52 protein-coding genes and 1 pseudogene (1 of these 53 running past the window's edge) are annotated in these 56,150 nt (G+C 72.8%); 28 read left to right on the forward strand and 25 right to left on the reverse strand.

The window, feature by feature from the left end; all coding sequences use genetic code 11:
• Positions 1–100, reverse strand: a pseudogene (locus tag ACFWEE_RS22990) (electron transfer flavoprotein subunit beta); the annotation flags it as partial.
• A 109-nt stretch (positions 101–209) separates the two neighbouring features.
• On the opposite strand from ACFWEE_RS22990, the gene ACFWEE_RS22995 reads away from it, so the two are divergent.
• Both ACFWEE_RS22995 and ACFWEE_RS23000 read left to right on the forward strand, forming a co-directional pair.
• Positions 210–986, forward strand: coding sequence for a TetR family transcriptional regulator (locus tag ACFWEE_RS22995; protein ID WP_386891681.1), 777 nt, complete (start codon positions 210–212; stop codon positions 984–986).
• 201 nt (positions 987–1,187) lie between these two features.
• A complete protein-coding gene (locus ACFWEE_RS23000; RefSeq protein ID WP_386891683.1) occupies positions 1,188–1,571 on the forward strand; it encodes a Zn-ribbon domain-containing OB-fold protein in 384 nt (127 codons plus the stop codon).
• 32 nt (positions 1,572–1,603) lie between these two features.
• On the opposite strand, the gene ACFWEE_RS23005 is transcribed toward ACFWEE_RS23000, so the two are convergent.
• Complete coding sequence (locus tag ACFWEE_RS23005; protein ID WP_386891685.1) at positions 1,604–2,299, reverse strand: type 1 glutamine amidotransferase domain-containing protein; 696 nt, start codon at positions 2,297–2,299, stop codon at positions 1,604–1,606.
• Between the two features lie 508 nt (positions 2,300–2,807).
• Between ACFWEE_RS23005 and ACFWEE_RS23010 the strand changes: the two genes are divergently transcribed.
• The gene (locus ACFWEE_RS23010; RefSeq protein ID WP_386891687.1) at positions 2,808–3,590 is read left to right on the forward strand and encodes a GNAT family N-acetyltransferase; all 783 of its coding nucleotides are present in this window, start codon (positions 2,808–2,810) and stop codon (positions 3,588–3,590) included.
• Between the two features lie 129 nt (positions 3,591–3,719).
• Positions 3,720–4,610, forward strand: coding sequence for an inositol monophosphatase family protein (locus tag ACFWEE_RS23015; protein ID WP_386891689.1), 891 nt, complete (start codon positions 3,720–3,722; stop codon positions 4,608–4,610).
• Between the two features lie 99 nt (positions 4,611–4,709).
• Here the strand turns inward: ACFWEE_RS23015 and ACFWEE_RS23020 are convergent, their stop codons facing one another.
• Entirely contained in the window at positions 4,710–5,537 is an 828-nt protein-coding gene (locus tag ACFWEE_RS23020; RefSeq protein ID WP_386891690.1) for a nucleotidyltransferase domain-containing protein, read from the reverse strand.
• Between the two features lie 93 nt (positions 5,538–5,630).
• Between ACFWEE_RS23020 and ACFWEE_RS23025 the strand changes: the two genes are divergently transcribed.
• The 3 genes from ACFWEE_RS23025 to ACFWEE_RS23035 all read left to right on the forward strand — a co-directional run bounded on the left by ACFWEE_RS23025 (position 5,631) and on the right by ACFWEE_RS23035 (position 9,172).
• Positions 5,631–7,049, forward strand: a complete 1,419-nt coding sequence (locus ACFWEE_RS23025; RefSeq protein WP_386891692.1) for a phytoene desaturase family protein — start codon at positions 5,631–5,633, stop codon at positions 7,047–7,049.
• A gap of 76 nt (positions 7,050–7,125) precedes the next feature.
• A complete protein-coding gene (locus ACFWEE_RS23030) occupies positions 7,126–8,601 on the forward strand; it encodes an AlkA N-terminal domain-containing protein (RefSeq protein WP_386891694.1) in 1,476 nt (491 codons plus the stop codon).
• A gap of 46 nt (positions 8,602–8,647) precedes the next feature.
• Positions 8,648–9,172 carry a methylated-DNA--[protein]-cysteine S-methyltransferase gene (locus tag ACFWEE_RS23035; protein WP_386891696.1) on the forward strand — a complete coding sequence of 175 codons (525 nt, stop codon included), beginning with the start codon at positions 8,648–8,650 and terminating at the stop codon, positions 9,170–9,172.
• Positions 9,173–9,296: 124 nt separating this feature from the next.
• Here ACFWEE_RS23035 and ACFWEE_RS23040 read toward each other — a convergent pair whose 3' ends face one another.
• The 3 genes from ACFWEE_RS23040 to ACFWEE_RS23050 form a co-directional block, all read right to left on the reverse strand.
• Entirely contained in the window at positions 9,297–9,881 is a 585-nt protein-coding gene (locus tag ACFWEE_RS23040; protein ID WP_386891697.1) for a TMEM165/GDT1 family protein, read from the reverse strand.
• 259 nt (positions 9,882–10,140) lie between these two features.
• A complete protein-coding gene (locus ACFWEE_RS23045) occupies positions 10,141–10,881 on the reverse strand; it encodes an NAD-dependent deacetylase (protein WP_386891699.1) in 741 nt (246 codons plus the stop codon).
• 97 nt (positions 10,882–10,978) lie between these two features.
• Positions 10,979–11,476, reverse strand: coding sequence for an NUDIX domain-containing protein (locus ACFWEE_RS23050; protein ID WP_386891700.1), 498 nt, complete (start codon positions 11,474–11,476; stop codon positions 10,979–10,981).
• A gap of 208 nt (positions 11,477–11,684) precedes the next feature.
• Between ACFWEE_RS23050 and ACFWEE_RS23055 the strand changes: the two genes are divergently transcribed.
• The 8 genes from ACFWEE_RS23055 (at position 11,685) to ACFWEE_RS23090 (ending at position 20,124) form a co-directional block, all read left to right on the forward strand.
• On the forward strand, positions 11,685–12,428 hold the full coding sequence (locus ACFWEE_RS23055) for a hypothetical protein (RefSeq protein WP_386891701.1): 744 nt from the start codon (positions 11,685–11,687) through the stop codon (positions 12,426–12,428).
• A 49-nt stretch (positions 12,429–12,477) separates the two neighbouring features.
• Positions 12,478–13,125, forward strand: a complete 648-nt coding sequence (locus tag ACFWEE_RS23060; RefSeq protein WP_386891790.1) for a class F sortase — start codon at positions 12,478–12,480, stop codon at positions 13,123–13,125.
• 204 nt (positions 13,126–13,329) lie between these two features.
• Positions 13,330–14,445, forward strand: a complete 1,116-nt coding sequence (locus ACFWEE_RS23065) for a glycerate kinase (RefSeq protein ID WP_386891792.1) — start codon at positions 13,330–13,332, stop codon at positions 14,443–14,445.
• 821 nt (positions 14,446–15,266) lie between these two features.
• Positions 15,267–16,058: an ABC transporter ATP-binding protein gene (locus ACFWEE_RS23070; protein ID WP_386891703.1), complete on the forward strand. Its 792-nt coding sequence runs from the start codon at positions 15,267–15,269 to the stop codon at positions 16,056–16,058.
• Positions 16,046–16,870, forward strand: a complete 825-nt coding sequence (locus tag ACFWEE_RS23075) for an ABC transporter ATP-binding protein (RefSeq protein ID WP_386891704.1) — start codon at positions 16,046–16,048, stop codon at positions 16,868–16,870. The genes ACFWEE_RS23070 and ACFWEE_RS23075 overlap by 13 nt, the downstream gene beginning before the upstream one ends.
• The gene (locus tag ACFWEE_RS23080) at positions 16,867–17,757 is read left to right on the forward strand and encodes a branched-chain amino acid ABC transporter permease (RefSeq protein ID WP_386891706.1); all 891 of its coding nucleotides are present in this window, start codon (positions 16,867–16,869) and stop codon (positions 17,755–17,757) included. The genes ACFWEE_RS23075 and ACFWEE_RS23080 overlap by 4 nt, the downstream gene beginning before the upstream one ends.
• Before the next feature lie 4 nt (positions 17,758–17,761).
• Complete coding sequence (locus tag ACFWEE_RS23085; RefSeq protein WP_386891794.1) at positions 17,762–18,880, forward strand: branched-chain amino acid ABC transporter permease; 1,119 nt, start codon at positions 17,762–17,764, stop codon at positions 18,878–18,880.
• Positions 18,877–20,124 (forward strand): ABC transporter substrate-binding protein, encoded by a 1,248-nt coding sequence (locus ACFWEE_RS23090; RefSeq protein WP_386891707.1) that lies wholly within the window; start codon positions 18,877–18,879, stop codon positions 20,122–20,124. The genes ACFWEE_RS23085 and ACFWEE_RS23090 overlap by 4 nt, the downstream gene beginning before the upstream one ends.
• A 104-nt stretch (positions 20,125–20,228) precedes the next feature.
• Here ACFWEE_RS23090 and ACFWEE_RS23095 read toward each other — a convergent pair whose 3' ends face one another.
• Together ACFWEE_RS23095 and ACFWEE_RS23100 are read right to left on the reverse strand one after the other, a co-directional pair.
• Positions 20,229–21,677, reverse strand: a complete 1,449-nt coding sequence (locus tag ACFWEE_RS23095) for an MFS transporter (protein ID WP_386891709.1) — start codon at positions 21,675–21,677, stop codon at positions 20,229–20,231.
• Entirely contained in the window at positions 21,674–22,660 is a 987-nt protein-coding gene (locus ACFWEE_RS23100) for a nucleoside hydrolase (RefSeq protein WP_386891796.1), read from the reverse strand. Before ACFWEE_RS23100 ends, ACFWEE_RS23095 begins: the two co-directional genes overlap by 4 nt.
• A 343-nt stretch (positions 22,661–23,003) precedes the next feature.
• Between ACFWEE_RS23100 and ACFWEE_RS23105 the strand changes: the two genes are divergently transcribed.
• The 4 genes from ACFWEE_RS23105 (at position 23,004) to ACFWEE_RS23120 (ending at position 25,994) form a co-directional block, all read left to right on the forward strand.
• The gene (locus ACFWEE_RS23105; RefSeq protein ID WP_386891711.1) at positions 23,004–24,170 is read left to right on the forward strand and encodes a LacI family DNA-binding transcriptional regulator; all 1,167 of its coding nucleotides are present in this window, start codon (positions 23,004–23,006) and stop codon (positions 24,168–24,170) included.
• 10 nt (positions 24,171–24,180) lie between these two features.
• Positions 24,181–25,080 carry a ribokinase gene (gene rbsK, locus ACFWEE_RS23110; protein WP_386891713.1) on the forward strand — a complete coding sequence of 300 codons (900 nt, stop codon included), beginning with the start codon at positions 24,181–24,183 and terminating at the stop codon, positions 25,078–25,080.
• 89 nt (positions 25,081–25,169) lie between these two features.
• Positions 25,170–25,436, forward strand: a complete 267-nt coding sequence (locus ACFWEE_RS23115) for a UBP-type zinc finger domain-containing protein (protein ID WP_386891714.1) — start codon at positions 25,170–25,172, stop codon at positions 25,434–25,436.
• Between the two features lie 99 nt (positions 25,437–25,535).
• Complete coding sequence (locus ACFWEE_RS23120; protein ID WP_386891716.1) at positions 25,536–25,994, forward strand: SRPBCC family protein; 459 nt, start codon at positions 25,536–25,538, stop codon at positions 25,992–25,994.
• Positions 25,995–26,185: 191 nt separating this feature from the next.
• Here ACFWEE_RS23120 and pssA read toward each other — a convergent pair whose 3' ends face one another.
• The 8 genes from pssA to ACFWEE_RS23160 form a co-directional block, all read right to left on the reverse strand.
• Complete coding sequence (gene pssA, locus ACFWEE_RS23125; protein WP_386891797.1) at positions 26,186–27,013, reverse strand: CDP-diacylglycerol--serine O-phosphatidyltransferase; 828 nt, start codon at positions 27,011–27,013, stop codon at positions 26,186–26,188.
• Between the two features lie 22 nt (positions 27,014–27,035).
• On the reverse strand, positions 27,036–27,683 hold the full coding sequence (locus ACFWEE_RS23130; protein ID WP_386891718.1) for a phosphatidylserine decarboxylase: 648 nt from the start codon (positions 27,681–27,683) through the stop codon (positions 27,036–27,038).
• Between the two features lie 180 nt (positions 27,684–27,863).
• Positions 27,864–29,069 (reverse strand): acyl-CoA dehydrogenase family protein, encoded by a 1,206-nt coding sequence (locus tag ACFWEE_RS23135; protein WP_386891719.1) that lies wholly within the window; start codon positions 29,067–29,069, stop codon positions 27,864–27,866.
• Between the two features lie 24 nt (positions 29,070–29,093).
• Positions 29,094–29,597, reverse strand: a complete 504-nt coding sequence (locus tag ACFWEE_RS23140) for a MaoC family dehydratase (RefSeq protein WP_386891721.1) — start codon at positions 29,595–29,597, stop codon at positions 29,094–29,096.
• A 2-nt stretch (positions 29,598–29,599) separates the two neighbouring features.
• Entirely contained in the window at positions 29,600–30,571 is a 972-nt protein-coding gene (locus ACFWEE_RS23145; RefSeq protein WP_386891722.1) for an HpcH/HpaI aldolase/citrate lyase family protein, read from the reverse strand.
• Positions 30,568–32,580: a protein meaA gene (locus tag ACFWEE_RS23150; protein ID WP_386891724.1), complete on the reverse strand. Its 2,013-nt coding sequence runs from the start codon at positions 32,578–32,580 to the stop codon at positions 30,568–30,570. Before ACFWEE_RS23150 ends, ACFWEE_RS23145 begins: the two co-directional genes overlap by 4 nt.
• A gap of 9 nt (positions 32,581–32,589) precedes the next feature.
• Positions 32,590–33,966: a crotonyl-CoA carboxylase/reductase gene (gene ccrA / locus ACFWEE_RS23155; RefSeq protein WP_386891726.1), complete on the reverse strand. Its 1,377-nt coding sequence runs from the start codon at positions 33,964–33,966 to the stop codon at positions 32,590–32,592.
• Between the two features lie 393 nt (positions 33,967–34,359).
• Entirely contained in the window at positions 34,360–35,151 is a 792-nt protein-coding gene (locus ACFWEE_RS23160) for a GNAT family N-acetyltransferase (RefSeq protein WP_386891728.1), read from the reverse strand.
• Positions 35,152–35,301: 150 nt separating this feature from the next.
• Here ACFWEE_RS23160 and ACFWEE_RS23165 point away from each other — a divergent pair, with 150 nt between their 5' ends.
• Positions 35,302–36,192, forward strand: a complete 891-nt coding sequence (locus ACFWEE_RS23165; RefSeq protein WP_386891730.1) for a restriction endonuclease — start codon at positions 35,302–35,304, stop codon at positions 36,190–36,192.
• 48 nt (positions 36,193–36,240) lie between these two features.
• Here ACFWEE_RS23165 and ACFWEE_RS23170 read toward each other — a convergent pair whose 3' ends face one another.
• Both ACFWEE_RS23170 and ACFWEE_RS23175 read right to left on the reverse strand, forming a co-directional pair.
• Positions 36,241–37,071, reverse strand: a complete 831-nt coding sequence (locus ACFWEE_RS23170; RefSeq protein ID WP_386891731.1) for a TetR family transcriptional regulator — start codon at positions 37,069–37,071, stop codon at positions 36,241–36,243.
• A 101-nt stretch (positions 37,072–37,172) separates the two neighbouring features.
• Positions 37,173–38,954: a 3-hydroxyacyl-CoA dehydrogenase family protein gene (locus ACFWEE_RS23175; RefSeq protein ID WP_386891733.1), complete on the reverse strand. Its 1,782-nt coding sequence runs from the start codon at positions 38,952–38,954 to the stop codon at positions 37,173–37,175.
• Positions 38,955–39,592: 638 nt separating this feature from the next.
• Here ACFWEE_RS23175 and ACFWEE_RS23180 point away from each other — a divergent pair.
• A complete protein-coding gene (locus tag ACFWEE_RS23180) occupies positions 39,593–40,174 on the forward strand; it encodes a HEAT repeat domain-containing protein (RefSeq protein WP_386891799.1) in 582 nt (193 codons plus the stop codon).
• Positions 40,175–40,222: 48 nt separating this feature from the next.
• On the opposite strand, the gene ACFWEE_RS23185 is transcribed toward ACFWEE_RS23180, so the two are convergent.
• The 3 genes from ACFWEE_RS23185 to ACFWEE_RS23195 all read right to left on the reverse strand — a co-directional run bounded on the left by ACFWEE_RS23185 (position 40,223) and on the right by ACFWEE_RS23195 (position 43,389).
• Positions 40,223–41,818 carry an alpha/beta hydrolase gene (locus ACFWEE_RS23185; RefSeq protein ID WP_386891735.1) on the reverse strand — a complete coding sequence of 532 codons (1,596 nt, stop codon included), beginning with the start codon at positions 41,816–41,818 and terminating at the stop codon, positions 40,223–40,225.
• 216 nt (positions 41,819–42,034) lie between these two features.
• A complete protein-coding gene (locus ACFWEE_RS23190; RefSeq protein ID WP_386891737.1) occupies positions 42,035–42,205 on the reverse strand; it encodes a winged helix-turn-helix domain-containing protein in 171 nt (56 codons plus the stop codon).
• Positions 42,206–42,267: 62 nt separating this feature from the next.
• Positions 42,268–43,389, reverse strand: a complete 1,122-nt coding sequence (locus tag ACFWEE_RS23195; protein WP_386891738.1) for an Rv2578c family radical SAM protein — start codon at positions 43,387–43,389, stop codon at positions 42,268–42,270.
• A 221-nt stretch (positions 43,390–43,610) separates the two neighbouring features.
• Between ACFWEE_RS23195 and ACFWEE_RS23200 the strand changes: the two genes are divergently transcribed.
• On the forward strand, positions 43,611–44,063 hold the full coding sequence (locus ACFWEE_RS23200; protein WP_386891740.1) for an SRPBCC family protein: 453 nt from the start codon (positions 43,611–43,613) through the stop codon (positions 44,061–44,063).
• A gap of 353 nt (positions 44,064–44,416) precedes the next feature.
• Positions 44,417–46,972 (forward strand): MFS transporter, encoded by a 2,556-nt coding sequence (locus ACFWEE_RS23205; protein WP_386891741.1) that lies wholly within the window; start codon positions 44,417–44,419, stop codon positions 46,970–46,972.
• A 72-nt stretch (positions 46,973–47,044) separates the two neighbouring features.
• Here ACFWEE_RS23205 and ACFWEE_RS23210 read toward each other — a convergent pair whose 3' ends face one another.
• Positions 47,045–47,971 carry a LysR family transcriptional regulator gene (locus ACFWEE_RS23210; protein WP_386891742.1) on the reverse strand — a complete coding sequence of 309 codons (927 nt, stop codon included), beginning with the start codon at positions 47,969–47,971 and terminating at the stop codon, positions 47,045–47,047.
• Positions 47,972–48,143: 172 nt separating this feature from the next.
• Between ACFWEE_RS23210 and ACFWEE_RS23215 the strand changes: the two genes are divergently transcribed.
• A complete protein-coding gene (locus ACFWEE_RS23215; protein ID WP_386891743.1) occupies positions 48,144–49,148 on the forward strand; it encodes an aldo/keto reductase in 1,005 nt (334 codons plus the stop codon).
• 8 nt (positions 49,149–49,156) lie between these two features.
• Here the strand turns inward: ACFWEE_RS23215 and ACFWEE_RS23220 are convergent, their stop codons facing one another.
• The 3 genes from ACFWEE_RS23220 to ACFWEE_RS23230 all read right to left on the reverse strand — a co-directional run bounded on the left by ACFWEE_RS23220 (position 49,157) and on the right by ACFWEE_RS23230 (position 52,306).
• On the reverse strand, positions 49,157–50,239 hold the full coding sequence (locus ACFWEE_RS23220) for a magnesium and cobalt transport protein CorA (protein WP_386891744.1): 1,083 nt from the start codon (positions 50,237–50,239) through the stop codon (positions 49,157–49,159).
• Positions 50,240–50,363: 124 nt separating this feature from the next.
• A complete protein-coding gene (locus ACFWEE_RS23225; protein ID WP_386891746.1) occupies positions 50,364–50,816 on the reverse strand; it encodes a VOC family protein in 453 nt (150 codons plus the stop codon).
• 134 nt (positions 50,817–50,950) lie between these two features.
• On the reverse strand, positions 50,951–52,306 hold the full coding sequence (locus tag ACFWEE_RS23230; protein ID WP_386891747.1) for a M64 family metallopeptidase: 1,356 nt from the start codon (positions 52,304–52,306) through the stop codon (positions 50,951–50,953).
• 527 nt (positions 52,307–52,833) lie between these two features.
• Here ACFWEE_RS23230 and ACFWEE_RS23235 point away from each other — a divergent pair.
• The 4 genes from ACFWEE_RS23235 to ACFWEE_RS23250 form a co-directional block, all read left to right on the forward strand.
• Positions 52,834–53,727: a metallophosphoesterase family protein gene (locus ACFWEE_RS23235; RefSeq protein ID WP_386891749.1), complete on the forward strand. Its 894-nt coding sequence runs from the start codon at positions 52,834–52,836 to the stop codon at positions 53,725–53,727.
• A gap of 161 nt (positions 53,728–53,888) precedes the next feature.
• A complete protein-coding gene (locus ACFWEE_RS23240; RefSeq protein WP_386891750.1) occupies positions 53,889–54,722 on the forward strand; it encodes a M55 family metallopeptidase in 834 nt (277 codons plus the stop codon).
• Positions 54,715–56,055, forward strand: coding sequence for a M20/M25/M40 family metallo-hydrolase (locus ACFWEE_RS23245; RefSeq protein ID WP_386891752.1), 1,341 nt, complete (start codon positions 54,715–54,717; stop codon positions 56,053–56,055). The genes ACFWEE_RS23240 and ACFWEE_RS23245 overlap by 8 nt, the downstream gene beginning before the upstream one ends.
• Positions 56,056–56,075: 20 nt before the next feature.
• A protein-coding gene (locus ACFWEE_RS23250; RefSeq protein ID WP_386891753.1) for a S9 family peptidase crosses the window boundary here: on the forward strand, positions 56,076–56,150 show its 5' end (the start). The gene runs 1,965 nt beyond the window's last position; 75 of the gene's 2,040 nt are visible here — the first part of the coding sequence; the start codon lies at positions 56,076–56,078; the stop codon falls past the right edge of the window.

The raw sequence follows: 56,150 nt of genomic DNA on the forward strand, positions 1-56,150 counted from the left end.
CGTCCACGTCCTCACGGTCCACCGTCAGGTCATCGGCGAACCCCCGGTCACCGGTCGCGTCGGGCACGTACTTCACAGGGACAACGATCCTCAAGGTCACGACGGCTCTCCTGCCTGGTGGTGTTCGTAGTGTCGAGATTATGGCACTCAGTACCCTCTGTAAAGGTACGCAGTGCCAGATCGGGGTGTCCGGTGCTACGTTGCGCGGCATGACCGATGCGCGCAGACCAGCGAAGAAGGCCCCCATGCGGGAGGCGCTCGCCGAGGCGGCGTTCGAGCTCTTCATGGAGAAGGGCTTCGAACGGACCACGGTGGACGACATCGTGGCGCGCGCGGGGGTCGGGCGCCGCTCGTTCTTCCGCTACTTCCCGTCGAAGGACGACGTGGTCTTCCCGGACCACGAGAGCTGCCTCGCCGAGACGACGGCCTTCCTCGCCGCCGCGGAGGCCGCGGAGATCACGGACGGCGGGTACGCCGCCGATCCGATCGGCACCGTCTGCGGCGCGGCACGGATCGTGCTGAACATGTATGCGGCCAAGCCCGAATTCTCGGTCCGGCGTTACCGGTTGACCCGCGAGGTGCCCGGGCTGCGCGCGTACGAACTCTCCGTCGTGCGCCGGTACGAACAGATCTTCGCGGGCTACCTCCGGCACGCCTACCGCAACCTGCCCGACGGGGTGCTGCGGGCCGAGGTGGCCGCCGCCTCGGTGGCGGCGGCGCACAACAACGGCCTCCGCCTCTGGCTGCGTTCGGGCGGCGAGGGAGATGCCTGGGCGGCCGTCGACCACGCGCTGGGCATGGTGCGCGAGCTCTGGTCCGCCCCGGCCGGGCCGGCGGTGCGGGCCGCGCCGCCGGGCGTGTTCGAGGTGGGCGGCGCGACGGGTGCGGAAGGGGTGGAGCGGGACGTGATCGTCATGGTCGCTCAGCGCGGAACCCCGATGTGGAGGGTCGTCCAGCAGATCGAGGCGGCCGTGGGGGAGAGCTGAACGCGGGGCCGGGCGCGGGCGGATGAGCGGGGCGGAGGCACGCGGACGAGGGGGCGGGGGCAGGTCGACGAGGGGGCGGGGGCGGGCGAAACGCAACAATGGGCACTCAGTGTCTTTACCTCAAGGCACTGAGTGCCATATGGTGCGGACGCGCCGCTGTCGAGGTGCGGCGCGTTCGAGCCGAGCGCAGGGGGTCCCGACATGTTCCAGTCAGCAAGTGGCACCGCGCACCAGGTGGTCGAAGAGACGGGGCTGCCCTATCAGCGTTGCCGCTGGTGCGGGACGGCCTCCTTTCGCCGACTGCTCTGCCCGGTCTGCGCGTCGAGCGACTTCACCCCGGAGCGCAGCTCCGGTGACGGGGTCGTCGTACGGACCGCAGTCGTCCACCGTTACACCGAAGACGCCCGCAACGAATCCCTGGTCCGCTTCCCGGAAGGGTTCGTCTTCCGCTGCCAAGTCGTCGGGGCCGCCCCGCACTTGGTGGAGGTCGGCGCCCGGGTGCGCCCGCTTCCCGCCGAGGAGCCGGCAGCGGGCGACGTGATCCTGGAGCTCTGCCGGCCGCCCGCCCACCGCGACTGGTACTGACACCCCTCACCGAGCGCACCGGAACGGGGCGATCAGCCGAGCCTCTTGACCAACTCGGCGGCCAACGGCGCCGAGGAAGCCGGATTCTGACCTGTGATCAGGTTGCGGTCGGTGATGACGTACGGTGCCCACGGGTCGCTCTCCCGGAAGTCCGCGCCCAGTTCCACCAGCCGGTCCTGGAGCAGCCAGCGCGCCTTCTGGGCGAAGCCCGCCTGGGTCTCCTCCGCGTTGGTGAAGCCGGTCAGCCGGTACCCGGCGAAGGTGGGGGAGCCGTCCGGGCGCTTCGCGGCGAGCAGGGCGGCCGGGGCGTGGCACACCACGCCGAGCGGCTTGCCCGAATCCAGCGCGCGGGTCAGGAGTTCGCCGGACACGGTGTCGACGGCGAGGTCCTCCATGGGCCCGTGGCCGCCGGGGTAGAACACCGCGTCGTACTCCTCCAGCCGTACGTCGTCCAGGGCCAACGGCGTACGCAACTCGTCCATGCCGGCCAGTGTCGCGGCGATCCGGTCCGCGTTCTCCTGCCCGCCGTTGACTTCCGGGGCGAGGCTCGCCCGGTCCACGGTCGGCTCCACGCCGCCCGGGGTGGCCACGACGACCTCGTGACCGGCCGCCTTGAACGCCTCGTACGGGGCGACGGCCTCCTCCGCCCAGAAGCCGGTGGGGTGCTTGCTGCCGTCCGCCAGGGTCCAGTGGTCCGCGCCCGTCACCACAAAAAGGATCTTCGCCATGTCGCACATCTCCGGGGTCGTGGGGGTTGTCGCGTCGTGGGTTGCCGACCCCTCGACCGTAGGACGGACCCCGCCCGTGACGCCAACCGGCGGACCGGGGCGGGCCGGGCCGGGGGTGTGCGCGGGGGAGGCGGGGCAGCGGGAACCGGCGGCCCCGCCCGCCCCGGGAAAGTTCTTGCGTACCGTGCGGGAGCCGTGCCACGCTGGCCGCGCCCTCCACGGTGTACGGGTCCCTCCGGGCCCGCACGGACGGAACACGAAGGATTGAGCCAATTGTCAACGACGTCCCTCAGCGGCCGTCGTCGGTACTGACAGGTCCGCCCCGGCGGCACCTTCCGGCCGGTACCACGCCACACAGCACGGCGGCCCCACGATGCGGTGCCCGGCGCACCGCCGCCGCTCCCTGCCCGGAGCGGGCGCGACGAACCAGATCGCGCGATCCCGCGCGCCCGCACGGGCCGTGCGCGACGCGCTCCCGCCCCGTCACCTTCGTGAGGTAACCACCATCGTGGACACCACCGTCCAGAGCTTTGCCGTCGCCCATCTCCAGCGCCGTCCCGACGCGGTGGAGACCGGCGGCTTCGTCGCGGGATTCGATCCCGCCACGTCCAGCCCGTACATCAACTACGCCACCCCGCTGCCCGGCGCCCGGCCGACCCCGGAGGACGTGCGTGCCCTCGTCGGCGCCTTCCGCGTGCGCGGCCTGCTGCCCCGCCTGGAGTTCGCGCCGGGCGCCGCCCCCGCCGTGGAGGCGGCGCTGCTGGGCGCCGGTTTCACCGTCGAGGAGACGCACCCGTACCTGGTCTGCACCCCCGCCACCCTGACCCCGGGGCCCTGGGGCGGCGCGGCCGGCGGGGGCCCGGCCCTCCGCGTGGAGACGCCCGCGACCGAGGAGGAGTACGCGACGGTCGACGCGGCTCTCTCGGAGTCCTTCGGCGGCGCCTTCGCCCCCACCGCGCACGGCACCGCCCGGCTCCGCCGCACGCAGGAGAGCGGCGGAGGCGTCCGTTTCGTCCGGGCGCCCGACGGCAGCTGCGCGGGCGGCGCCTCCTGCTCCGCCCCCGCGGCCGGGACCGCCGAACTCGCCGGAGTCGGCACCCGCCCCGCCTTCCGGGGCCGGGGCATCGCCGGGGCGGTCACGGCGGCGCTGACCGGGGCGATGTTCGACCGGGGCGCCGACTCGGTCTGGCTGGAGTTCTCCGGTGAGGGCTCACGCCGCGTGTACGAGCGCCTCGGCTACCGGCCGCAGGGCACCCGCCTGTACATGAGCCTGTCCCGGAACTCCTGCTGAGAGCCCCTCCGGGGCCAGGCACGGCCCGCGCCTGGCCCCGGAGGGCGGCCCCGCCCCGGACAGCGGGTTTCACGGGCCGGAAACCTCTGCGCTTTCGGGGGTACGGCCGGACCGTGCTTAGCTGGAGACATGATCGATGACTTTCTCGCCGAAAACGCACGGAACGCACGGAACACCAGGAGCGCCGGGAACACCGGAGGCACCGGGAGTGTCGGGCAGGTGGCGCTGGTCGAGGAGGCGGTACGCGAGGCGGTGGCCGCGGAGATCATGCCCCGCCACCGCAAGCTCGCCGCCGACGACATCATCGAGAAGAGCGGTCCGCACGACCTCGTCACCAGCGCCGACCGGGAGGCGGAGAAGCACCTCACCGCCGCGCTGACCCGCATCCTGCCGGGCTCGGTGGTGGTCGGCGAGGAGGCGGTGCACGCCGATCCGACCGTGTACGGCGCGCTGTCCGGGGACGCGCCGGTGTGGATCGTGGACCCCGTGGACGGCACCCGCCAGTTCGTCCGCGGCGAGTCCGGATTCTGCACCCTCGTCGCCCTCGCCCACCACGGTGAGCTCATCGCCTCGTGGACGTACGCCCCCGTGCTCCAGGAGATGGCCGTCGCGGTTCGGGGCCGGGGCGCCACGCTCAACGGAGCGCCCCTGCGGTCGGGCTCGCCCGAGCCCGGCGCCGTCCTGAGGGTCGCGATGTCCCACCCCGACTTCACCACCGACGAACAGAAGCGTGCCCTGCTCGGCCTGCGGACCGAGGGCATCGAGGCCCGCGCCTGCGGTTCGGCCGGGCTGGAGTACCTGGCCGTCGCCCGGGGCGACCTCGACGCACTCGCCTTCAACTGGGAGTTCGCCTGGGACCACGCGGCGGGGCTGCTGCTGGTCGCCGAGGCCGGCGGATCCCACGCCACGCTGTCCGGCGCCCGTTTCAGGCTGGCCGGCGACAACGACCTGCCGTTCGCGGTCGGCCGGGACGAGGCCACCGTCGCCCGCATCCGCGCGGCCCTGCTCAGCAACGTCTGACGCCCCGGCGCCCAGGGCGGCACCGCGGAGCCGCGAGCACCACGGCGCTCCAAGGCACCACAGCCGCTCCGGCGCTCGGCGGTGCGACCGCGCCGCCGCTCAGGCCCTCCCGCGCGCCAGTACCTCCCGCACCTCACGCACCACGTCCCGGGCCGTCTCCACCGCCGCCGGGCCGAGGTCGCGCAGCGCGGAGGCCACCCGCTCCGCGAAGCCGGGCGGAGTCTCCGGCAGCGCCGCCGCGGCGGCCAGCGCGCCCTTCTCGTTCAGGCACCAGGTGCGATGGTGCCCGTGCAGCGCCTGGGCGAGAATCCCGAACGCCCGCGACAGGCAGAGGGACACATGGAGGGTGTCTCCCGCCGGGGCGGACTTCGCGGCCGAGCTCACCAGGAACTCCGCCTCCCAGGCTCCGTCCGCCAGGGCCCGCCGCAACGGCTCCGGATACAGACGGACTTGTGTCTGAAGTTCCGTCAGTTCACCTTCCGGGTCGGTGAGTACGCGCCCGAGCGCGACCTCACCCGGATAGCAAGGCGACCAGAAGCCCAGCGGATGCCCCGGCTGCACCCCGACTTCGTACCGCCCCTCCCGGCAGTCCGCCCAGACCGCTTCCACCCGGTCCAGGTCCCGCAGGATCCAGTCCACCGCGACGCCGCCGACCCGCAGCCAGCCGCCCCCGTTCACCCAGGGGCCCCAACTGCCCGGCCCCTCCACCACCGCAGGTGTTCCCTGCGCCTCGGAGGCGAGGGCGATCAGCGCGTCGAGATCGGGCGAACCCCGGTAGTAGAGGCCCAGATCCCAGTCGGAGTCGGGGCGATGGGTGCCACGGGCCCGGCTGCCGCCGAGGGCGACGGCACGGACGCCGCCCACGCCGACCAGGCGGGCGGCCATGGCGGCGACGGAGGACGCGGTCTTTTCGGCGGAGTCGGTCATCGGACGGGAGGGTACCCACGCGTACGCCGCCCGCGCGCGGGAATATCCTGGTTCTCCAAGGGCTGTCCCGCCGCCCCGCGAAGGAGTCCCGAGGTGTCGCAGATGCTTGACGCAGTCGTCGTGGGGGCCGGGCCCAACGGACTGACCGCCGCAGCCGAACTGGCCCGCCGCGGCTACGCGGTGGAGGTCTTCGAGGCCGCCGACACGGTCGGCGGCGGCGCCCGCACCCGTGAACTGACTCTCCCCGGCTACCGCCACGACCCCTGCTCCGCCGTCCACCCGCTCGGCATCGGCTCCCCGGCGTTCGCCGGGATGCCGCTCGCCGACCACGGGCTGGAGTGGATCCAGCCGGAACTGGCCCTCGCCCACCCCTTCCCCGACGGCACGGCCGCCGTGCTCAACCGCTCGGTGGGGGAGACCGCCGCCTCGCTCGGACCCCGCGACGCGGGCGCCTACCGCCGGCTCGTCGCCCCCTACCTCGGCCACTGGGAGACGCTCGCCCAGGACTTCCTGCGCACCCCGTGGCTCGGCCTGCCCCGCGACCCGTACCGCTGGGTGCGCTTCGGCCTCGACGCCCTCCAGCCCGCCACGCTGCTCTCCCGGCGCTTTCGCGACGAGAAGGCCCGCGCGCTCCTCGCCGGACTCGCCGCACACGCCATCGCCCCCACCTCCGGGGTGGCCACCGGCGGGATCGCGCTGCTCTTCGCGCTCGCCGCGCACGCCAACGGCTGGCCGGTGCCCCGGGGCGGCTCGCAGTCCATCTCCGACGCCCTCGCCTCCTACCTGCGCAGCCAGGGCGGCACCATCCGTACCGGCATCGAGGTCAAGCGCCTGGACGAGCTGCCGCCCGCCCGCGCCTACGTCTTCGACACCTCTCCGACCGCGCTCGCCCGGATCGCCGGACTCGGCAACGCCTACCGGCACTACCGCTACGGCGCCGCCACCTTCAAGATCGACTACGCGCTCTCCGGCCCGGTCCCCTGGACGGCCGAGGAGGCCCGGCGCGCCGGGACCGTCCACGTCGGACCCACCGCCCCCGAGATCGACGCCGCGCTCCGCGCCGCCGTCGACGGCCGCGACCCGAGCGTCCCGTTCCTGATCACCGCCCAGCCGAGCCTGGCCGACCCCACCCGCGCGCCCCGGGGACACCACGTCTTCTGGGTGTACGGACACGTGCCGGCCCGCTGGGAGGGCGACGCCACCGAGGTCATCGAACGCCAGCTGGAGCGGTTCGCACCCGGTTTCCGCGACCTGGTGCTGGCCCGGGCCGTGGCCGGACCCCGGGAGCTCGCCGCGCACAACGCCAACTACGTCGGGGGCGACATCGCCTGCGGCGCTTTCGCCGGACTCCAGACCGTCATCCGCCCCAAGCTCGCCCGCGTCCCGTACGCCACCGCCCACCCCGCGGTCTTCCTCTGCTCCTCGGCCACCCCGCCCGGCCCCGGCGTCCACGGCATGTCCGGCCACCACGCCGCCCGCGCCGTCTGGCGCAGCCTGCGCGCCGCGGGCTGATCCCGGGGAGGGCCGGCGCGACCTCCATGTCGGATTTCCGCCAGCCCCCGGCTCCCGGGTGACCGATGCTTGAAGCATGCACACCGACACCGAGCGCTGCGTGCGGGCCGTCCAGTCCAAGGACGCCCGCTTCGACGGATGGTTCTTCACCGCGGTCCTGACCACCCGGATCTACTGCCGTCCCAGCTGCCCCGTCCTGCCGCCCAAGGTCGAGAACATGACCTTCTACCCCAGTGCGGCGGCCTGCCAGCAGGCCGGGTTCCGGGCCTGCAAGCGCTGCCGGCCCGACACCAGCCCGGGCTCCCCGGAGTGGAACGCCCGCGCCGACTCCGTCGCCCGCGCCATGCGGCTCATCCAGGACGGGGTGGTCGACCGCGAGGGCGTGCCCGGGCTCGCCGCCCGCCTCGGCTACTCCGCCCGCCAGATCGAACGCCAGCTCCTGGCCGAACTGGGAGCCGGGCCGCTCGCCCTGGCCCGGGCCCAGCGGGCCCAGACCGCGCGGGTCCTCATCGAGACGACCGCGCTGCCGATGGCCGAGGTGGCGTTCGCCGCCGGATTCTCCTCCATCCGCACCTTCAACGAGACGATCCGCGAGGTCTTCGCCCTCGCACCCGGCGAACTGCGCACCCGCGCCGGACGCGGCGGCGGCGCCGCCACCACACCCGGCGTGATAGCGCTGCGCCTGCCCTACCGCGCCCCGCTCAACCCCAGCAACCTCTTCGGCCACCTCGCCGCCACCGCCGTCCCCGGTGTGGAGGAGTGGCGCGACGGCGCCTACCGGCGCACCCTGGCCCTCCCGCACGGCCACGGCATCGTGGCGCTCTCCCCGCGCCCCGACCACATCGCCTGCCGCCTCCAGCTCACCGACCCCCGCGACCTCACCCTCGCCATCAGCCGCTGCCGCCGCCTGCTCGACCTGGACGCGGACCCGGTGGCCGTGGACGGTCAGCTGCGCACCGACCCGCTGCTCGCCCCCCTGGTGGACGCCGCTCCGGGCCGCCGGGTGCCGCGCACGGTGGACGGCGCGGAGTTCGCCGTACGCGCCGTACTGGGCCAGCAGGTCTCCACCGCCGCCGCCCGCACCCACGCGGCCCGGCTGGTCACGGCGTACGGGAAGCCCGTGGAGGACTCCGAGGGCGGGCTCACCCACCTCTTCCCGGCGCCGGAGGCGCTGGCGGGGCTGGACCCGGAGGCGCTCGCCCTGCCGCGCACCCGGCGCACCACGCTGACCACCCTCGTCGGCGCGCTGGCCGACGGATCGCTCCGGCTGGACGCCGCCGACACCGACTGGGACGAGGCCCGCGCCGCGCTGACCGCGCTGCCCGGGTTCGGGCCGTGGACGGTGGAGGTGATCGCCATGCGGGCCCTCGGCGACCCGGACGCCTTCTGCCCGACCGACCTCGGCATCCGGCGTGCGGCCGAGCGGCTGGGGCTGCCGTCGACCCCGGCGGCGCTCACCGCACGGGCGGCCGGGTGGCGGCCCTGGCGGGCGTACGCCGTGCAGTACCTGTGGACCGTCGACGGGCACCCCGTCAACCGGCTGCCCGAGTGACCCCGGCCCCGACGCGCCCCGACCTCCGAACCCGAAGGAAGCACCCATGAGCACCACCGTCCACCCGCGCACCAGGACCCACACCCTGCTCGACAGCCCCTACGGTCCGCTCACCCTCGTCGCCACCGACGGCGTCCTCAGCGCCCTGTACATGACCGACCACCGTCATCAACCACCGCGCGAGACCTTCGGGGAGGAGGTGGACACCGGTTCCTTCGCCGAGGCGGTCCGGCAGCTGGGGGAGTACTTCGACGGGACGCGCACCGAGTTCGACCTGCCCCTGCACCTGGAGGGCACCCCGTTCCAGCGGATCGTCTGGGCGGAGCTCCAGCGCATCCCGTACGGCGAGACCCTCTCCTACGGCGCACTGGCCGGCCGGCTCGGCAAGCCCGGCGCCTCCCGCGCGGTCGGCCTGGCCAACGGCCGCAATCCGGTCTCGATCATCGTCCCGTGCCACCGGGTCATCGGCGCCTCCGGGAGCCTCACCGGATACGGCGGCGGGCTCGACCGCAAGCAGCGCCTGCTGGCGTTCGAACGCGGCACGGAGGACGACACCCCGGCCCTGTTCTGAGGGCCGAGGCTGAGGGCGCGAAGGGCCGAGGGGCCGGGGGGGCCGAGGGCCCGGGACGCGGAGGAGCCCGGTGACCGTCTCGGCGGTCACCGGGCTCCTCCGCGTACACGTCCGGACGGGGACGTCAGCCGGTGAAGATCTCGGTCACCGTCCAGATCGCCAGCCCGAGCATGCAGAGACCGCCGACGCGCTGGACGGTCTTGAGCGGCACCCGCTTGGCGATGAACCGGCCGGCCAGCAGCGCCAGCGCGGAGACGGACATCAGCGCGGCGGCGGAGCCGATCGCCACGGACCAGGCACCGTTGCTCGCGGCGAGGTTGGCCGTGGTGATCTGGGTGAGGTCGCCCCACTCGCTGATGAAGACGGCCATGAACGCCGTCCCGTAGACCGGCCAGAAACCGGTGACGGTCTTGACCTCCTCGTCCTCGTCCTCGTCGTCGCCCCCGCCGCGCAGCAGCATGAAGGCGCCGAAGGCGAAGAGCAGGGCCGAGACCAGCTTGACGATCCAGTCGGGCAACAGCCCGAGGAGACCACCCGCGCCGACCGCGATGGCCACGTGGACGATGAACGCGGACGACGTGCCGAACCAGACGTACAGGGGCTTCATGCGCGTGCCCATGGCGAGCGACGCGAACATCGTCTTGTCCGGCAGCTCGGCGAGGAAGATCAGCCCGAAGGCGGTGATGATCGCCAGGGGGTCGAGGTGCATTCCGGGTGGCTTTCTGTGAGAGCCGGGCCCCGGGCCTTCGCGAAGCGCCGCACGGGCTCTCGGAGGACCACTCGGCCCGGCACGACGCAGCACCCGCGGGGCGCGGGTGTGTCATACCTGACCGAAGGTCTCGCCCACCCGCCACGACCGACGGGCCCGGCCACCGGGAATCCGGGGATTCCAGTGTGTCGACGACCGGTTTTCGGGGCTACTCCCCTTCGCAGCCCTCAACACTACCCCACCCGCACCCCCGGGGGGCTCAGCCGGCACCGCCCGCGCCACCCGCCGCCAGCCGTTCCAGCAGAGCCGGGAGCGCCGTACCGATCGGCTCGCGCACCACCTCGTCGGCCCGGTCGTCGTACGGGGTCGGCTCCGCGTTCACGATGATCAGCCGGGCTCCGTGGTCGGCGGCCAGACCGGCGAGCGCTGCCGCCGGGTGCACCTGGAGCGACGTACCCACCGCGACGAACACCTCGCACCCCTTGGCGATCGCCACCGCCGTCGCCAGCACCTCGGGGTCCAGCCGCTCGCCGAACATGACCGTCGCCGACTTGAGGACGCCCCCGCAGCCCGTGCACGCCGGGTCCGGCTCGCCCGCCTCCACCCGGCGCAGCGCGTCGGCCATGGAGGAGCGGGCGTGGCACCGGGTGCAGACCACCTCTCGTGCGGTGCCGTGGAGCTCGACGACCTTGCGGGCGGAGAGCCCCGCCTCCTGGTGCAGCCCGTCGACGTTCTGGGTGAGGACCCGCACCGCCGTGCCGGACCGCTCCAGATCCGCCACGGCCCGGTGGGCCGCGTTCGGCCGGGCGTTCCACGCGGCATGGGTGCGGCGCATCTGCCAGGAGCGGCGGCGGATCTCCGGATCGGACATGTAGAAGTCGTAGGTGACGAGCTTCTCGGCCTCCGGGTCCCGCGTCCACACACCGTCGGGGCCGCGGTAGTCGGGGATGCCGGAGTCCGTCGAGACGCCGGCACCGCTGAGGATCGCGACGAGAGTCATGCGGGGGAGCCTACGGACGGGAAACCCCTCCGACGACCCGATTTCCCCCGCTCCCGTCCGCACGGTCGGCGACCGGACTCCCGGTGCGGACGGCCCGTCAGAGGGCGGCCGGCCGGCCGTCCTCCAGTTCCACCGCTCCGGTGCCCGCGTCGAGCGCCGCCAGTGCGGCCTCCACCCGCAGGCCGAGCGACCCGAGGAGGTGTTCGGGGAGGGCGGAACGTTCCACCAGCTTCCAGGACAGCAGCTCCTCCTCCTGGAGGACGATCGCCGCCAGCTGCGCCTCGCTCAGCACCCCGCCGTCGAACAGGTACGCAGCGATCGGCGGGCGGGCCGGGCCGCGTACCCAGTCCACCACCAGGAGCCGCCCGGGCTCCAGGTCGAGGCCGATCTCCTCGGCGGTCTCGCGCCTCGCCCCGGCCCGGGGGCCCTCGCCGGTGTCCGACTCGATCGTCCCGCCGGGCAGCGCCCAGCCCGCACGGTAGTTCGGCTCGACCAGCAGGACCCGGCCCGTCGTGTCGCGGAAGAGGCATGCGGCGCCCGCCAGGATCCGGGGCAGGCCGGCGATGTAGGCGGCGTAGTCGTCAGTTGTGGTCACCGCGCCAGGTTAAGGGCTGTCCCGTGGAGGGTGTCCACGCGCCGTGGGAGCTCTTGCCCCGCCTGCTCCGTCCCGCTGCCGATGGGCCGGTGGGGGGATTTCTGACGGTTTGTCGGTCACGCCGGTGCCTACTCGTGGATCACCTGTGGCATCCCTTGGGTGCCCCTCCCATTAGTACGACAATCGTTCCGGCTTCAAGGAGTCCCGCATGTCCCTCTCCGCCTCCACCCGTACCCACGCACTCCGCGCAGGCACCCTCGTGGCAGCCGCCGGCATCGCTCTCACCTGCGCACCCGAGGCTTTCGCCGTCCCCGGCGACAGCGGCGACCTCAACATCGTGGAGGTCCGCAACGCGGGCCGCGAGAGCCGTGCGAACGGCGGCGCGATCTGCCAGTTCCGCCTGTCGGCCAACAACTTCGAGACGCTCCCGTCGGTCGCCTGGACCATCACGGAGCAGCCGCTGACCGTCCCGCCCGGCAACGCGCTGGCCGGCACGCTTCCCCTCGCCCAGGGCAGGGCCCGCAGCCCGCAGTACCAGCTGCCGGACGGCACCTACCAGCTCCAGTGGGTCGTCCCGACCGGCCTGACCAAGCAGCGGACCTTCGTCGTCAACTGCCCCGAGGAGAGCCGCGGCGGTCGCGGAGGCGAGCGCAACCAGACGGCCGGCGGGCAGGCCGCCGGCAACCAGGCCGCTTCCGACACCACGGCTGCCGACGGCGCGATCGCCGACACGCAGGCCGCCGACACCCCGGCCGCCGCCTCGGGCACCCGCCCCTCCGGCGGTGTCCCCGCGGGCGGCGGTGGCGTTCCCACCCTGGAGACCGCGAGCTACGACGGCGACTCCGGCCCCGGGGCGGGGACCACCGCCGCCGTGGCGGCGGGAGTGGCCGGACTCGCCGGGCTCGTCCTGGCCCGCCGGGCAGCGCGCCGTCGCGCCCGTGGCGAGGCGTAACACTCCGCGACGGCGGCGCCGAGGGCCGAGTCGCGCATGCCGTCTCACTCTGACGCTGTGCGCGACCTTCTCCCTCGTGGCAGGCATCGTCCACGTATGCGGTGACGCGTCCGACGATGCGACGGCGCATGCCGCCGCCCGTGGCTCCGACGCCGCGGGCGGCGGGTCGCCGCCGTTCCGGAGGGCACCGCACCGCATGCCCGAGCGCATCCCGGAATCCCACCCCCCGCTGAGCCCTTCCCGGGCGGTGAAGATCGCGATCCCCGCCATCTACATCGAGGCCCCGCTCGTCGGCCTGAAGCTCGACGCCAAGGGCCGGCTGGAGGCCCCGCCGATCGACCGGCCCAAGGTGGCGGGCTGGTACCAGGACGGGCCGTCGCCGGGGGAGGCGGGTACGGCCCTGATCGTCGGCCACCGGGACACCGAGACGGGTCCCGCCATCTTCCTGAACCTGAACGCCCTGCGCAGGGGCGATGCCGTCAAGGTCCGGCGCGCCGACCGGCGGACGGCCGTCTTCACCGTCGACACCGTCAAGACCTACAAGAAGAGCGAATTCCCCGACGACAAGGTCTACGGGACGACGAACCGTCCCGAACTGCGGCTGCTGACCTGCGGCGGACGCTTCGACAAGAAGACCGGCTACTCCGCCAACGTCGTCGTCTTCGCCCACCTCACCTCGCTCACCCCTGCCGCCTGAACCCGAGGGTTGCCCCCGACGGGCCGCACGCCTCGCGTGCGGCCCGTCGGGCGTGTTCCGGGGGTGGCCGGACGCGTTCCCGTACCGGCCCCGGGGCAACCGCGACCGGAGTATGGGCAGATCAGGTGGGCTGCGGATAGGGTCGAGCGGCACGAGAGCCTGTTCGATAGCGAAGGATGCAGGGTGGCGGACGGAGCAGCAGAGATGGTGACCGCGCGGGTGCTGGTCGCGGCGGACAAGTTCAAGGGTTCCCTCACGGCGGCGCAGGTCGCGCAGCGGGTGACCACCGGACTGCGGCGCGTCGTCCCCGGACTCCAGGTGGAGACGCTGCCCGTGGCGGACGGCGGCGACGGCACGGTCGCCGCCGCGCTCGCCGCCGGATTCGAGCGCAGAACGGCCCGGGTGACCGGCCCGCTCGGTGAGCCGGTCGACGCGGCGTACGCGCTGCGCTCCACCACGGCCGTGGTGGAGATGGCGGAGGCGTCCGGGCTCCAGCACCTGCCGCCGGGTGTGTTCGCCCCCCTCACCGCGACGACCCACGGCTCCGGCGAACTGCTGCGGGCCGCACTGGACGACGGCGCCCGGACCATCGTGTTCGGCGTGGGCGGCAGCGCCACCACGGACGGTGGCGCGGGCATGCTGACCGCGCTCGGAGCCCGCTTCCTGGACGAGGACGGCGCACCGGTCGGCCCCGGCGGCGGCGGCCTCGCACGCATCGCGGAAGCCGACCTCTCCGGTCTCGACCCGCGCCTCGCCTCCGTGGACCTGGTGCTCGCCAGCGACGTGGACAATCCGCTGACCGGGCCGAAGGGCGCCCCCGCCGTGTACGGACGTCAGAAGGGGGCCACCGACGAGGACATCGCGGTCCTGGACGCCGCGCTCGCCCGCTACGCCGCCGTACTCGGCCCCGAGCAGGCCGCGTCGCCCGGTGCGGGCGCGGCCGGTGGCATCGGCTACGGCGCGCTGGTGGGGCTCGGGGCCCGGTTCCGCCCCGGTATCGAGGTGATGCTCGACGTGCTGGGGTTCGCCCCCGCGCTGGCCCGCGCCACGCTCGTCGTCACCGGCGAGGGCTCGCTCGACGAACAGACCCTGCACGGGAAGGCGCCCGCCGGTGTCGCGGCGGCGGCCCGCGCCGCCGGTGTGAAGGTCGTCGCCGTGTGCGGCCGACTGGCGCTGAGCGCGGAGGAGTTGGAGAAGGCGGGCATCGCGCGCGCCTACGCCCTCGCGGACCTGGAGCCCGACCCCGCCGTCTCCATGGCCCAGGCCGGGCCCCTGCTGGAGCGGGCGGCGGAGTCCATCGCCCGCGATCACCTCGGCTGACCGACGAGCCGTCTCCGGGGCCCGGTGCGGCGCCCTGGTCATGTGGTGAAAGCAGCGTCGTCCGCCCGACCGGCGGGACCTCCACCACACACGACCTGCGCGCACCGGGCCCGTCCGCCGAGACGGTGGCACCAGCCGTAACGCCTGTGTTCCCAGGGCCGGTTCGGCTTTTGCGTGCGGCCGGGACGGCGACCTCGCGAGCCGGCCGTCCATGCCGCCGCGGGCGGTTGCGCCCACCGTGAGGCGGGGCGGCGCGGCCGGGGCCGTCGCCCGCCCCCGTGAGACGCCGCACTCCAGCCGGGAATCCAACGCCCGTACCAGCGAATCGCGTTCGTCACCGAAGAGCGCCGACTGCGGGCCCCGTGCGCCCCTGACCGGCAGCCTCGCAGGCTCCGGCTGATACGCCAACAGCGCTGCGGACAGCAGCTGTTCCTGCGTGCCGAGCGGCGTCCGGTCCGGCTTTCCCGCGCCGCGCCCTCCGCGTCCCCCTTCCCGCGAGCCGTGCGGTCGCGCGTCGTCGCGAGGACGACACCGGCCCCCGCCTCCCGCGTTGGAGAGCGCCGCCCCTGTGCGCGCGCACAACCCGGCGCCGCCCGCACTGGTCGCCCGCATCGACTCCGCCGTACGCCGTGGACGTGCGGCGGGGCCGGTGCTGGTCTGTGGATCCCGGGGGCAGCCCGTCACCGCGGGCACGCCGCGCACCGGTCCACACGGATCCGCGCGCGATCCCGGCCACGACGGACCCGGCCGGACCCGGAGACGGCCGGGCCGCAGGACGGCCCGGCCCCCACCACGACGAGCAGGCGGAAGGAGGACGACGCATGGCAACGCTGGAGATCCGCTCGCTGTCCGTGGGCTACGGCCCGGTACGGGCCCTGCGGGACGTCTCGCTCGACGTCCCCGGCGGCACGATCACCGCCGTACTCGGCGGCAACGGCGCGGGCAAGACCACGCTGCTGCGGGCCGTCTCGCGGACCCTCGGCTTCCACCGGGGAAGCGGCACCGGCACCGTCCACTTCGACGGCCGCCCCCTGGACGGGCTGCGGCCCGCGCAGGTGGTCGCCGCCGGAGTGGTCCACGTACCCGAAGGGCGGCAGGTGTTCGCCCGGATGACGGTGGCCGACAATCTGCGGGCCGGTGCCCTCGGAGCCCGCGGCGGACGCAAGGAAGTGGCGGGCGCCCTCGCCCGCGTCCACGAGCTGTTCCCGGTGCTCGCGCAACGGGCGCACCAGCACGCCGGACTGCTGTCCGGCGGCGAACAGCAGATGCTCGCGATGGGGCGCGCGCTGATGGCCGGCCCGCGCCTGCTGCTGCTCGACGAGCCGTCGCTCGGCCTCGCCCCCCTGATGGCGGCGAAGATCGCCGAGACCGTCCGGGAGATCAACGCGGGCGGCACCTCCGTGCTGCTCGTCGAGCAGAACGCGGCCATCGCCCTGCGCCTCGCCTCCACCGCGTACGTCCTCGACGTCGGCGAGGTCGCCCTCGGCGGACCGGCCGCAGAACTCGCCGCCACCGACGAGGTGCGCCGCCGCTACCTCGGCGTCGTCGACGAGACGGCGGCCGAGGACGCGGCGGCCGGTGCCTCCCGCACCCTGCGCAGGTGGTCGGCGTGACCACCGCACCCACCCCCGCCGCCGCACCACCGGGCACCGACCGGCCCGCCCCGCTCACCGTCCGCGATGTGACCGTCAGGTTCGCCGGGCTCACCGCCCTCGACGCGGTCTCCTTCACCGTCGACCCCGGCAGCGTGCACGCGGTCATCGGCCCCAACGGGGCAGGGAAGTCGACCACGTTCAACGTGCTCTCCGGCGTCTGCCGGGCCACCTCCGGCACCGTGCACCTCGGCGCCACCGAACTCACCGGGCTGCCGGCCCACCGGATCGCCGCCCTCGGCGTCGCCCGCACCTTCCAGAACCTCGCGCTCCCGCCGCACGCCACCGTCGCCGAGAGCCTGCTGCTCGGACGGCACCGGCTGATGCGCTCCGGATTCGTCGCCGCCGGACTCCGGTTGCCGTCCGCCGCCCGGGAGGAGCGCCGCCACCTCGAACGGGTCCACGAGATCGCCGCGTTCATCGGCCTCGAAGCCGAGCTGGACCGGCCGGCGGGCTCCCTGCCCTACGGGGCGCAGAAGCTGGTCGAACTCGGCCGGGCGCTCTGCATGGAGCCCGAGGTACTGCTCCTGGACGAACCCGTCGCCGGTATGACCGCCGACGAACGCCGCCGGACCGCCGCCGTGGTGGCCGGAGTCCGCGACAGCCTCGGCATCTCCGTCGTACTCGTCGAACACGACATGGGCGTGGTGATGCGGCTCGCGGACGCCGTGACCGTACTCGACTTCGGACGCAGGATCGCCGACGGCACCCCCGCCGAGGTACAGAACGATCCCGCCGTCGTCCGCGCCTACCTGGGAGCAGAACAGGAATGACCACCTTCGTCGAACTCCTCCTGGGCGGCCTCTCCATCGGCTCCGTCTACGCCCTCATCGCCCTCGGCTTCGTCGTCATCTACAAGGCCACCGAGGTCGTCAACTTCGCCCACGCCTCCCTCCTGCTCGCCGGCGGATACCTGACGGCGGTGCTCCACGACGACATCGGCTTCTGGCCCGCGCTCGCCGTCGGTGTCGCGGGCGCGGCGGCCGTCGGCGCCGCCGTCGAACTCCTCGTCATACGCCGCTACCGGGGCGGCGACCACAGCGTGCTCGCCATCGTCACCATCGGGGTCGACATCCTCCTCACCACCGAACTCACCCGGCGCATGGGCACGGACGTGCTGCCGCTCGGCGATCCCTGGGGGAACGGCGTCGTCACCGTCGGCGGAGTCACGCTCGCCCAGACGAGGATCGCCGCCTTCGTCGCCGCCGCGCTGCTCATCACCGTGTTCCTGCTCGCCTTCCGCTTCACCTCCTGGGGCGTGTCGATGCGTGCCGCCGCGGAGAACCCGCAGACCGCCGCCCTCATGGGCATCCGGCTCGGCCGGGTCTCGCTCGCCGCCTGGGCGGTGGCCGGGGCGCTCGCCGCCGTCGCCGCCCTCTTCCTCACCGTGTTCCCCACCCCCGGACTCGAACGGGCCACCTCGCTCGCCGCGCTCAAGGCGTTCCCCGCGGCGATCCTCGGCGGCCTCGACTCGACCACCGGAGCCCTCGCCGGCGGACTCCTCGTCGGCGTCACCGAGTCCTTCGCCACGGGCTACCAGAGCGATCTCTCCTTCCTCGGACGGGGAATCGGCGACCTCGCGCCCTACCTGGTGATGCTGGTCGTGCTGCTGATCAGGCCCGCCGGACTCTTCGGCACGAAGGAGCCGGCCCGTGTCTGAGACCATGCCCGACCGGACCCCCACCCCGGCCGCCGCGCCGGACACCCGGGCGCCCTCGGCCCGTACGCACCGCGAACGCCTCCGTCACCCGCGTCCGTACCTCTGGCTCGCCGGGTCGGTGCTGATGGCGGCACTGCCGTTCTACCTGGACCGCTTCTGGCTCCAGGCCGGACTGTTCGCCATGGCCGCCGCGATCGGCGCCATCGGGATCAACCTGCTGACCGGGGCGACCGGACAGCTCTCCATGGGACACGGCTTCTTCCTCGCCGTCGGCGCGTACGGCTACTGCGTCCTCGCGGGGGAGCCGGGCGGCGCGGACGGCCGGGGCCTCACCGGACTCGCCCTGCCCACCTGGCTCGCCGCGATCCTCGCGGTGGCGCTGGCCGGGCTGGCCGGCGGGATCTTCAGCCCGATCGCGGCCCGACTGCGCGGCGCCTACCTCGGTATCGCCACCCTCGCGCTCATCTTCATCGGCCAGCACGTGCTGTTCAACGCGGGCTCACTCACCGGCGGTTACAACGGCCGCGCCGTCCCCCCGCTGTCGGTCTTCGGATTCGCCTTCGACGACTCCGAACGCGTCGTCGCCGCCGTGCCGTTCGGATCCTCCGAGAAGCTCTGGTACGTGGCCCTCGCCGCCCTCGTGCTCAGCGCGGTGTTCGCCCGCGGCGTGCTGCGGGGGAGGCCGGGCCGGGCGCTCAACGCGATCCGCGACCACCGGATCGCCGCCGGGGTGATGGGCGTCCCGGTGGCCCGGTACCGCGCCGGGGTGTTCGTCCTCTCGTCCATGTACGCGGGCTTGGCGGGCGTCCTGCTCGCCCTGGTCTTCCAGCGGACCGTCCCCGAGTACTTCGGCATGGCCCTCTCGCTCGAATACCTCGCCATGATCGTCATCGGCGGTCTCGGCACCGTCGCCGGGGCCGTGGTCGGCGCCGCCTTCGTCTCCCTGCTCCCGCAGGTGCTCACCCATTACAGCGAGTCCCTCCCGCTGGTCTCCGCCCCCGGTACGGGCGGAATCGCACCCGGTGAGGCATCCCGCTATCTCTACGGCGCCGCGGTCGTCGCGGTGGTCCTGTTCATGCCCGGTGGCCTTACGCGTCCGAAGAAATCAGGGGAGAAGAAATGAGAAAGCGTGTTCTCGGAGCCGTCGTCGCGGCTCTCGCCCTCACCCTCGCCGGGTGCAGCGGAAAAGCCACCGAGGGGAAGGACGGCGGGACGGACGAGGGCGGCGTCAAAACCGGCCGGGGCGTCACCGGCTCCACCATCACCCTCGGCGCGCTGACCGACATGACCGGGGTGTACGCCTCGCTCGGCAAGAGCGTCACCCAGGCCCAGCAGCTCTGGGTCGAGCAGACCAACGCCGCCGGAGGGATCTGCGACCGGAAGATCGAACTGACCGTACGCGACCACGGCTACGATCCGCAGAAGGCGATCGCCGCCTACACCGAGCTCGCACCCGAGGTCCTGGGCTTCACCCAGTTCATCGGCTCGCCGTTCGTCGCCGCCGTCGAGCAGCGCATCGACCAGGACCACGGCGTGGTGCTGCCGCAGGCCTGGTCGGCCAACCTGCTGGGCTCCCCGTACGTCCGGGTCATCGGCGCCACGTACGACGTCGAGACGATCAACCTGATCGACTACCTTCTCGACCGGAAGCGCATCGCCAAGGGCGACAAGATCGGCCAGGTGTACTTCGAGGGCGACTACGGCGAGAACGCGCTCGCCGGGGCGAAGTACGCCGCCGAGCAGGCCGGCCTCACCGTCGTCGAGCAGAAGATCAAGCCCACCGACAACGACATGACCGCACAGGTCTCCGCGCTCAAGCAGGCCGGAGTCAAGGCGATCGTCGTCAGCGCCGGACCCCGCCAGGCCGCCTCGCTCGTCGGTGTCGCCGCCGCGACCGGCTTCAAGGTCCCGGTCGTCGGCAACAACTCCGCCTTCGCACCGCAGCTGCTCGCGACCCCGGCCGGCCCCGCCCTGCTGGCCGACTACTACGTCGCCGCCTCCACCCTTCCCATCGGCGACCCCGGCGCCGGACCGGCGAAGCTGGCGAAGGAGTACACGGCCGCCTACCCGAAGGACGGCCTCGACAACGGCGTCGTCGCCGGATGGACCGCCGCCTCCGTCTACGGCGAGGCGCTGAAGAAGGCCTGCGACGCCAAGGACCTCACCCGCGAGGGCGTCGACAAGGCCCTGCTCACCGTCGAGGGCTACGGCGCCGACTTTGGGATGTCCCACGACTTCACCGACCCGAAGGCCCCCTCCACCCGGCAGAGCGTCATCATGAAGCCCGACGCCAAGGCCCCCGGCGGCCTCAAGGTGGTCCGCCCGGCGGCGGTCTCCCCGGCCGCCGCGTCGTACACGGTGAAGTAGCCCGCTCCACGGAGAAGCCCGCGGCCCCCGGCACGGCGCACGGCATCGGACCGTGCGCGAGCGGGGGCCGCGGACTTTCCGCGGGACAACACTTACGGGGAGCGCTATCCGCCGACCTCGGCCCGTGCGGGCTTCGGGATCAGGAACGACACCGCGAGGGCGATCACGATGAGCACGATCCCGGCGATCATCGCGGTGGAGTATCCGGCCGTCGAGGCGGCCGAGGACGGGTGGACCGCACTCTGGACGGCGTCCAGGACGACGAAGCTGAGGCCCGCGCCCAGGTTGAAGGCGCCGGCGTTCAGACCCGGCAGGAAGCCCGGGTTCTCGTCGGGGGACAGGACGATGCCGAGCCCGTTGAGGATGATGTTGCCGATGCCCGCGTAGGTGATGCCCACCAGCAGGGAGCCGATCAGCAGCCAGGCGCGCGAACCGGTGTGCAGGGTGCTCGCGAGGACCGCGACGGATATCACGGAGCCGATCAGGCCGACCCGCAGGACGCGCCCGTAGCCCCAGGTGGCCGCGGCGCGGCCGGCCAGCGGGCCCATCGCGAACCCGGCGAGGGCGTACGGGGTGAGCGTCCACCAGGCGGAGCCGGTGGCGGACATCCCCAGGCCCGCCTCCGCGTTCTGGGCGAAGGCGGGCACCAGGCCGTTCATGACGGCGAAGACGCCGGTCATGGTGAGCAGGGTGCAGGCCAGCAGCGACCAGGTGGCGCGGCGCCGCAGGTGGTGCAGGGCGACCAGCGGGTGGGCCGCCCGGCCCTCGTTGCGCCAGAAGAGGGCGAAGGCGACGACCGCGACGACCGCCATGATCACGGCGTAGGCCCAGTTCGCGGAGGACAGCTTCCCGGCCTCGTCCAGCGCGAGCAGCAGGGTGCCGACCGAGACCGCGAGGAACAGGGTGCCCGGCCAGTCCATGCGGGTGTTGCCCGCGGTGGCCTTCGACTCGGGGGTGAGGACGGCGACGAGCACGGCGCCGGCCGCGGCGACCGCGGCCATGGTCCAGAAGACCGAGCCGAAGCCGAAGTGGTCGGTGAGCGAACCGCCGGCCACGGAGTCGATGCCGGCGATGCCACCGTTGACCGCGGTGATCACACCGAGCAGCGTGCCGTACATCTTCGGTTCGCGGACCTCGTTGCGCAGCATGATCAGGCAGAGCGGCACGACCGGCCCGCTGACGCCCTGGAGCACACGGCCGACGAACAGCACCGGGACGTTCGTGGCCAGGGCCGAGATCACGCAGCCGACGACCATCAGCGCGAGCATGCCGGTCAGGACCCTGCGGCGGCCGATCAGGTCGCCCAGGCGGGGCAGGAACAGCGAGAAGACGGCCGCGGAGGTGAAGAACGCGGTCTGGGTGCCGCCGATGGAGGCCGACGTGGTGTGCAGCGACTCCGCCATGTCCGTCAGGGCGGGGCTGAGCATGCTCGCGTTCAGCTGGAAGGCGAAGCAGGCCACCAGCAGCGCGACCATCAGCGCGCCGACGCGTGCCGGGCGCCCGGGGAGGTGGCCCTCGGGGCCGAGGGCGACGGGTGCGGTGGAGACGTTCATGCCCGCTCGCCCTCGGGGGCGGGCTTGTCGCCGTCGGGGTCGCCGCCCTCGCCGATGCGCTCCAGCGCGTCGACGACCAGGCCCCAGAAGCGGTCGCGGTCGAGCGTGACGGCGACCTGGGTGGGGCAGTCCTCGGGCGCCGGGCGGCGGAAGTCCGCGACGGTCATGCCGAGGGTGAGAGAGCCGTGCAGCTCGATGTCGACGGGGACCCTGCGCGTGGTCATGACGTCGGGGTCGATGACGTAGGCCACCGCACACGGGTCGTGCACCGGCGGGTGCTCGAAGCCCTGCGCCTCCAGGTACATGTCGCCGAAGAAGTCCAGCAACTCGCCGACGAACCGGGCCGGGCGGGTGCCGACGGCGGCGATCTGCTCGCGCACCTCCGGGGTCGCCAGCGCCTGGTGGGTCAGGTCGAGGCCGACCATGGTGACCGGCCAGCCCGCGTTGAAGACGATGTGTGCGGCCTCGGGGTCGATGATGATGTTGAACTCGGCGACCGCGCTCCAGTTGCCCTCGTGGTAGCCGCCGCCCATCAGGACGACCTCGCGGACCCGCTCGGCGATGCGCGGTTCCTTGCGGACCGCCATGGCGATGTTGGTCAGTCCCGCGGTCGGCACGATCGTGATCTCGCCCGGCTCGTGCGACATGACGAGGTCGATGATCAGGTCCACCGCGTGCCGTCGGTCCAGCTCGGTCCTGGGCTCGGGCAGCACCGGGCCGTCCAGGCCGGACTCGCCGTGGATGTCGGGGGCCGTCTCGATGTCACGGACCAGGGGACGGGGGTTGCCCGCCGCGAAGGGCACACCGGTGATTCCGGCGATCCGCGCCACCGACAGGGCGTTGCGGGTCACCTTCTCCAGCGTCTGGTTGCCGACCACGGTGGTCACGCCGATCAGCTCCACGCCCGGGCTGCCGTGGGCCAGCAGCATGGCGATCGCGTCGTCGTGTCCGGGATCGCAGTCGAGGATGATCTTCCTGGTCAACATGAGCCCCTTTGCTCGGCTGTGACGGTGTGCGGATGCGCGCCGGGCGGACCGGCGGCAGAACCTTGGGAACGCGGGACCGCGGAGCCGCCCCGCAGGACGGGGCGCACGCCCGGTCGCAGCGTCCGGAAGACGCTGGGAAATCGTTCTCCCAAGAGATTGCTCAACCCCGCCCCGAAATGTCAATGCATGAGGCACGCATCACATTGGGGCCAGGTCAGTGCAGTGCTGAGCTCTTTTCAACAGCCCTTCATCCGGGCGAATTCGAGTGATAACGTTTGCCCTCGTCAAGGATGACGGGCTTCGCCGCGGGGCGGGCCGTGGCGAGCAAGGAGGCTGCCCGGTGGGCGAGGTGACCCTCAAGGACGTCGCTGCGCTGTCCGGCGTTTCGGTGGCGACGGTCTCCCGCGTCATGGCGGGCACACGACCGGTCGGCGAGGAGATCGCGACCCGCGTACGCGCCGCCGCCGAGACCCTCGGTTACGTGCCCAACCAGGTCGCGCGCTCCCTGCGCAGCCGGTCCACGGGCACCGTCGGACTGGTGCTGCCGCAGATCACCAACCCGTTCTACCCGTCGCTCGTGCGGGAGCTCACGTACGCCCTGCACGGCGTCGGACGGGCGGCACTGCTCGCCGACTGCGACGACGACCCCGGCGTGGAGGCCGGCCGGATCGCCGACCTCCTGGGCCGACGGGTCGACGCCATGCTGGTGGTCCCCGTCGACGAACACCTCAGCCGTCCCGCGGTGGCCGAGGCCGCCGACAAGGTTCCGCTCGTGCTGCTCGACCGCGGCTGCGGGCCCGGCGTCGCGGACCTGGTCGCGGTCGACAACACCGCCGGGATCGCTCTGGTCCTGGACCACCTGGCCGCCACCGGCAGACGACGGCCCTGCTTCATCGGCGCCGCGGGCACCGACTCGGCCGCGGCCGAGCGCCGGGCCGCCTTCGAGGCGAGCGCCGGTGCGCGCTTCCCCGGCGGGGAGCGGGCCCCGGTCGAGCTCGGGGACTTCTCCGTCGCCTGGGGCCGGGAGGCCGTCGACCGGCTGTGGCCGTACCGCCCCGACGCCGTGGTCTGCGCCAACGACCTGATCGCGATCGGAGCGCTGCAACGCCTCCGCGAGCTGGGCGCCGACGTGCCGGGCGAGGTCGCGGTCACGGGCTTCGACGACGTACCGATGGCCTCGCTCACCGCCCCCGGGCTGACCACCGTCCGTCAGCCGGTCCACGAACTGGCCGCCGAAGCGGTCGCGTTACTGGCACGCAGGCTGGACGCCGGCCGCGTGGACGGTTTGACCGCCGCACGCACTCCCGGCGCCCGGAAGGTGCGCACGGTGCGACTCGCACCGGAGCTGGCCGTACGGACCTCCAGCGTCCCGGCGGCCGACGGGTCGCCCCTCGCCGCCGCACCCGCCCGGCCGCACACACCCAGCCGCGCCGCGGCACCGGACCCCCACCCGGTGACCCCCGTGCCCCCGCAGCGGCCCCGAGACCGCAATGACCCAACAGCGTGAGGAACCAGCAGTGATCGCCGTCGTCGGAAGCCTGAACCTCGACCTTGTCGCCCCCGTGCCGCGGCACCCCGTGCCCGGGGAGACCGTGCTGGGCGGGGACATCGCCCAGCATCCCGGCGGGAAGGGCGCCAACCAGGCCGTCGCGGCGGCCCGCCTCGGCGCCGGCGTCTCCTTCGTCGGCCGGGTCGGGGACGACGACGCCGGCCAGGTGATGACGGACGCGGTCGGCGGCCAGGGCGTCGACATCACCCACGTGCGCACCACCGCCGGCACCGCCACCGGCCGGGCGATGATCGCCGTCTCCCCGGCCGGGGAGAACAGCATCATCGTCAGTCCCGGAGCCAACTCCCGTCTCGGCGCCGCGGACTGCGAGGCCGCCGCCGACGTACTGCGCCGGGCGGCCGTCACCGTCCTCCAGCAGGAGGTTCCGGACGAGGCCAACCACGCCGCCGCCCGCCTCGCCGGGGGAACGGTGCTCTACAACCCGGCGCCGGTGACACCGGGTACCACTCCGCCCCCGTACGTCGACCTGCTCGTGCCCAACCGCACCGAGCTGGCCGCGCTCACCGGCACGGACGTCCCGCGCACCACCGACGAGGTCGTCACGGCCGCCCGACGGCTGCGCGGAGCCGGCGCGGTCGTCGTCACCCTCGGCGGCGACGGCGTCCTGCTGCTGGAGGGCACCGCGCACCTGCACCTGCCCGCCTTCCGCGTCCGCCCGACGGACACCACCGCGGCGGGCGACTGCTTCTGCGGCGCCCTCGCGGTCGCACTCTCCGAGGGCCGCCCCCTCACGGAGGCCGTCCGCTGGGCCTCGGCCGCCGCCGCGCTGAGCACCACGCGCGCGGGAGCCCAGTCCTCCCTGCCCGCCAGGGACGAGGTCGAGGAGTTCCTCAGCCGCCAGAAGTGAACCGTGAGCGGTCGCACGGACGGCTCCGGCCCGGCCCGTCCCCGGGTCCCCGGCCTGCCACCCGGCGGGCCCGGTCGTACGCTCGGCACATGGCTCTCTGCGACGATCTGGACCGGGCGGGCACCGACCCGGCCCCCGCCCCTCCCGCCGACGCCTGCGCCGACTGCCTGGCCGTCGGCCGGGACGACTGGGTGCACCTGCGGCTCTGCCTCACCTGCGGCCGGGTGGCCTGCTGCGACAGCTCGCCGCTGCGGCACGCGACCGCCCACTACGAGACCTCCGGCCACCCCGTCATGCGCTCCCACGAGCCGGGCGAGGAGTGGCGCTGGTGCTTCCGCCACGAGGTGCTCGGCTGACCCCGCGGAACACGTCGGCGGACCACCCGGAGGCTGGTGTTCCGGGTGCGCCGGGGGAGCGCGCACCGAAGACTGGGCGCATTCCCCGAGGAGGAACCCATGGCCACGCAATTCGAGGCGATCGTCGAGATCGACCGCCCGATCGACGACGTCTTCGCCTATCTCGCCGACGGCGAGAACGACAGGGATTTCAGCCCGCGCGTCCAGAAGATCGAGAAGACTCCGGCCGGCCCCACGGTCGTCGGCACCACGTTCCGCTCGACGGTCAAGGACGCCGGGATGACCACCCAGCGGGAATTCGCCATTACGGAACTGGTGGCTCCGACCCGGGTCCGCTGGCAGGAGAAGTCGAAGAACATCGTCGCCGCGGCGGACGGCGGCTACGACCTCGAGGCCACCGGGAACGGCGGGACCCGGGTCCGGATCTACAACGTCCTCGAAGGCCACGGCATCGGCAAGCTCCTGGTCGGCTTCGCCGCCAAGGCCGCCCGCAAGGACGCCCCCGCCTTCGGGCTCCGGATCAAGAAGGCCGTGGAAGCCGCCGTCCCGGCCGCGTGAGCGTGCCGGGACGGGCCCCGAGCACCCCCGGACCGTGAGCCCGTCCCCGGACACGCGAGCCCGCCACGGACGTGCGAGCCGCCCCGGACGTGCCGGAGAGGCCCGGACACGCGGCGCCCCGGACATGCGAGAGGCCCGGATGCCATGAGCATCCGGGCCTCTCGCGCGTACGTACGTGCGTACGGCGGGGACTACGGCAGCTGCGCCGCGCGGGCCTCTCGCCGGTTGCCGCGGAAGGTGTTCACCCGCCGCGCGGTCGCGAAGAGCGGGATCACCGCGCCCAGCACGACCTGGAGCGCGCAGCCGGTCTGGAGGAGCAGCTGCCCGCCGGGGGCGTCGAACGCCCAGGCGACCAGGAGCCCCATCGCGGCCACGATCCAGCCGAGCATCGCCACCGCGAGCACGCCCCGCGGCTTCGGGTACTCGACCCGGCTGACCATCAGCCACGCCACCCCGACGATGGCGAGGAGCGTGGGCACGAAGGGCAGCTCCAGGAGCACGATCGAGACGACCGTGAGCGCTCCGAAGGGGCTCGGCATGCCCTGGAACATGCCGTCCTTCAAGGTCACGCAGGAGAACCGCGCAAGCCGCAGCACCACCGCCAGCAGCACCACGATCGCCGCGAGCGCCGAGACGCGCTGGTGCGCGTCGTCCGCGACCATCCCGTAGACCAGGACGAAGTACGCCGGCGCGAGGCCGAAGCTGATGAGGTCGGAGAGGTTGTCCAGCTCCGCGCCCATCGGCGACGACCGCAGCTTGCGGGCCACCAGACCGTCGAAGAGGTCGAAGACGGCCGCCAGCAGCATCAGGATCACCGCGGTGGCCGCGGAGTGACGCGCCATGCCCGACTCGTCACTGCCCGTGAGGTGCGGGATCAGAATGCCCGTGGTGGTGAAGTACACCGCCATGAACCCACAGGTGGCGTTGCCGAGCGTGAGGGTGTCCGCTATCGACAGGCGCAGTGAGAGGGGCATGTCCTGGGTGCCGTCTCCGTCACCCTCCTCGGCCGCCTCGGGCACCCAGTCGGCCTGGGTGTCCGGATCAATCACGGTCAATTCGAGTCACCCCCGCGGTGGTGGCCTGGCCGACCTCGACCGCGACCTCGACGCCTTCCGGCAGGTAGATGTCGACGCGCGAACCGAAGCGGATCAGACCGATGCGCTCGCCCTGCTCGACCTTCGTGCCCCGGGGGATGTAGGGCACGATGCGACGCGCGACCGCGCCGGCGATCTGGACCATCTCGATGTCGCCGAGCTCGGTGTCGAAGTGCCAGACAACGCGCTCGTTGTTCTCGCTCTCCTTGTTGAACGCCGGGACGAACCCGCCCGGGACGTGCTCGACCGACGTCACGGTACCGGCCAGCGGAGCGCGGTTGACGTGCACGTTGAGCGGGCTCATGAAGATCGCGACGCGGGTGCGCCCGTCCTTCCACGGCATGATGCTCTGCACCACGCCGTCGGCCGGGGAGATGACCCGGCCCTGCGCGATCTCGCGCTCGGGGTCGCGGAAGAACCACAGCATGCCGGCCGCGAGCGCGGTGGTGGGCACGGCGACGGCGGCCCAGCGGCCGGACTTGCGCGCCCGGGTCAGGCTGAGCGCCGCGGTGGCGACGGTCGGGAGGAGCCACGGCGATGCTCCGCGAGCGATGCGGACCCCGCCGCGGTGTGCGGAGGTAAGGCTGTCGGGCATGAATGACCTTCGTAGCGGATGATGCCGCGCTGGCAACGGGGGACGGCGGCTTTCCGTCGATGCTATCGGTTGGTGGCCACAACTGGGCAAGCCAGCAGCCGAGTCGGACCGCTCCGGGACCACGCTCCAGGGTCACTGGATGTGATCTTCTTCGCGGCCAAATCGCCCCTAAAGGGACGATCAACCCTGCAAGCGGTACTCCTCCAGGAGTCGGCGGCCAATGATCATTTTCTGGATCTCGGCGGTACCCTCACCGATCAGCAGCATCGGTGCCTCGCGGTAGAGGCGCTCGATCTCGTACTCCTTGGAGAAGCCGTAGCCGCCGTGGATGCGGAAGGCGTCCTCGACGACTTCCTTGCAGTATTCGGAGGCGAGGTACTTCGCCATCCCTGCCTCCAGGTCGTTACGTTCCCCGGAGTCCTTTTTGCGGGCCGCGTTTACCATCATCGCATGCGCCGCTTCGACCTTGGTGGCCATTTCGGCCAATTTGAACTGGATGGCCTGGTGCTGGGCGATCGGCTTTCCGAAAGTTTGACGCTGCTGGGCGTACGAAACGCCCAATTCGAATGCACGTTGAGCGACGCCGCAGCCACGCGCCGCCACGTTCACCCGGCCGACCTCGACTCCGTCCATCATTTGGTAAAACCCTCGGCCGGTGCTGCCGCCGAGGACCCGATTGGCCGGAATGCGTAGTCCGTCCATGATGAGTTCGGTGGTGTCGACCCCCTTGTAACCCATCTTGTCGATCTTCCCCGGGATGGTCAGGCCGGGCCTGACCTCCCCGAAGCCGGCCTCCTTCTCCACCAGGAAGGTCGTCATCGACTTGTGCGGCGGTGTCCCCTCGGGGTGTCCTTCGTCACTCCGGCACAGGACCGCCACCAGGGTCGACGTGCCCCCGTTGGTGAGCCACATCTTCTGTCCGTCGAGGACGTACTCCTCGCCGTCGCGCACGCCCTTGGACGTGATCGCCGACACGTCCGAGCCGAGACCCGGCTCCGACATCGAGAAGGCGCCCCGCACCTCGCCCAGCGCCATGCGCGGCAGGAAGGTGTCCTTCTGCTCCTGCGTGCCGTGCTGCTTGAGCATGTACGCCACGATGAAGTGCGTGTTGATGATCCCGGACACGCTCATCCAGCCGCGCGCGATCTCCTCCACGCAGAGCGCGTACGTGAGCAGCGACTCGCCCAGCCCGCCGTACTCCTCCGGGATCATCAGCCCGAACAGGCCCAGCTCCTTGAGCCCTTCGACGATCTCCGTCGGGTACTCGTCGCGGTGCTCCAGGGCGGTCGCGACCGGGATGATCTCCTTGTCGACGAAGTCCCTCACGGTGGAGAGGATTTCCTCTTGGACGTCGGTCAGACCGGCGGTCCGGGCGAGTCGGCTCATGACGGCTTCTCCTGTGACTTCGCTCTAGTTGGCGGGGGTGGGGCGGCCGGGCTGTTCGCCGCCGCGCGCCTCGATGTACTCCTGCGTGGGGACCATCACCTTGCGCCGGAAGACGCAGACGACGGTGCCGTCCTGCTTGAAGCCCCGGGTCTCGACGTACACGATGCCCCGGTCGCTCTTCGACTTCGACGGCGTCCTGTCGAGCACGGTGGTCTCGCCGTAGATCGTGTCGCCGTGGAAGGTGGGCGCGACGTGGCGCAGCGACTCCACCTCCAGGTTGGCGATGGCCTTGCCCGAGACGTCCGGCACCGACATGCCCAGCAGCAGCGAGTAGACGTAGTTCCCGACGACCACGTTCTTGCCGAAGTCGGTCGTGTTCTCGGCGTAGTTGCTGTCCATGTGCAGCGGGTGGTGGTTCATGGTCAGCAGGCAGAAGAGGTGGTCGTCGTACTCGGTGACCGTCTTTCCGGGCCAGTGCTTGTAGACCGCGCCGACCTCGAACTCCTCGAAGGTGCGTCCGAACTGCATGGTCAGGCCTCCGGGGCTTCGAACTTCGAGGTGCGCCGCATCCCGGCCGCCCGCCCCTTGCCGGCGATGACCAGCGCCATCTTGCGGCTGGCCTCGTCGATCATCTCGTCGCCGAGCATCGCCGAACCCTTCTTGCCGCCCTCCTCCGAGGTGCACCAGTCGTAGGCGTCGAGGATCAGTTCGGCGTGGTCGTAGTCCTCCTGCGACGGCGAGAAGACCTCGTTGGCCGCGTCGACCTGGCCCGGGTGCAGCACCCACTTGCCGTCGAAGCCCAGCGCCGCGGCGCGGCCGGCCACCTCGCGGTAGGCGTCCACGTCACGGATCTGCAGGAACGGTCCGTCGATCGCCTGGAGGTCGTGCGTACGGGCCGCCATCAGGATGCGCATCAGGATGTAGTGGTACGCGTCGGCGCCGTAGCCGGGCGGCTGCTGGCCGACGACCAGGGTCTTCATGTTGATGGACGCCATGAAGTCGGCCGGGCCGAAGATCAGCGTCTCCAGCCGGGGCGACGCCGCCGCGATGGTGTCGATGTTCACCAGGCCCTTGGCGTTCTCGATCTGCGCCTCGATGCCGATCCGGCCGACCTCGAAGCCCATCGTCTTCTCGATCTGGGTGAGCAGCAGATCCAGGGCGACGACCTGCTCGGCGTCCTGGACCTTCGGCAGCATGATGCAGTCGAGGTTCGGCCCGGCGCCCTCGACGACGGTGATGACGTCCCGGTACGTCCAGTGCGTGGTCCAGTCGTTGACCCGCACCACCCGGGTCTTGCCGGTCCAGTCGCCCTTGTTGAGCGCGTCGACGATGGTGTGCCGCGCCCCTTCCTTGGCGAGCGGCGCGCAGGCGTCCTCCAGGTCGAGGAAGACCTGGTCGGCCGGGAGTCCCTGGGCCTTCTCCAGGAAGCGCGGGTTGGAACCGGGCACCGCCAGGCACGAGCGGCGGGGACGCAGCCGGTTCACGGGCGTGGGCGTGGTCATGCGGGGACCTCCAGAGGGTCGAGCTCGTTGGCTTTGCGGATCTCGTCGACGATACGGCCGATGATCTCCGTGATACCGAAGTCCTTCGGGGTGAAGACGGCGGCGACCCCGGCCCGGACGAGAGCCGCGGCGTCGGCGGGCGGGATGATCCCGCCGGCGATCACCGGGACGTCGTCCGCGCCGGCCTCGCGCAGCCGGTGGAGCACGTCGGGGACGAGCTCGGCGTGCGAGCCGGAGAGGATCGACAGGCCCACGCAGTGCACGTCCTCGGCCAGCGCGGCGGAGACGATCTGTTCGGGCGTCAGCCTGATGCCCTGGTAGACCACCTCGAAACCGGCGTCGCGCGCGCGTACGGCGATCTGCTCGGCGCCGTTGGAGTGCCCGTCGAGACCCGGCTTGCCGACCAGCAGCCGCAGCCGCCCGCAGCCGAGGTCCTCGGCGGTACGGGCCGCCTTCGCGCGGACCGCCGCCAGCGGGGTGCCCGGCTCGGCGGTCACGGCCACCGGCGCGGAGGAGACCCCGGTCGGTGCCCGGAACTCGCCGAACACGTCCCGCAGCGCCCAGGACCACTCCCCGGTGGTCACCCCCGCGCGGGCGCACTCGACGGTCGCCGCCATCAGGTTCTCCGTACCGGCGGCGGCCTTCTTCAGGGCCGCCAGCGACTCGGTGGCGCGCGCCTCGTCGCGGCCGTCCCGCCAGGCATGCAGGGCGGCCACCACCCGCGCCTCGTTCTCCGGGTCGACCGTCATGACCGCGCCGTCCAGGTCGGCGGTGAGCGGGCTGGGCTCGGTCGCCTCGTGGACGTTGACGCCGATGATCTTCTCCTCGCCGCTCTCGATCCGGGCACGCCGCGCGGCGTGCGAGGCGACCAGCTCGGACTTGAGGTAACCGGACTCGACGGCCGCCATCGCGCCGCCCATCTGCTCGATCCGGTCCATCTCCTCCAGCGCCTCCTCCACGAGCGAGTCCACCTTCGCCCCGATCACCCGCGAGCCGTCGAAGATGTCCTCGTACTCCAGCAGGTCGCTCTCGTGCGCGAGGACCTGCTGGATGCGGAGCGACCACTGCTGGTCCCAGGGGCGCGGCAGCCCCAGCGCCTCGTTCCACGCGGGGAGTTGCACCGCGCGGGCGCGGGCGTCCTTGGAGAGGGTGACGGCCAGCATCTCCAGCACGATGCGCTGGACGTTGTTCTCCGGCTGCGCCTCGGTGAGGCCGAGGGAGTTGACCTGGACGCCGTAGCGGAACCGCCGCTGCTTGGGGTCGGTGATGCCGTACCGCTCTCGGGCGATCCGGTCCCAGATCCGGCCGAAGGCGCGCATCTTGCACATCTCCTCGACGAAGCGGACGCCCGCGTTCACGAAGAAGGAGATGCGCCCCACCACCGCGCCGAACCCCTCCGGGGGTACCTGCCCGGAGTCGCGCACCGCGTCCAGCACGGCGACCGCCGTGGACATGGCGTACGCGATCTCCTGGACGGGTGTCGCCCCGGCCTCCTGGAGGTGGTAGCTGCAGATGTTGATCGGGTTCCACTTGGGGACGTGGTTGACCGTGTACGTGATCATGTCGGTGGTCAGCCGCAGGGAGGGCCCGGGCGGGAAGACGTGCGTCCCGCGCGAGAGATACTCCTTGACGATGTCGTTCTGCGTGGTGCCCTGGAGTGCGCCCGGGTCGGCGCCCTGCTCCTCGGCGACGACCTGGTAGAGCGCCAGCAGCCACATCGCGGTGGCGTTGATCGTCATCGAGGTGTTCATCCGCTCCAGCGGGATGTCCTGGAACAGCCGGCGCATGTCGCCGAGGTGGGAGACCGGCACCCCGACCCGCCCGACCTCGCCGCGGGCGAGGACGTGGTCGGGGTCGTAACCGGTCTGGGTGGGGAGGTCGAAGGCGACGGAGAGACCGGTCTGGCCCTTGGCGAGGTTGCGCCGGTAGAGCTCGTTGGACGCCTCGGCCGTCGAGTGGCCCGCGTACGTCCGCATGAGCCAGGGGCGGTCCTTGTGACGTTCGGTCATCGGGAGACCTCAGACGTTCTCGCGGGAAGGGGCGGCGGCCGGTTCCGCGGAGGTGTCGCGGAACAGGTTGATGGCGTCGATGTGCTTCGCGCGCAGTTCCTCGTCGCGCACGCCCAGGCCCTCGCGCGGGGCCAGCGCGAGGACGCCGACCTTGCCCTGGTGGACGTTGCGGTGGACGTCGTGGGCCGCCTGGCCGGTCTCCTCCAGCGTGTACACGCGGGAGAGCGTCGGGTGGATCTTCCCCTTCGCCACCAGTCGGTTCGCCTCCCATGCCTCGCGGTAGTTCGCGAAGTGCGAGCCGACGATCTTCTTGAGCGACATCCACAGGTAGCGGTTGTCGTACTCGTGGGTGTACCCGGAGGTGGAGGCACAGGTGACGATGGTGCCGCCCTTGCGGGTCACGTAGACGGAGGCGCCGAAGGTCTCGCGGCCGGGGTGCTCGAAGACGATGTCGACGTCTTCGCCGCCGGTCAGTTCGCGGATGCGCTGGCCGAACCGCTTCCACTCGCGGGAGTCCTGGTGGCTCTCGTCCTTCCAGAACCGGTAGCCCTCGGCGCTGCGGTCGATGATCGCCTCGGCGCCCATCTTCCGGCAGATCTCCGCCTTCTGGTCGTTGGAGACGACGCAGATCGGGTTGGCGCCGCCGGCCAGCGCGAACTGGGTGGCGTAGGAGCCGAGTCCGCCGCTGGCGCCCCAGATCAGGACGTTGTCGCCCTGCTTCATGCCGGCGCCGTTGCGGGAGACCAGCTGGCGGTACGCGGTCGAGTTGACGAGGCCGGGGGCCGCTGCCTCCTCCCAGCTGAGGTGGGCGGGCTTGGGCATCAGCTGGTTGGACTTGACGAGCGCGATCTCGGCGAGGCCGCCGAAGTTGGTCTCGAAGCCCCAGATGCGCTGCTCGGGGTCGAGCATCGTGTCGTTGTGGCCGTCGGACGACTCCAGTTCGACGGAGAGGCAGTGCGCGACGACCTCGTCGCCCGGGTGCCAGGCGTTCACGCCGGGTCCGGTGCGCAGCACGACGCCCGCGAGGTCGGAGCCGATGACGTGGTACGGCAGGTCGTGGCGCTTGGTCAGCTCGCTGAGCCGGCCGTACCGCTCCAGGAAGCCGAAGGTGGAGACCGGCTCGAAGATCGAGGTCCAGACGGAGTTGTAGTTCACCGAACTGGCCATGACGGCGACCAGGGCTTCGCCCGGGCCGAGTTCGGGCACCGGGACCTCGTCGAGGTGGAGCGATTCGCGCGGGTCCTTGTCGCGGGTGGCCCGCCCCTCGAAGATTCCCGCTTCGTCCTTGTGCACGGTCACCGCGCGGTACGACTCGGGGAGGGGCAGCGCCGCGAAGTCGGCTGCGGTGCTTTCCTGCGACTGGATCGCGTCCAGGATGTCCTTCACGGTGATGCCTCCGGCGGGTGGTGTCTCCCCTGCTCGAACGGGCCGAGAGCCAGGGGAACGCTGGTGAGGAACGCTTCGGTGGTCCCTGCGGACAGGGAGCGGTGCGGTCTGGAGGTGTGCCGTCGGTTCGGCGGGTGGTGCGCGGCGTGCTCGGTGGAGCGGAAGGGTGCCTGTGACGCAGGCGTCCGGGCGCGCGGGCACGGTGGGCCCTCGGGGACAGCCGGCGTACGTCGAGTTCCCGGTACGCCGGCCGCCCGGACACTTTCAACGTATGGCACTGCGTGACAGCTGACAAGGCACCGAGTGCCAGAAATTTCTCTCAGCTGTCATCCGGTCGGCACGCATGAGCAACACGATGGGCGTTCTGGTGCGGTCTGTCCCGCAGGAGAAGGACTACGGCGCGATGCGGTACACGTACGGCGTCGTCGTGGCGAGCGCCGTGAAGCCCAGCCGCGCCAGGATCGGCGCCGAGTCCGCGGACGCGTCGACCTGGAGGTACCGGACCCCGCGCGCGGCGGCCGTACGGGCCCGGTGCGCCACCAGGGCCCGGTAGATGCCGCGCCCCCGCCACTCCGGGTGCGTCCCGCCGCCCCAGAGCCCCGCGAAGGAGGTGCCCGGGTACAGCTCCAGCCGCGCCGAACTCACCGGCATCCCGTCCGCCAGGGCCACCACCCCGAAGAACTCCTCCGGCGCCGCCGCCAGCCGGGCCAGCATGTGGTCGCGCAGCCACGAGGAGTCCGTGCCGAACGCCGCCTCGTGCGCCTCGGCCATCAGCAACACCCCCGCCTCGTCGTGCACCTCGCGCAGCTCGACCCCCGCGGGCGGCCCGGCATCGGCCGGCAGGTCCGCCACCGCCGCCACCATCAGCGTCTCGGGCGGCTCCGGGACGAACCCCGCCGCCCGCAGCCGCTCGCCCAGATCGGCGGGCCGGTCGTAGCTGTAGAGCTTCCACTCGAAGGAGGTGACACCGCGTGCCAGGCAGTACGCGACCTGCGCCGCGACCGCCGCGTCGGCCCCCTCCTCGTCGAGCGCCGGCGAGGACCACACGACGGCGCTCCAGGCGTCGTCGCCGCCGCTCTGGCGGACCACCGGACCGTCCCGCTCCACCCGTGCGCCGGGGCCGTCGGGGCGGGCGTGTTCCCGCATCTCGTGATCGAACAGGGCAAGGAGTCGCTCGGACGTCATCATCGGCGTACCCGATCACACGGCGATGGACCCGGCGAGCGAATTTCGGCCGCGCCCGCGTCGATCACCCCGATCCGGGCAGACGCCGGAGGAGATGATCTTGCGCCTCGCCACGCGGGGCGCGCGGACGGGACGAGGGGGACGGACGGGATGCCGACAGCGATACGCGGGCGCGCACGGACGCGCCGCGGGGACTTCAGCCTCCGGCGCACAGCGGTGGGGTTCGCCCTCGCCGCGCTCCTCCTCGCAGTCGGAGGGATGCTGCTCCGTGACGCCTGGGGGAGCGTCGGCGGCCACCCCGCCCTCCGGGGCGCGCTCGCCCTCCTCGTCGTCGCGGGCGCGGTCCTCGTGCTGCGCCGACGTCACCGGCGCAGGCGTGCCGCCCGGCTGGCGGCAGCCGTGACCGAGGCGGCGGAGGAGCTGGTGGACACCGCGCTGGCGGAGATCGACGAGGCGGTGGCCGCGGCGGAGCGGCCCGATCCGGTGCCCGTCGCCGGGCCCGAGCCGGCGCTCGTTACGGAGCCCGAGCCGGTGCTCATGGCGGAGCCCGAGCCGGTGCTCATGGCGGAGCCCGAGCCGGTGCTCATGACGGAGCCGGTGTACGGGCCGGATCCCGTGGACTTCGCGGCCCTCGACCCGTACGCCTTCGAGGAGGCCGTGGCGGAGCTCTGCCGACGTGACGGCTGCCGGGACGTCGAACGGGTGGGCGGTGCCGGGGACCTCGGCGCCGACGTGCTCGCGACCGCCCCGGACGGCCGCCGCCTCGTCGTCCAGTGCAAGCGCTACGGGCCCGTCAACAAGGTCGGCTCGCAGGACCTCCAGCGGTTCGGCGGGACCTGCTACGCGGTCCACGGGGCCGACGCCGCACTCGTGGTGACCACCGGTGAGTTCACCGCGCCCGCCGCCGAGTACGCGGCGGCCTGCGGCATCGTCTGCGTCGACGCGGACGCGCTGGCGGGCTGGAGCGAGGGTTTCCTGCCCCCGCCGTGGGAGTCCCCGGCGGCCGTCGGCGGCGGGCCCGGACTGCCCGAGCCCGCCTGAGGTGGCCTGCCCGGCCCGGTGGCCTCCCGCAGGCGGCGGGCCCGCGCCTCAGCGCTCCTTCAGCGCCTGCTGGATCGTCCGCATGACCTCGTCCAGCGGGGCGTCCGTCCGCGCCACCGCGACCAGCACCTCGCCGTCGGCGGTCACCGAGGCGGCGGGCGGCGCCGCGGGCTTCGCGGGCTCGGTGCCGGCGATCCGGCCCGCGCCGATGCCCGTACCGGTGCCGAAGGTCTCCCGGACGATGGCGAAGGCGTGGTCGAGCTGGTCCTCCACGTCGCCCTTGCCGTCCGCGCGCAGCCAGCGCCGCAGCACGTGGTTGTGGGCGGTCACCACGGCCGACGCGGCGACCTCCGCCAGCAGCGGGTCGTCGTTGCCGACATGGCTGTCGCGCTCGTCGAAGTGGCCCAGCAGGTAGCGCGTGAACAGCCGTTCGTAGCGGGCCACCGAAGCGATCTCGGCCTCGCGGAGCGCCGGGACCTCGCGGGTGAGCTTGTAGCGGGCCACGGAGACGGCGGGCTTGGCCGCGTACATCTTCATGACCTCCTTGATCCCCCGGCACACCGTGTCGAGCGGGTGCTCGTGGGAGGGGGCCGCGTTCAGGACCGCCTCGGCCCGCACCAGGGTGTCGTCGTGGTCCGGGAAGATCGCCTCCTCCTTCGACCGGAAGTGCCGGAAGAAGGTCCGCCGGGCCACCCCCGCGGCGCCCGCGATCTCGTCGACGGTGGTGCCCTCGTACCCCTTCGTCGCGAAGAGTTCCATGGCCGCGGCGGCCAACTCGCGGCGCATCTTCAGTCGTTGGGCGGCAGCACGGGTGACTGCCGTGCTCTCCGGGGCGTCGGAGGCGGCGGTGGCACGGGGTGACCTGGCGGGCTGGGACATGGTGTGAACGTACTCCATGGGTGCGGGGGAGCGCGCCCGAGGTGGTGTCCTGGCGATCAAGGACGTTCCCGGCCGGCCGGACACCACCTCGGGGGACGGGATCAGCGCCGCGTGTGTTCGCGGAAGCCGCGCCCGGTCTTGCGGCCCAGGCAGCCCGCCGCGACCAGGTGCTCCAGCAGGGGCGCCGGGGCCAGCCCCGGGTCGCGGAACTCCTGGTGCAGCACCTTCTCGATGGCGAGGGAGACGTCCAGCCCGACCACGTCCAGCAGCTCGAACGGGCCCATCGGATACCCGCCGCCGAGCTTCATCGCGGCGTCGATGTCGTCCAGCGTCGCGTAGTGCTCCTCCACCATCTTGATCGCGTTGTTGAGGTACGGGAAGAGCAGCGCGTTGACGATGAAACCGGCCCGGTCGCCGCAGTCCACGGGGTGCTTGCGCACCTTCGCGCAGACCTCCCGCACGGTGGCGTGCGCGTCGTCGGCGGTCAGCACCGTGCGGACCACCTCGACCAGTTTCATCGCGGGCGCCGGGTTGAAGAAGTGCATCCCCACCACGTCCCCCGGCCGGGAGGTGGCCCGCGCCACGGACACGACCGGCAGCGAGGAGGTGGTGGTGGCGAGCACCGCGCCCGGCTTGCACACCTTGTCCAGCGTCGCGAAGAGCTGCTGCTTGACCAGCAGGTCCTCGGCGACCGCCTCCACGGCGAGATCCACCTCGGCGAACGCGTCGAGCGATCCGGCCGGAGCGATCCGGGCGAGCGTCTCGTCCCGGGCCTCGGCGGTCAGCCGCCCCTTGGCGACCGAACGCTCCAGGGACGCCGCGATCCGGCCCTTGGCGGCGTCCGCCTTCTCCTGGGACCGCGCGGCCAGTACCACCGCGTACCCGGCCTTCGCGAAGACCTCGGCGATGCCGGACGCCATCGTGCCCGAGCCCGCGACCCCGACGGCGGCGACCGTGCGCCCGGGGACGCCTGACGCGGACCCGTGCGGCGTGCGCGCGTCCGGGACCACCTCCTGGCTGCCCGGCGCCGCGTACGTGTAGAAGCCGCGGCCCGCCTTGCGGCCGGTCAGCCCCGCTTCGCTGAGCTGCCCGAGCACCGGGGCGGGCGCGTGCAGCCGGTCGTGCGAGGCCGCGTACATGGCCTCCAGCACCGTGCGGGCGGTGTCGATGCCGATCAGGTCGAGGAGTGCCAGCGGCCCCATCGGGAGCCCGCAGCCGAGCCGCATCGCGGCGTCGATGTCCTCCCGGGAGGCATAGTTCGCCTCGTACATGGCGGCGGCCTGGTTGAGGTAGCCGAAGAGCAGGCCGTCCGCCACGAACCCCGGGCGGTCGCCGACCGCGACGGGCTCCTTGCCCAGCTCCCGGGCCAGCGCGGTCACGGCTTCCACGGCGGGCGGGGCGGTCAGCACCGACGAGACCACCTCGACGAGCTTCATCGCCGGTGCCGGATTGAAGAAGTGGAGCCCGAGGACCCGCTCCGGCCGCAGCGACTCGGCGGCCAGCCGGGTCACGGAGAGGGCGTTGGTGCCGGTCGCCAGGATCGCGCCCGGCGCGACCACCGCGTCCAGCTCCCGGATCACCTGCTGCTTGATCTCGTACGACTCCGGCACCACCTCGATGACGAGCTCGGCGTCGGCGGCGGCCGACAGGTCGGAGAAGGTTCGGAAACGGGCGAGGACGTCACCGCGCTCCCGCTCGGTGAGACGTTCCCGGCGCACGGCACGGGCGGTGGAGGCCTCCAGCGAGGCGACCGCGCGGCGGGCCGCCGCCTGGTCGATGTCGATGCCGATGACCTCGCGGCCCGCGCGGGCCAGGACCTCGGCGATGCCGGTGCCCATGGTGCCGAGGCCGACGACGGCGATGGTGGTGAACGGGGTGTCCATCACGGGACTCCAGGGTGAGTGACGACTGTGAGGGAACACGGCGCGCACGAGGGGCGAAGGAACGCGCGCGTGCGGAAGGCGTGTCGAGGTGTACGAGGTGGACGTACGAGGTGTACGACGTGTACGGGTCGACGGGGCGCACGACCCTTACGAGGCGTACGGGGCCGGGCTGCGGGAACGCGTCCCGGCCCGGAGAAGGGGACGGACCCTGTCCCGGGTCGCGTCACACGGAGGCTTTCGCGTCTCGCGAAGACCGCCGAACCGACATGCACTCCGGATGGCTGCGTCACCAGGCCACCGGAGCCTGCGGGGGAGTGCCCCGCTCACATGAGAGTAACTGCCGGGTAATGAGCGCGCCAGCCCGGAACCCTTGTGCCCTGGCTCACAGTTGGCCGTGTGTGCGCATGCGTGCGCCCTCCGCACGGAGCGTGTCCGAAGATACGCTGAGCGTCATGGACGAGGAGTCGAAGGCGTGCACGGACGCGCCCACCGGGCGCACGGACCCACTGCCGGATCCGCGCAAGGACGTGGGTACGGATCCGCTCAAGGACTGCGGTCCGGGGCCGCTCGAGGGCGACTCGGATCCGGATTCGCCCCGGCATGCGCTTCCGGGTCCGCCCGAGGAATCGCCCGCGGAGGTGCTCGCGGACCGGCTGCGGGGCGAAGCGGGCGCGGCGGGCGCGGCGGAGTGCGCGCGGCTCGCCGCCACCGACGACCGGGAGGAGATCGCCCGGGTGCTCGTCGAACCCGGCCGCCCCCTCTGGGCCCGGGAACTCGCCGCCTTCCGGCTCGGTTGCGCCGGGGACCGCCGGGCCTTCGAGGCCCTCGTGCTGCTGCTCAACCACCGCGACCCCGAGCGCTGCGCCGCCGCCGCGCACGCCCTCACCGCGCTGCGCGACCCGCGCACGCCCCGCGCCGCCGCAGCGCTCGCCACCAACCCCCTGCGCTCCGCGTACGCCCTCCACCCGGTGCGCCTGCTGACCGCCCTGCGCGCCCCCGAGTCCGCTCCCGCGCTGATCGCGACCCTGGAGGGGCTGCTCGCGTCCGAGGAGCCGCACTGGCGGGTGGCGCTCGCGTGCGTCGAAGGGCTCGGGCGGCTCGGGGACGACCGGGCCCGGCCCGTACTGGAGTCGGCGCTGCCGCACCCCAGGCTCTCCGGCGCCGCCGCCCACGCCCTCGGCCGACTGCCGGTGACCGGGGCGCCGACGGCCACGCCCTGACCGCGCGTCCCCGGCGACGCCCGTGCCGCCGCCGGGTCCGCGCACCGGTCAGCCCCGGAAGCCGAGCAGCCCGTGCAGGGTTCCGCCGCCGGTGCCCGAGGTGGTCCCGCTGTCCGTCGCGCGCAGCGCCTTCCCGGCGGGCAGCGGCTTCGGGTCCGGGCGGGCCGTGCAGACGGCGTCCGCGTCCGCGCCGCCGGTCCCGGTCGGTACGGCGCCGCTCGCGAGGTACTCCGACAGATAGGTGTCGAGGCAGGTGTTGCCGCTCAGGGTGATGCCGTGGTTCCCGCCGCCCTCCTCCACCACCAGGCGGGAGCCCTTGAGCTTGCGATGCATGCTCAGGCCCCCTTCGTACGGGGTGGCCGCGTCCTCGGTGGCCTGGAAGAGCAGCATCGGCTCCACCGCGTCGTTGGAGATCCGGACGGGGCTGAGCGGCTCCACCGGCCAGCTCGCGCACGGTGCGTTGTACCAGGTGTTGTTCCAGGTGATGAAGGGCGCCTGCGAGGCCACGTCCCGCGCGTCGTTGCGCCACGTGCTCCAGTCCCGGGGCCAGGCGGCGTCGCGGCACTGGACCGCCGTGTAGACGGAGTAGCCGTTGCTGTCGTCGCCGGTCTCGCCGAACCGTTCGTACGCGGCGAGCAGCGCATCCCCGTCGGCGTCGTTCACGTACGACGCGAACGCCTCGGCGAGGTGCGGCCAGTAGCCGTTGTAGTAGCCCCCGGGCAGGAAGGTGTCCTCCAGCTCCCCGGGACCGACCTTGCCGCCGGCCGGCTTCTCGGCGACCGCCGCCCGCATCCGGTACCAGGCCGCCTCGACGGCGTCGGGGTCCGTACCGAGACGGTACGTCGCGTCGTTCTTCGCGACCCAGGCGGCGAAGGCCTTGTGGCGGGCCTCGAACGCGTAGTCCTGGGCGATGTTGTCCGCGTACCAGACGCCCTCGGGGTCCACGACGGAGTCGAGCACGAACCGCCGCACCCGGTCCGGGTGGAGCTGGGCGTAGACCGCACCGAGGTAGGTGCCGTAGGAGTAGCCGAAGTAGTTGATCCGCCGCGCGCCGAGGGCTTCGCGGATCGTGTCCAGGTCATGGGCGGCGCTCACCGTGTCCATGTACGGCAGCAGGTCGCCGTACTTGCTCCCGCAGGCCTCGGCGAACGAGGCGGCCCGGTCGCGGACCGTCCGCTCGGCGGTGAGGGAGGTGGGGACCGAGGCGGGGCGCACCGGCCGGAAGTACCCCGGCACGCAGTCGAGTTTCGGGGTGCTCTTCCCTACGCCGCGCGGATCGAAGCCGATCACGTCGTACTGGGCGGCGACCTTCTCGGGCAGCGCGGTGGACACGAACCCGGCCAGGTTCAGCCCGCTGCCCCCGGGGCCGCCCGGGTTGACCAGCAGCGGTCCCTGGAAGGTCTTCGCGGTGTGCGGCACGCGGGTCAGCGCGAGGGTGACCCGGCGGCCGTCCGGACGGGCGTGGTCGAGCGGGGCCCGGACCGAGGCGCACTGGAGCGTCGGCCGGGCCTCCGTCGCGCACGAGGTCCACTTCAGCGGTGCGGGCGCGGCGCCGGTGTCGGCTGTCGCCGGAGCGGGTGCGCCGGTCACCAGACCGGCGACCACCGCACCAGCGGCGACCAGGATTTTTGCACGGTTCGTCATACGGCCTCCCGGGGCGAGGGATCGCGGCTGCTTCAGGGCGCAGCCTCGGCCGGATGCTCCCCGCGATCGGCGGCGGAGGGACACCGCGCGGCCGGAGTTGACCCGTACGGGCGGCCGGTCGGCGTCACGCCGGACCCGGGACCCTCGGGGGTGTCCGCCGGATCACGACCGGGGGCGGGTGGCGTCCGGTCCCGGCCTCGATCCGCGGCACACCACCTACCGCCCGGTCTCGCGGAGCGCCGCCTCGATGATCGCGTCGAGGAGGCCGGGGAAGGCGCGGTCCAGGTCCGCGCGGCGCAGGGTGTCCAGCTTCGTCGTGCCCTCGTAGTGCTGGCGGACGACGCCGGCGCGGCGCAGCACCTTGAAGTGGTGGCTGCTCGGCGGCACGCCGTGCCGAGGGTTCCGCGAGCCTCGCGCGATCCGTACGGGAGGCGCCGGCGGATGCCGCCTCAGAGAAGCGTGAGCTGGGTGGGGCCCGGTGCCGTCCCGGTCGTGCCACCGGCCGACGGTGCGGGCGGGGTGATCCGCCGGGCGGCGCCCCGGGCGGGCGGGCCGATGCCGAACTCGGCGGCGATATCGTGCACCTGCCGGGTGATCTGCCGCTGGTACCAGTGCGGGGCGTACGAACCGCCCGCGTACATCCGCTCGTACCGTGCGACGAGGTGCGGGTGGTGGCGGCCCAGCCACGCCATGAACCACTCCCGTGCGCCCGGCCGCAGATGGAGCACGAGCGGGGTCACCGAGGTGGCGCCCGCCTCGGCGACGGCCCGGACCGTGGCCCGCAGCTGGTCGGGGCCGTCGCCCAGGAACGGGATGACGGGGGCCATGAGGACCGCGCAACCGATGCCCGCCTCCGTCAGGGTACGAACGGCCTCCAGCCTGCGCAGGGGGGCCGGGGTGCCGGGTTCCACCGTGCGCCACAGCTCCCGGTCGACGAACCCCACCGAGACGCAGACGCCGACCTCGGTCACCTCGGCGGCCTGCCGCAACAGGTCCAGATCGCGCAGGATCAGGGTGCCCTTGGTCAGGATCGAGAAGGGGTTGGCGTAGTCGCGCAGGGCGCCGATGATGCCCGGCATCAGGCTGTACCGGCCCTCCGCACGCTGGTAGCAGTCGACGTTGGTGCCCATCGCGAGGTGGTCCCCGCGCCAGCGCGGTGAGGCCAGTTCGCGCCGGAGCAGTTCCACCGCGTTGATCTTGACGACGATCTGCGAGTCGAAACCGGCCCCTGTGTCCAGGTCCAGATAGCTGTGCGTCTTGCGGGCGAAGCAGTACACGCATGCGTGACTGCAGCCCCGGTACGGGTTCAGCGTCCACTCGAACGGCATCCGGGAGGCCCCGGGCACCCGGTTCACGAGCGTGCGGGCGCGGATCTCGTGGAAGGTCATCCCGCGGAACTCTGGGGTGTCGAACGTGCGGCTGGTGACCGCGTCGGCGGCGAAGAGGGCGGCGGCCCGCGGCGCGCTCCCGGCCGGCCGTCCGGCGTCCCGGCCGGCGCCGTCTCCGGCGTCGGCGGTGTTCTCGGCGTTCGCGGCGTCATCGGTCTGTTCGATCAAGTGGTCCCAGCGCATCGGCATCTCCTCGGTGGCTCGATTCCGACAATAGAACATATGTTCCCTTGATCGTGCGGAGCGCCCTTCCGGCGAGGGCCTGAACGACTTCCGGCCAGGTCGTGGCCGGTTATGGAGGTCGCGGTCCGGCCGGAGGTTCACCGGCCCGATTTTGAGCGGACCATGCCGGGGTGGTTGGCTCAGTCAGGGTCTTTCATCAACCGAGTGCTGGAGGAACAGCCATGGCGCAGGTCGAAGCCACGACGGAGCGGACCATCGCGGCGGACGCGGAGACGGTGTTCGACGCGCTGGCCGACTACAAGGAGGTGCGGGGCAAGGTGCTGCCCGGGCACTTCAGCGAGTACGAGGTCCGCGAGGGCGGCGACGGTGAGGGCACCCTCGTCCACTGGAAGCTCCAGGCCACCAGCAAGCGGGTGCGCGACTGCCTCCTGGAGGTGACCGAGCCGACCGACGGCCAGCTGGTCGAGAAGGACCGCAACTCCTCGATGGTCACCACCTGGACCGTCACCCCCGCCGGAGAGGGCCGCTCCAAGGCCGTCGTCTCCACCGTCTGGAACGGCGCGGGCGGCATCGGAGGGTTCTTCGAACAGACCTTCGCCCCCAAGGGGCTCGCCCGTATCTACGACGAGCTGCTCCAGAACCTCGCCACCGAGGTCGAGAAGACCGCCAAGTAGACCCCCGTCGCCGGACGGTGGGCCCATCCACCGTCCGCGCGCCGGTCCCCGGTCCACCGGTCCACCGGTCAGCCGTTCGCGCAGTCCGCGCCAATCCGCGTCGTCCGCGCGCCGGCCCTGTCCTCCGTACGCCACCGGCCAGGCCACTCCGCGCCACCTGCCACCCGCCACTCGGCGCGTCGGACGCCTCACCGGAACGAGTGGTTTTCCAGGGCAACCTGTTCTGCGCCCCACCCCGCTCCCACCGGCGGATACGTCTCCGCGCACGCCGTCCACGCCCCTCGAAGTCGTTTGCCCCGCCTTCCCGCCTGATGCGAGAAATGTTCGGCGCAGTGCGACGAGGGGAGCGTTCCGTGGTGGGTGGCAGCACGCTGGTCGAAGGCGGGCCGGACGGGTCGGGGGACCGGGAGGACCAGGTGGGGCGCCCGCCCGCTTACCCGCCGGACGACACCCCGACCGAGGAGTTGCCCGTGCAGGCCGGGCCGCCCGGACGCCCGGCACCCGAGGCGCCCGACGCGTCCGGGCCCACGGCGGCCGAGGGCGAGGTGAACGCCCGTCAGGTCCGCACGGTCTTCCTCGGGCTGATGCTCACTCTGCTGCTCGCCGCCCTCGACCAGATGATCGTCGCCACCGCGCTGCCGAAGATCGTCGGCGAGCTGCACGGGCTCGACAAGATGTCCTGGGCCGTCACCGCCTACCTGCTGGCGTCCACCATCGTGCTGCCGCTCTACGGCAAACTCGGCGACCTCTTCGGCCGCAAGGGCGTCTTCCAGTTCGCGATCGTCGTGTTCGTCATCGGCTCCGCCCTCGCGGGCTGGTCGCGCACGATGGACCAGCTGATCGCCTTCCGCGCCCTCCAGGGCATCGGCGGCGGCGGACTGATGATCGGCGTCCAGGCGATCATCGCGGACATCGTGCCGCCCCGGCAGCGGGGCCGGTACATGGGGCTCATCGGCGCGGTCTTCGGGCTGGCGTCGGTGGCGGGACCGCTCCTGGGCGGGTTCTTCACCGACCACGTCTCCTGGCGCTGGTGCTTCTACATCAACGTGCCGTTCGGACTGGCGACCCTCGCCGTCATCGCCGTCGTGCTCAAGCTGCCCCGGCCCAAGGTCCGCCCGAAACTCGACGTGCTGGGCGCCGCGCTGCTCGCCGTCGCCTCCACCTGCCTGGTACTGCTGACCAGCTGGGGCGGCACCGAGTACGCCTGGGGATCGCGGACCATCGTGCTGCTCGCCGTCGGAGCGGTCGTCACCGCGGTGCTCTTCGTCGCCGTCGAGGCCCGCGCAGCAGAACCGATCATTCCGTTGCGGCTCTTCCGCGACTCCGTCTTCAACGTCAGCGGCCTGGTCGGCGCCGTCATCGGCGTGGCGCTGTTCGGCGCGGCGAGCTACCTGCCCACCTACCTCCAGATGGTCGACGGCGTGAGCGCCACCGAGTCGGGGCTGCTCATGCTCCCGATGATGGGCGGCATCGTGGCCGCCTCCGTCGTCTCCGGGCAGATGATCTCCCGTTCGGGTCGCTACCGGGCCCACCCGATCGTCGGCAGCGCCCTCTCCGCGGTCGGCATGTGGCTGCTCTCCCGCCTCGAACTCGGCACGTCCCAGCTGGAGTACAGCCTCGCCCAGGCGGTGCTCGGCATCGGGATCGGCCTCGTCATGCCGGTGCTGGTGCTCGCGGTGCAGAACTCCGTACGCCCCACCGATCTCGGCACCGCCACCAGCGCCAACAACTACTTCCGGCAGATCGGCGGCAGCGTCGGGGCGGCGATCTTCGGGACGCTCTTCGCCGGACGCCTCGCGGACGCGCTGGCGGTCCGCCTGCCCTCCGGTGCCGGTCTGCCCGACGCGAAGTCCGTCACCCCACAGCTGATCCGCACGCTGGACCCTGCGCTGCGCGACGCGTACATCCAGGCGTACGTGGACGCGATGCCGCGGATCTTCCTCTACCTGGTGCCGGTCCTGCTGACCGGTCTCGTCCTCGCCTTCTTCCTCAAGGAGAAACCGCTGGTGTCCCACCACAGCCCCGAAGCCGCCGCCGAGCCCGCCGAGATCCCCGCGGCCCGCACCGTCCCCGACGCCGGTGGTGTCCCGGCCGCCGTCACCGTGACCGTCCCCGTCCCCGCGACCGCGCCCGTCGTGGTCGCCCACGTCGCCGGGGTGCCGGTACGCGGCCGGGTCCAGCACCAGGACGGGACCACGGTGCCCCGGGCCGCGCTCACTCTCATCGACGTCCAGGGGCACCAGGTGGGCCGGGGCGCCAGCGACGGCGAGGGGCGGTACGCGCTGAGCGTGCCCGGCTCCGGCAGTTACGTCCTGATCGCCGCGGCCGGAGGGCACCAGCCGCAGGCCGTCAGCGTCACCGTCGGCGAGCGGCCGGTCTCCCTCGACATCGTGCTCGGCGGCGCCGGACGCCTCACCGGCCGCGTCCTCACCCCCGACGGCACCCCGGTCCGCGAGGCGGCCGTCACCCTCACCGACGTACGCGGCGAGGTCGTCGCCTCCACCCGGACCGGCCACGAGGGCGGCTACACCATCGCGGAACTGGTCGCGGGCGAGTACACCCTCGCCGCCAGCGCCGCCGCCTTCCGGCCCGCCGCACTGCCGGTGAGCGTGCAGGCCGCCCGCGAGACCCGCCAGGACATCGAACTGGCCGGCGGCGCGGTGCTGCGCGGAGTCGTACGCGCCTCTGGCGGGCGGCTCGTCGAGGACGCGCGGGTCACCCTGCTCGACGCCGCGGGCAACGTGGTCGACACCCTCACCACCGGCCCGGACGGCGCGTTCCGCTTCGTGGACCTCTCCTCCGGCGAGTACACCGTGATCGCCGCCGGCTACCCGCCGGTGGCCACCGTGCTCCAGGTCGCCGGGGGCGGGCGTACCGAGCGCGACCTCCAGCTCGGCCACGAGGACTGACGGCCCGGGAGGCGCGCGGCACGGGCGTGGGTGCGGGGCCTCCCGGGCCGGGTGTGGCGCGGGACTCCGGGGCTACTCCTCGCCCCGCTCCCGCGCCGACGTCACCAGCGACACCAGCGCCCGCGCCCCCGGGCTCGTCGCCCGCTGCGGCGGGAGCACCACCACGCTCTCGTACCGCACCGGTCGCGCCCCGGCCCCCGGGCCGGACGCCTCCGACGCCACCAGGTCCAGGGCGACCAGCCGGGCCGCCTCGGGCTTGCGCGCGAAGTGGCGCGGGACGACGGCGATGCCCAGCCCCTCCTGGACCAGCTCCAGCAGGCTGTGCACGTCGTTCACCTCCAGGGCCACCGTCCGGCGCACCCCGGCCGAGGCGAAGGCCGCGTCGGCGGCCCGCCGGGGGCCCCAGTCCGGGTGGAAGTCGATGAACGACTCCTCGGGCAGCGCACCCCACTCGACCCCGGGCAGCCCGGCGAACCGGTGTCCGGCGGCGCACAGCACCACCATCTCCTCGACCGCCAGCGGAATCAGCTCCCCGCGCCACTCCACCGGGCTCACCGTCGCCGCGAACGCCAGGTCCAGGCGACCGTCCGCCACCCCGTCCAGCAGACTCATCGTGCCCTCCTGGCGGAGCCGGATCTCCATGTGCGGATGCTCCCGGTGGAACGCCGCCAGCAACCGCGCCGGACTGACCCCCGCCACGCACTGCTCGACCCCCACCGTCAGCGTGCCGCGCAGCAGCCCCCGTACGGCGTCCACCGCGTCCCGGGCCGCGCGGGCCCCGGCGAGCGTCCGCACCGCCTCCACCAGCAGCGCCCGCCCCGCCTCCGTGAGCCGTACCGACCGGGTCGTCCGGCTGAACAACGGGGTCCGCAGCTCCTGCTCCAGCGCCCGTACGGACGCCGACAGACCCGACTGGGAGACGGCGAGCCGCTCGGCGGCCCGGGTGAAGTGCTGCTCCTCCGCGACGGTGACGAAGTGCTCCAGCTGACGCAATTCCATGATTGAGCACTGTAGGTGATGAATCCCAGAGGTACTTTCCGTTGGACTGCTGGATCTTTCTCCGTCAGCCTGGGAGGCGGACCTCCCGCGCGGACACCCGCCGCGGAGGGAGCCCCCTGGCACCCCGGACCGGAGTGCCTCGTCCGAGAACCGACCTCGCGGAGCCTTTCGTATGTACCTTCCGTCCGCCGACCGCTACTCCGCCATGCCGTACCGGCGCACCGGACGCAGCGGCCTGCTGCTGCCCGCCCTCTCCCTCGGCCTGTGGCACAACTTCGGTGGCGACCGGACGCCGGACACCCAGGCCGCCATCCTGCGCCGGGCGTTCGACCTCGGCGTCACCCACTTCGACCTGGCCAACAACTACGGCCCGCCGCCCGGCTCCGCCGAGACCGCCCTCGGCCGCTCGCTGGCCACCGACTTCGTGGGGCTCCGCGACGAGCTGGTCATCTCCACCAAGGCCGGCTACCTGATGGGCCCGGGGCCGTACGGGGAGTGGGGCTCCCGCAAGTACCTGCTCTCCTCGCTCGACCAGAGCCTCGGGCGCCTCGGCCTGGAGTACGTCGACATCTTCTACTCCCACCGGCCCGACCCGGACACCCCGATGGAGGAGACGATGGGAGCGCTCGACACCGCCGTCCGCTCCGGCCGGGCGCTCTACGCCGGCATCTCCAACTACTCGCCGGAGCAGACCCGCGAGGCCGCCGCCATCCTCAAGGACCTGGGCACCCCGCTCCTCATCCACCAGCCGCGCTACTCGATGCTGGACCGCTGGGTGGAGGACGGCCTCCTGGACACCCTGGACGAGGTCGGCGCCGGCTCCATCGCGTACTCGCCGCTCGCCCAGGGCATGCTGTCCGACCGTTACCTCGACGGCATCCCGGAGGGCTCCCGGGCGGCGGGCTCCAGCCCGTTCCTGACGCCGGACGCCGTCACCCCGAAGCTGGTCGAGAAGCTGCGCGCGCTCGACGCGGTGGCCAAGGAGCGGGGCCAGTCGCTGGCCCAGCTGGCGCTCTCCTGGGTGCTGCGCGGCGGGCGCGTCACCTCGGCGCTGGTGGGTGCCAGCAGCGTCGCCCAGCTGGAGAACAGCGTGGAGGCCAGCCGGAACCTGGACTTCGACGCGGACGAGCTCGCCCTCATCGAGTCCATCCTGACGGGTGCCGACGCGGGGAAGTAACCCCCGGGTCAGAGCCAGCCGTTGCGCCGGAAGCCCCGGTGGATCGCGAAGCACGCCAGGGCCATCAGCCCCAGTGCGAACGGGTATCCGTAAGTCCACCGGAGCTCCGGCATGTGCGAGAAGTTCATGCCGTACATCCCGCACACCATCGTCGGCACGGCGACTATCGCGGCCCACGCCGTGATCTTGCGCATGTCCTCGTTCTGCCCGACGGTCACCTGGGCGAGATGGGCCTGGAGCACCGAGTCGAGCAGCGAGTCGAAGGACGCCATCTGCTCGTTCAGCCGGGTCAGATGCCCCGCGACGTCACGGAAGTACGGCTGCATCTCCGGCGGTACCGTCGGCAGTGGGCGGGTCGCGAGCGCCTGCAACGGGCGGTCGAGCGGGGCGACCGCCCGCTTGAACTCCAGCAGTTCGCGCTTCAGCTGGTAGATCCGGCCCGCCTCGCCGCGCCCGGCGTCCACGCTGAACACGGCGGTCTCCACCGCGTCGATGTCGTGCTGCACGGCGTCGGCGACGTCCAGGTACGCGTCGACCATCCGGTCCGCCACGGCGTGCAGCACGGCGGCCGGCCCCTGCCGCAGCCGGTCCGGGTCGGCCTCCAGGGCTTCGCGCAGGGGACCGAGCGAACCGTGCCGGCCGTGCCGCACCGTGATCACGAAGTCGTCCCCGGTGAACACCATCAGCTCACCGGTGTCCACCACGTCGCTGGTGGCGGTGAACTGCTCGTGGTCGACGTAGCCGCACGTCCGGAAGACCGCGAACAGCCCCTTCCCGTACGGCTCCGCCTTGGGGTGCTGGTGCCCGCGCAGTGCGCTCTCCACCGCCACCGGATGGAGGTCGAACAGCGAGGCCACGCCCGCGAGTTCCTCCGGTCCCGGCTCGTGGAGGCCGAGCCAGACGAAGCCGCGCCCGGTGCGGCGGACCCGGCGCAGGGCCTCCTCCGGCGAACCGGTCAGGGGCTGCCGGACACCGTCCTCGTACGAGACGCAGTTCACCACCGAACTGCCGAGCGGGGAACGGGCCGGATGGCTCAGATCGACCTTGCGGTGGAGCGCACGGCTCATCGCCCGACGGATGGAACGGATCATCGGCACAAGGGCCCCCTCGGCATGGAATACGCGCGGCCAGTTTGCCACTTGACCGGTGCGTTTTCCCAGGCCGGCCGGGGGCCGGGGGAGGAAGGAGTGCCCGTGGGGCAAGGCCGGTCAGGGCCTACGCCGCGCAGAATTCGTTGCCCTCCGGATCGTGCATGATCCACCAGTGTCCGGCCGGGCCCCGGTCGACCTCGCGGACCGGGGTGGCGCCGAGGCCCTTCAGCCGGTCGACCAGCCGGTCGAGGCCGCCGGGTTCGCTGTGGATGTCGACGTGCAGGCGGTTCTTGCCGGACTTCTCCTCGGGAACGTCCTGGAAGAGCAGCCGCCGCCCGGCGCCCACGCCGCTGGTCTCGTCGTACGGGTCGTCGGGGTGGCGGATCGCGGCGTAGCCGCGGAAGGTCTTGCGGCCGTCGTGCTCGGTGACGGCCTCCTCGCCGAGCTGTCCGGCGGCCAGCAGGCGCGTGACGAGCGGGCTGGGGTCCTCCACCTCGTAGCCCAGCGCGGCGGCCCAGAAGTCGGCGAGAACCGGCGCGTTCCTGCTGTCGATGACGAGCTTCCAGTGCAGTGCCATGCCTCCACTCTCCCGCATCCGCGCGGTCGGCGCCGCCCGCGCGGGCCCGGCGGGCCGTGCGGTGGCCGGGCAGGCCGTGCGAGTTCAGGCCGGTGCTGCGGGCGGTGCCGTCGCCGGGCGCCGCCCGCGGCACGTCAGGGGGCCACCGACCAGGTCAGCGTGTCGGTCGCGGCGGTCTTGGCCGCCGGGTCGCGCAGCGCGGCCGTGGAGTCGGTGACGCGTGCCTGGAGGGTGTGCGTCCGCCCGTCCGCGGTGACGCCGAGCTGCTGCGGCACCACGGCTGTCAGGCCGCGCGCCTGGGTGGCCTCGGTGCCGTCGACGTACCACCGCAGGTCGAGCTGGGAGAGGCCCGCCGCCAGGGAAGCGACGGTCACGGTGACCGTCTGGCCGCGGCTCACCGTGGTGGCGGTGGCGGCCGTGGTGAGCGAGGAGGCGTACCGGTAGAAGCCGCTGATCATGGCCTCCCGGCCCGGCAGATTGAACCGGTTGGTGGAGAGCGACCGCATCAGGGAGTCGGCGGTCGGGCGGTAGACGCCCTGCGGATAGTACGAACTGCCCGTGTACGTACCGACGGTGCCGCCCGAGGGGTCGGTCTCGCCGAGCCAGCGGTACCACTTGGCCTGGGCCGACGTCAGCTGCGCGGCGGTGCGGACGGTGGAGTTGGGCTCGACGGGCTCCGCTCCGGTGTATGTGCCGTAGGTGTCGTACGTGTACTCGTCGGCGAGCAGGCCGATGGAGTGGCCTATCTCGTGCGCGGCGATCAGGCTGGACTGGCTGTTGTCGGAGGAGAGCGTGGAGACCCCGGCGAAACCGTAGGAGGAGCCGAGCCCCGAGTAGCCCGCGCCGCCGTACTTCGTCGAGTTGGAGACCACGACGACGAGATCGGCCGCGGGGGCCTTGGCGGCGTACGTCTTGACCTTGGCGAGGTCCGCGCAGATGAGCCGCTCGGTGCCGGAGCACCAGAAGTACGAGCCGAGCGCGGTGTTCTTCACGACCCCGGCCGAGGGGTCGCCCGAGATGCCCGATTCGGCCGAAACGGCGCCGACCGCCCATACGTTGAACAGGCCCGCGTAGCTCCGGTAGGGCTCGATGGCGGTGACGTCCGCCCACCGGGCGCGGGCGTCGGCGAGGAAGTCGGCCTGCTGGTCGGCGGTGTAGCCGTCGCCGATGATCGCCACGTCCATGCGGGCGGAGCTCGGGCCGGTCTGGGAGAGGACGGTGACCGCGCCGTCCGTGACCGCTGCCGCGTCGGTGGAGCGCGCCGCCGCGGAACCGGCCGGAGCCGCCGACGCGTACGGCGACACCGCGGGCACCTGGACCCGCTGGCCCTCGCCCGCCGGGTCGGGGAAGTACTCGGCCTGGACGGTGGAACCGTGCTGCGGGGCGGCGCCGGGAGTGCCGCCCGCCGCGGCCGTGCCGGTGGCGGTGGACAGTGCGGCTGCGAGGGCCAGTCCGGCGGCGATCGCGGTTTCGCGCATGCGTGGGCGCACGGGATCTCCTTCATGGGGGGCGGGCCCGCGTTCCGGCGAGGGGGTGCCGGTCGGCGCGGGCGGTGGTGGGGGGAGGCGCCGTACGGGAGTGGGGTGCGGGGGGTGCCGTGGCGCGCGCGTCGGCGCGTAAGTCAGTGGGTAAATGTGATTAACGGTGCGATGAAGCTAGGGCCTGGGGCGAGCTCTGGCAAGACCAGGGGCGGAAGTTGACGATGAGTCGGGAGTTGCGCGGGTGATGCCCGAGCCGCCTGTGCGGCGCGCAGGGCCGGTCGCCCCGCCCGTCCGCGTCGCCCGTGCGGGCCGGTCGTCCCGTCGCCCCGCCCGTCCGCGTCGGCCGTGCGGCGTCCGAACTCCGCGACACGCCAGACAGGGGTTACGTCCGGCGGCCGGACGTGCCAGCCTTCGAAGGCGGCACGCCCCCGCGACCACCGCCCGGTCCGAACGGCGGACTCCGGGGACCCGGCCACCGGTGCACCGCACCGGCACGCACCCGCCTCCGCACCCGGAGGCCGACGAGAGGAAGCGACTTGCCGCAGATTCCGGGCAACCTCCTGGCCATCAGCGACCTTCACGTGACGCACGAGGAGAATCGCCGGATCGTCGCCGGTCTCCGGCCGGAGACGGAGGAGGACTGGCTCCTGGTCGCAGGGGACGTCGGCGAGATGTCCGAGGAGATCGCCTGGGCCCTCGGGGTCCTCGCCTCGAACTTCGCCAAAGTCGTCTGGGCGCCCGGAAACCACGAGCTGTGGACGCCTGCGAAGGACCCCCTGCGGCTGCGCGGCGTCGAGCGCTACGAGCACCTCGTGGAACTCTGCCGGAGCCTCGGGATCGTCACACCGGAGGACCCCTACCCGGTCTGGCAGGGACCGCGCGGACCCGTGACCGTCGCCCCGCTCTTCCTGCTGTACGACTACACCTTCCGCACCCACCCCGGACTCAGCCGCGAGGAGGCGCTGGCCGCCGCCCACGAAGCGGGCGTGGTGTGCACCGACGAGTACCTGCTCCACCCGGACCCGTACGAGAGCCGCCACGCCTGGTGCGAGGCGCGGGTGCGCCTGACCGAGGAGCGGCTCGGCGCGCTCGACCCGGACATGCCGCTCGTCCTGGTCAACCACTACCCGCTCGTCCGCACCCCCATGGACGTCCTGCGGTATCCCGAGTTCGCCCTGTGGTGCGGCACCGAACGGACCGCCGACTGGCACCGCCGCTTCCCCGTCGCCGCGATGGTCTACGGGCACCTCCACATTCCCCGGTCCACGGTGTACGACGGGGTCCCCTTCGAGGAGGTCTCCGTCGGCTACCCGCGCGAGTGGAAGCGCCCCGGACATCCCCGCACCGTGCCGCCCCGGCGCATCCGCCCGGTGGCCGTCCCGGCCGTCGGGGAGGGCGGTGACGCGGCGGTGATCCGGGCGGCCCCGTAACGGACCGGCCGGGAACGGACCGGCCCCGTAACGGACCGGCCGGCAAGGACCGGCCGGGAACCGACCGGCGGTCACCGGCGCCGCGGGTCCGCCCGCGCGCCACGTGACGCTCCCCTCAATGCCGTGGTCGGCGCGGACCGGGGCGCGTACCGTATGGCCGCATGAAGATCCTCATCAGCGCCGACATGGAGGGCGCCACCGGTGTGACCTGGCCCGGTGACGTCCTGCCGGGCGCTCCCCAGTGGGAGCGCTGCCGCCCGATGTTCACCTCGGACGTCAACGCCGCGGCCCTCGGCTTCTACGACGGGGGAGCCGACGAGGTTCTCGTCAACGAAGCCCACTGGAGCATGCGCAACCTCCTGCTGGAGCAGCTCGACGAACGCGTCCAGATGATCACCGGCCGGCACAAGACCCTCTCCATGGTCGAGGGAATCCAGCACGGGGACGTCGACGCCGTCGCCTTCGTCGGCTACCACACCGGCGCCGGCACCGAGGGCGTCCTCGCCCACACCTACCTGGCCAACTCGATCACCGGCGTCTGGCTGAACGGCGTGCGCGCCAGCGAGGGACTGCTGAACGCGCACGTCGCCGCCGAGTACGGCGTCCCCGTCGTGCTGGTCACCGGCGACGACCTGACCTGCGTGGACGCGCAGGGGTACGCCCCCGACGCCCGCAAGGTCGCCGTCAAGGACTACGTCTCCCGCTACGCGGCGGTGTGCCGCACCCCCGCCCGTACCGCCGCCGACATCCGCGCGGCGGCCACCGAGGCCGCGCCGCTCGCCGTCCGGTACGACCCCGTCACCGGGGGAACCTACGCCGTGGAGCTGGAGTTCGACGCCGAGCACCTGGCTTCCGCCGCCACAGTCGTCCCCGGCGTGGCCCAGACCGGCGAACGGCGCGTCGCGTACACCAGCGCGACGATGTACGAGGGGATCCGCACGTTCAAGGCGGTCACGACGATCGTGTCGGCCGCAGTGGAGGAACAGTATGGCTGAGTCGCCCGCCCCGACGTCCGTGGACCAGCAGGCCCTCGACGAGTCGGTGACGTTCACCTCGGAGCTCATCCGGATCGACACCACCAACAGCGGCGACGGCACCTGCCGGGAACGCCCGGCCGCCGAGTACGTCGCCGAACGCCTCGCGGACACCGGCCTGGAACCGGTCCTGCTGGAGCGCACCCCGGGCCGGACCAACGTGGTGGCGCGCATCGGGGGCACCGACCCGTCGGCCGACGCCCTCCTCGTCCACGGCCACCTCGACGTCGTCCCCGCCGAGGCCGCCGACTGGACCGTGCACCCCTTCTCCGGCGAGGTGCGCGACGGTGTCGTCTGGGGCCGCGGCGCCGTCGACATGAAGAACATGGACGCGATGATCCTCGCGGTCGTCCGCGGCTGGGCCCGCGCCGGCGTCCGCCCCCGCCGCGACATCGTCATCGCCTACACCGCCGACGAGGAGGCCAGCGCCGCCGACGGCTCCGGCTTCCTCGCCGACCGGCACGCGGACCTCTTCGAAGGCTGCACCGAGGGCATCAGCGAGTCCGGCGCCTTCACCTTCCACGCCGGCGACGGCCTCTCCCTCTATCCGATCGCCGCGGGCGAGCGCGGTACCGGCTGGCTGAAGCTCACCGCCCACGGCAGGGCCGGACACGGCTCCAAGGTCAACCGCGACAACGCGGTGACCCGGCTGGCCGCCGCCGTCACCCGGATCGGCGAGTACACCTGGCCCGTCCGCCTCACTCCGACCGTGCGCGCCGGGCTCACCGAGACCGCCGCGCTGCACGGACTCACCGTCGACCTCGACGCCCCCGGCTTCGACGTCGACGAACTCCTCGGCAAGCTCGGCCCGTCCGCCGCCCTGTTCGCGCCGACCGTCCGCAACAGCAGCAACCCGACCCAGCTGGACGCCGGATACAAGGTCAACGTCATCCCCGGCCACGCCACCGCCGTCATCGACGGGCGCGTGGTCCCGGGCGGCGAGGACGAGTTCCACACCACCATGGACCTGCTCACCGGGCCCGGCGTCGACTGGGAGTTCATCCACCGCGAGGTGCCGCTGACCGCGCCCGTGGACTCGCCGACCTTCGCCAAGCTGCGCGCCGCCGTCGAACTCTTCGACCCCGGCGCGCACGCCGTCCCGTACTCCATGTCGGGCGGTTCGGACGCCAAGCAGTTCTCCCGCCTCGGCATCACCGGCTACGGCTTCTCACCGCTCAAGCTGCCGGTCGGATTCGACTACCAGGCGCTCTTCCACGGCGTCGACGAACGCGTGCCCGTGGACGCCCTGCACTACGGCGTCCGCGTCCTCGACCACTACCTGCGCAGCGCCTGACACCGACGGGGGAAACATCCATGGCGTCCACCCAGCCCACCACGGCCCGGCCCACCACCGCCCCGGTCCCGGCCCCGTACGGCACCTGGCCCACC

The sequence above is a fragment of the Streptomyces sp. NPDC060184 genome (genome assembly GCF_042728795.1).
Classification (GTDB): Bacteria; Actinomycetota; Actinomycetes; order Streptomycetales; family Streptomycetaceae; genus Streptomyces.

Excerpts from the sequence above, each read along its gene's own strand:
- ACFWEE_RS23240 (WP_386891750.1), top strand. The coding sequence starts at position 53,889 with ATGAAGATCCTCATCAGCGCCGACATGGAGGGCGCCACCGGTGTGACC.
- ACFWEE_RS23080 (WP_386891706.1), top strand. The coding sequence starts at position 16,867 with ATGACCACCTTCGTCGAACTCCTCCTGGGCGGCCTCTCCATCGGCTCC.
- ACFWEE_RS23160 (WP_386891728.1), bottom strand. The coding sequence starts at position 35,151 with ATGACGTCCGAGCGACTCCTTGCCCTGTTCGATCACGAGATGCGGGAA.
- ACFWEE_RS23120 (WP_386891716.1), top strand. The coding sequence starts at position 25,536 with ATGGCCACGCAATTCGAGGCGATCGTCGAGATCGACCGCCCGATCGAC.
- ACFWEE_RS23185 (WP_386891735.1), bottom strand. The coding sequence starts at position 41,818 with ATGACGAACCGTGCAAAAATCCTGGTCGCCGCTGGTGCGGTGGTCGCC.
- ACFWEE_RS23095 (WP_386891709.1), bottom strand. The coding sequence starts at position 21,677 with ATGAACGTCTCCACCGCACCCGTCGCCCTCGGCCCCGAGGGCCACCTC.
- ACFWEE_RS23035 (WP_386891696.1), top strand. The coding sequence starts at position 8,648 with ATGAGCACCACCGTCCACCCGCGCACCAGGACCCACACCCTGCTCGAC.
- ACFWEE_RS23085 (WP_386891794.1), top strand. The coding sequence starts at position 17,762 with ATGCCCGACCGGACCCCCACCCCGGCCGCCGCGCCGGACACCCGGGCG.
- ACFWEE_RS23000 (WP_386891683.1), top strand. The coding sequence starts at position 1,188 with ATGTTCCAGTCAGCAAGTGGCACCGCGCACCAGGTGGTCGAAGAGACG.
- ACFWEE_RS23220 (WP_386891744.1), bottom strand. The coding sequence starts at position 50,239 with ATGATCCGTTCCATCCGTCGGGCGATGAGCCGTGCGCTCCACCGCAAG.
- ACFWEE_RS23140 (WP_386891721.1), bottom strand. The coding sequence starts at position 29,597 with ATGCAGTTCGGACGCACCTTCGAGGAGTTCGAGGTCGGCGCGGTCTAC.
- ACFWEE_RS23225 (WP_386891746.1), bottom strand. The coding sequence starts at position 50,816 with ATGGCACTGCACTGGAAGCTCGTCATCGACAGCAGGAACGCGCCGGTT.
- ACFWEE_RS23005 (WP_386891685.1), bottom strand. The coding sequence starts at position 2,299 with ATGGCGAAGATCCTTTTTGTGGTGACGGGCGCGGACCACTGGACCCTG.
- ACFWEE_RS23150 (WP_386891724.1), bottom strand. The coding sequence starts at position 32,580 with ATGACCGAACGTCACAAGGACCGCCCCTGGCTCATGCGGACGTACGCG.
- ACFWEE_RS23065 (WP_386891792.1), top strand. The coding sequence starts at position 13,330 with ATGGTGACCGCGCGGGTGCTGGTCGCGGCGGACAAGTTCAAGGGTTCC.
- ACFWEE_RS23015 (WP_386891689.1), top strand. The coding sequence starts at position 3,720 with ATGATCGATGACTTTCTCGCCGAAAACGCACGGAACGCACGGAACACC.
- ACFWEE_RS23040 (WP_386891697.1), bottom strand. The coding sequence starts at position 9,881 with ATGCACCTCGACCCCCTGGCGATCATCACCGCCTTCGGGCTGATCTTC.
- ACFWEE_RS23200 (WP_386891740.1), top strand. The coding sequence starts at position 43,611 with ATGGCGCAGGTCGAAGCCACGACGGAGCGGACCATCGCGGCGGACGCG.
- ACFWEE_RS23170 (WP_386891731.1), bottom strand. The coding sequence starts at position 37,071 with ATGTCCCAGCCCGCCAGGTCACCCCGTGCCACCGCCGCCTCCGACGCC.
- ACFWEE_RS22995 (WP_386891681.1), top strand. The coding sequence starts at position 210 with ATGACCGATGCGCGCAGACCAGCGAAGAAGGCCCCCATGCGGGAGGCG.
- ACFWEE_RS23115 (WP_386891714.1), top strand. The coding sequence starts at position 25,170 with ATGGCTCTCTGCGACGATCTGGACCGGGCGGGCACCGACCCGGCCCCC.
- ACFWEE_RS23135 (WP_386891719.1), bottom strand. The coding sequence starts at position 29,069 with ATGAGCCGACTCGCCCGGACCGCCGGTCTGACCGACGTCCAAGAGGAA.
- ACFWEE_RS23020 (WP_386891690.1), bottom strand. The coding sequence starts at position 5,537 with ATGACCGACTCCGCCGAAAAGACCGCGTCCTCCGTCGCCGCCATGGCC.
- ACFWEE_RS23090 (WP_386891707.1), top strand. The coding sequence starts at position 18,877 with ATGAGAAAGCGTGTTCTCGGAGCCGTCGTCGCGGCTCTCGCCCTCACC.
- ACFWEE_RS23210 (WP_386891742.1), bottom strand. The coding sequence starts at position 47,971 with ATGGAATTGCGTCAGCTGGAGCACTTCGTCACCGTCGCGGAGGAGCAG.
- ACFWEE_RS23130 (WP_386891718.1), bottom strand. The coding sequence starts at position 27,683 with ATGCCCGACAGCCTTACCTCCGCACACCGCGGCGGGGTCCGCATCGCT.
- ACFWEE_RS23175 (WP_386891733.1), bottom strand. The coding sequence starts at position 38,954 with ATGGACACCCCGTTCACCACCATCGCCGTCGTCGGCCTCGGCACCATG.
- ACFWEE_RS23055 (WP_386891701.1), top strand. The coding sequence starts at position 11,685 with ATGTCCCTCTCCGCCTCCACCCGTACCCACGCACTCCGCGCAGGCACC.
- ACFWEE_RS23030 (WP_386891694.1), top strand. The coding sequence starts at position 7,126 with ATGCACACCGACACCGAGCGCTGCGTGCGGGCCGTCCAGTCCAAGGAC.
- ACFWEE_RS23070 (WP_386891703.1), top strand. The coding sequence starts at position 15,267 with ATGGCAACGCTGGAGATCCGCTCGCTGTCCGTGGGCTACGGCCCGGTA.
- ACFWEE_RS23045 (WP_386891699.1), bottom strand. The coding sequence starts at position 10,881 with ATGACTCTCGTCGCGATCCTCAGCGGTGCCGGCGTCTCGACGGACTCC.
- ACFWEE_RS23165 (WP_386891730.1), top strand. The coding sequence starts at position 35,302 with ATGCCGACAGCGATACGCGGGCGCGCACGGACGCGCCGCGGGGACTTC.
- ACFWEE_RS23195 (WP_386891738.1), bottom strand. The coding sequence starts at position 43,389 with ATGCGCTGGGACCACTTGATCGAACAGACCGATGACGCCGCGAACGCC.
- ACFWEE_RS23215 (WP_386891743.1), top strand. The coding sequence starts at position 48,144 with ATGTACCTTCCGTCCGCCGACCGCTACTCCGCCATGCCGTACCGGCGC.
- ACFWEE_RS23245 (WP_386891752.1), top strand. The coding sequence starts at position 54,715 with ATGGCTGAGTCGCCCGCCCCGACGTCCGTGGACCAGCAGGCCCTCGAC.
- ACFWEE_RS23145 (WP_386891722.1), bottom strand. The coding sequence starts at position 30,571 with ATGACCACGCCCACGCCCGTGAACCGGCTGCGTCCCCGCCGCTCGTGC.